This is a genomic window from Pseudoalteromonas sp. SA25 (genome assembly GCF_011378705.1).
GTDB lineage: Bacteria > Pseudomonadota > Gammaproteobacteria > Enterobacterales > Alteromonadaceae > Pseudoalteromonas > Pseudoalteromonas arctica.
Window position 1 is genome coordinate 1 of the sequence record NZ_WTKV01000016.1, and the last position, 57,671, is coordinate 57,671.

Here is a 57,671-nt window from a genome sequence, read left to right on the forward strand (position 1 = left end):
CTGTTGGTCACTCAGTTTTCAATTGAGACTCTAATTTGTTTGCCTCGCTACCTAAGTAGGTTGGCTGTTAGAACTCAATCTGTACGAGTGCCCACACAGATGATTGCTTTATATTGTTAAAGAACGTTTTGAGTCGCTTTAGCGTCTCAAGGGATGCGAATAATACACCCTTTATTTTTCGAGTCAACACTTAGTTTTAAACTTTCTTTTTAGAAGATTTAAAACCGAAGTTTTACTTAACTCTCTGAGTAGTTCGTGCCTCGCTATGCGTTGGCGTTTCCTGTCTCAGTGGGGTCGCATTATAGGGAGATCCGAAAACAGATCAACCCTTTTTTGAAGAAAACTTGAAATAATGTGCTGTTCGCACATATTTGCATCGAAATGGTTACTTTAAACACTAAAAAGGCCCTGATGGGCCTTTTTAATTAGTTTACTATGAGCTTCCACCCAAGTTTACCTTGCTGTTTAGACTCTTGTTGTAGCTCGCTGGCCATTAATGGATGATCTTTTAACCAGTTACTTTCAAACTTAAGGTCTAACACTTCATTTTTAGCAGTTAACTTAAACTTAGGCAGTACGTCATCTTGTCTGCGCATTGATAAGATGACTGCTATTCGTAGTAATCTCACTATATATTGCGCTAATAGACTATTTACGCCGAGTGAATTAAAACAGCCTTTTGGAAAATCAGAACGATGCGCATCCGCTACCGCTACTATTAATTTATGCTCTGACTGTGAAAAACCAGGCATATCAGTATTTTCCAAAATATAAGCGGTGTGTTTATGGTACTGCTTATATTCTATTAGTAATCCAATCTCATGAAGCTGAGCTACCGCTTTTAATAGTGGTAACCCATTTAAACTTTCAATTGGCCAATCTTTATCAATACTTACCGCTAACTGCATAGCCAAGCTTGAAACTCGACACGCTTGTTTTTGATCAACGTGATAACGACTCATAAACCCATCAACTGTGCGTTTACGAATGTCGTTATTATGAAACTCCGGAACCATGCTATATAAAACGCCTTCACGCAGTGCTCCACCCGCCAATCCCATTTTTTCTATTTCAAGAGATTCAAATAGTGCGATTAAGATTGCGAGCCCTGATACAAATACCAGTCGACGGTCTTCACTTAATCCAGGAAGGTCTAGCGCTGCAATAGTGCTGAATGCAATTGCTTGCTCTTTTATAGTGTTGAGCTTTTCAAGCGTAAGTAAATCGTCAAGATTTTGAGCGACCATAATTTCTTGAATTGCTTGCACTGTGCCAGAAGCACCAGATGCAATTTGCCATCCCGCTGTTTTATATTCTGGAGAAATTTCATCAATGACTGTACGAGCTGCTTTTATGGCTGCGTTAAAGTTACTCTTACTTAATTGGCAGTCTTTGAAATAGCGTTCAAGATAGGTAACACACCCCATATTGAGGCTTTTGTAATGTAAGGCATCAAATGCTTTACCAATTACAACTTCGGTACTTGCACCACCAATATCAATAACAAGCTGTTTGCCAGTACAAGATGAAGTATGAGCAACACCTTTATAAATTGTACGCGCTTCTAATTCTCCGCTAATAACATTAATGTTATGGCCAAGAATCTTTTCTGCATGATTTTTGAATACTTCGGCGTTAGTGGCTAGCCGTAAGGTGGCTGTTGCTACTATGGTGATGTTTTTATCTGGGATATCTTGTAGACGCTCAGCAAAAAGGGCAAGGCATTCCCAGCCTCGCTGCATTGCTTCAGTGCTCAATACGTTATCTTTATCAAGCCCTGCGGCTAATCGGACTTTGCGTTTAACACGTCCAATTGTTTGTAGACCGCCAGCAATTGATTTGGCTATAAGCATATGAAAGCTATTTGAGCCCAAATCAATAACTGCGTACACATTTTTTTGCGGTTTAAGTTGCCCCACCGTTCAAAAACCTCTAGTTACTACTACTTATACAAACGGTCGTTTACGACCGTCCTTTTTGGTAACTATTATTTGGGCGACGTCCGCTGTTATTACTACGGTTACGTGGACCTGTTGAATAGTTGCGCTTTCTTTGAATAATAGGCTGAGTTAAATCATCTAGCAATGCTGTTTTATCATAATGTGATAAAGGAATGCTGTGCTCTATATATTCTTCAATTTCATGCAGGTTATATGCATATTGCTCACATGCAAAACTAATTGCGTGGCCTGATGCACCAGCGCGGCCAGTACGGCCAATACGGTGAACATAATCTTCACAATCGTCAGGTAAATCAAAGTTAAATACATGACTTACTTCTGGAATATGAAGACCACGCGCTGCAACATCAGTCGCAACTAAAAAGTCTAAGTCGCCTTTGCTAAACTGCGCTAATATAGTTTGGCGTTTTTTCTGGTTAACATCACCAGTAAGCATACCTACACGATGACCGTCTGACTTAAGCCAAGCATATACTGTTTCACAACTGTGCTTGGTATTTGCAAACACGATTGCTTTCTCTGGCCATTCTTCTTCAATTAAGGTTAACAACAGCTTAATTTTATCTTCTTGCGAAGGATGAAATAGCTCTTCTTGAATACGTTTACCCGTTTTAACGTCAGGTTCAATTTGAACATGTTCTGGGTTTGTCATGTGCTCAAAAGCTAATTCTTGTACGCGATACGATAATGTGGCAGAAAATAATAAGTTTAAACGCTTTGATGTATCTGGCATACGATCGAACATATAGCGAATATCTTTGATAAAACCTAAATCGAACATACGATCAGCTTCGTCAAGCACGACTACCTCAATTTCATTGAGGGTGTAACAGCCTTGCTTATACAGATCAATTAGACGACCTGTAGTACCAATTAAAATATCAACGCCTTTTTCTAGTTGTGCACGTTGTTTTTCGTAATCTTCGCCACCATATACTAAACCTAAGTTAAGATTACAGTGCGGCGCTAAAATTTTAGCATCTTTGTGTATCTGAATCGCAAGCTCCCGAGTAGGGGCCATGATCAGGGCTCTTGGATGTTTACTAGGTGCTTTGCTAGATTGTAATAACCGATGGCACGTGGCAGTTAGAAACGCCAACGTTTTGCCTGTACCTGTTTGAGCTTGGCCCGCGATATCGCGTCCATCACAAATAAAAGGTAGGCATTTTGCTTGAATAGGTGTGCAATATTCAAACCCATTCTCGGTTAAACCGGCAACCACTTCCGGTGCGATAGCAAAGTCTGAAAACTTTTTATCGGTTAAATGTGTCTTAGTCATAGCGTTTAAGCATAACGTTTAAACTTGCAATAAGAAACAAGAGTGTTTAAATACGCACTAAATATTTCGCCTAACTAAATCGGAGAGCGCAATGAGCGAGAAAATAATCCAAATTACTGACGATAGCTTTGAAGCTGACGTATTACAATCTGACAAACCAGTACTAGTAGATTTCTGGGCTGAATGGTGTGGACCTTGTAAAATGATCGCCCCTATTCTTCACGAAGTTGCTGATGAATACGACAGCCGTGTGACTGTTGCTAAATTAAACATTGACCAAAATGCTGGCACACCGCCAAAATTTGGTATTCGTGGTATCCCTACTTTACTTCTTTTTAAAGATGGTCAAGTAGCTGCAACGAAAGTAGGTGCTCTTTCAAAAACTCAACTTATTGAGTTTTTAGAAAACAACATCTAACTGTAAGCTAGAACAATAAAAAGGGCTTTTTGCCCTTTTTTAAATTTATTTTGTATAAAGACTGGACGCTTTGCCAGTGAACTGCTAGTTTATAAAGCCAACTAATCCTTAGTTATATTCAACAAACCTCACTCAACGATCAAAGCGATTTTGAGTATGACAACTGTAATAAAGAACCCACCAATATGCATTTACGCGAATTAAAAGACAAGTCCATTAAAGAGCTTGTAGACTTAGCTGAGTCCATGGGGCTCGAAAACGTAGCCCGCTTAAGAAAGCAAGATATCATTTTTGCCATTCTTAAATCCCATGCCAAAGGCGGAGAGAATATCTTCGGCGGCGGTGTATTAGAGATTTTACAAGATGGTTTCGGCTTCTTAAGATCATCAGAAGCCTCTTACTTAGCTGGCCCAGATGACATTTATGTTTCACCTAGCCAAATTCGCCGTTTCAGCATGCGTACTGGCGATTCAATTTCAGGTCTTATTCGTCCACCTAAAGACGGTGAACGTTACTTTGCTTTACTTAAAGTAAATGAAGTTAACTTTGATAAACCTGAAAACTCTCGAACTAAAATTCTTTTTGAAAACCTTACTCCATTACATGCAAACGAACGTTTTCGCATGGAACGTGGTAACGGCAGTAAAGAAGATATTACAGCCCGTGTACTTGATTTAGCATCTCCTATTGGCCGCGGCCAACGTGGTTTGTTAGTAGCTCCGCCAAAAGCGGGTAAAACAATGCTACTTCAAAATATTGCACAATCAATTACGCACAACCATCCTGATGTAACATTAATGGTTTTACTTATTGATGAACGTCCGGAAGAAGTAACAGAGATGCAACGCCTAGTTAAAGGTGAAGTTATTGCATCAACGTTCGATGAACCAGCTTCTCGTCACGTACAAGTTGCCGAAATGGTTATCGAAAAAGCAAAACGCCTAGTTGAACATAAAAAAGATGTTGTTATCTTATTGGATTCAATCACTCGTTTAGCACGTGCTTATAACACCGTTATTCCTTCATCAGGTAAAGTACTTACTGGTGGTGTTGACGCTAACGCACTACATAAACCTAAGCGCTTCTTTGGTGCTGCACGTAACGTTGAGGAAGGTGGTAGCTTAACAATCATAGCTACAGCTCTTATCGATACTGGCTCTAAAATGGATGAAGTTATCTACGAAGAGTTTAAAGGTACTGGTAACATGGAACTTCACCTTAACCGTAAAATTGCGGAAAGACGTGTATTCCCAGCTATCGACTTTAACCGCTCAGGTACTCGTCGTGAAGAATTACTAACAAAACCAGATGAACTTCAAAAGCTTTGGATTTTACGTAAAATTGTTCATGACATGTCAGAAATTGATGCAATGGAATTCTTAATCGATAAACTATCGATGAGCAAAACCAATGATGAATTTTTTGATTCGATGAGACGCCAATAAAAGCGTTTTAATTGAATAAAAAAGCGCCTTAGGCGCTTTTTTTGTGTCTGGATTAAATACAGTTTAACTTTCATTATACTTTTTAAGTACACCCTGCAGCGTATCAACGAGCGCTTTAAAGTCATTTGCACTGCTTTTTTTGCTTCTGCGTAGAAGTGCTCTGTCTAAATTTTTAGCCGATTGCGCAATTTCATCTAAACCAAACATTTGTGCAGCCCCTAAAATGCGATGGCTATCTTTTTGTAGCGCATCTAAATCTTCGCTTATAAAATGCTGCGTAATCGTTTCACTCTCCAAAGCAAAGCTCTGCTTGAAACTAATCACAAGATCGCTCATATCAACTTCATTTTGCTTTGTAATTGGCTGATCTTCTGCATTATGTAGGTGACTAGAAAGCGCTTTATAAAATGACTCTTTGTCTATCGGTTTACCTAAGTAACCAGTAAACCCTAACTCTAAATAACCATCCACTTCATGACTCATAGCATTTGCTGTTAAAGCAAAAATAGGTCGCTCAAAACCACATTGTTTTAATAGCTGAAAAGCAGAACGCCCATCCATCACTGGCATTTGAATATCGAGCAATACCAAATCTGGATATTCTTTTAAGCACTGCTCTACCGCTTGCTCACCATTTTCAACAGCAATAACCTCGAGTCCCATTGAGCGTAAATAACGACTTATTAACCTACGATTATCAGGATGATCTTCCGCAAGTACGACACGACCTGCCAATTGCTTATTTGCCTTAGGAGCACTTTGAGTTTCAATCATGCTTTGCGATTTATTTACTTCTGCGCACGGTAAAAAGAACGAAAACTGACTGCCCTTTTTGTATTCGCTTTGTACGCTGATATAACCACCCATCATCGCAGCTAATTGTTGCGATAAGCTAAGGCCTAACCCTGTACCACCAAAGCGACGGCTAATGCTGTTATCAGCTTGGCTAAAGCATTCAAAAATAAGCTTTAACTGTTTAGAGCTCATACCAATACCGGTATCTTTTACAATAATAACTAGTCCTTGCTCACTCTTATTTAATGCAATAATGATCTGCCCAGAATGAGTAAACTTAATAGCATTTGCACATAAGTTTATAAGAATCTGCTTTACGCGTATTAAATCCAGCTTAGTGTAAAACTCATTACCCACTTGATTGTCTAAAATAAGATGTAGATTTTTTGCTTTTGCTTGGGTGATAAACATTGCGTGCACATCATTTACGAGCTCTACAATATCAAAGCACGAAATATTTAACTCTAATCTATTGGCTTCAATTTTACTTAAATCAAGTACATCATTTATTAAGCTTTTTAAATGGTCACTGTGACGCTGAATTACTCTTAATTCATCTTTAAGTGACTCAGGCTCATATAATTCATTAATCAAAGCATCTGTTTGCCCTAAAATAGCCGTTAGTGGAGTGCGAATTTCGTGACTAATATTAGCCAAAAACTGGCTTTTAACATCGTTGGCTTCTCTCAGCTCTTGTGCAATTGCCTGCAACTCTGCGGTACGTTGCGTAACTTGTTCTGTTAACTGCTGCTTAGCGCGTTTTTCTGCACCACGGCGATAAAGCGCAATACCAGTTACGACAACTAAAAGTAATAGTAAAAAAGAGAATAAAGTAAGCTGAGAACGCTGCGACATTTTTAGCTCTTGCACACGGCGATCTTGCTTAAGTTTTTCTATCTCTTGGTTTAATTGCGTTGCTTTAAATTGATGCTGAAGTACCGCTAGTGCATTTATAATTGCCGTACTTCTGAGCTTTCGCAACTCACTAATATATTTTTGTTGCAAAGCCATTGCGCTTGAATAATCGCCTTTACTGGCTTCAAGAAGTGCTTTGGCCCCTAAGCTCTCTCTAATTATTCGCTCACTACCATATTCATGAGCAAGTAAAATAGCTCTATCTAAATTTATTTGCGCCTCTTCTAAGTTACCCTTAACAAACTGAATTTTAGCCAGCGCATGTAGCGCATTAAGCTCTAAATTATGATTATCTATTTTAAGGGCGTAGTACTCACCTAATTTAGCTTGCTCGTACGCTTCATCCACTTTTTTTAATACTAAATTAGTGTTAGCTAAATTTGTATATTGTGTAGATAACTTATTGTAATCATTAGCTGAAATATAATAGCGCAGCGCTAGCTGATAATAATGCAGTGCTAAGTCAAATTGATTACTCTCCATATGGGCAACACCCATATTGTTATATACCTGCGCAATACCGCTTTTATCATCTAATCGTTGATAAACCTTAAGTACATCTTGATAAAGACCAAACGCACTATCGTAGCGTGATAAGCGTATATAAACGCCTGCTATATTAAGTAGTATATCGGTTTTATCTTGCTCACTGCCGTACGCCTCGTAGATAGCTTTTGCTTTTAAATAAAACTCTAGGGTATCGCCTAGCTTATTCATATTAAAATAGGCCAAACCAATATTATTTAATAAGTTTGCCTGCTCTAGTAATTGCTTATTCTTTTCTGCTAATGCTAGGGTACGGGTATATTCAATAATCGCTTTTTGAAATAAGCCTTGATAAAAAAGTACAACACCTTGCATTTTAATTGCACGAAAGTGCTCATCAGGGAAGAAAGTATCCGAAGTATGTTGTTCGAGTAATTTAAAGTAATGTAATGAGTCTTTAAAATTATCAACCGATAACGCAGTATTACCCAATGCCGAATAAACAGCGACACGCTCCTTTTTGGAGGCATTTTTATTAGCAAGTAGCATGTTTGCTAATTGTAATTTAGGCTCCCACTGCACTTCGTTTTTGAATTGCTCAAATAACGAATCATTATTTTGGGCATAGCTAGGAGCTATTAGTACACAGCATATAGTAAATAAGAGGCATTTTAACTTGCCCAGCATAATTTTAATCCTTCAAACCGTTACTTATATCAGTGTAATCTTTATTGAAGATACACCAATTACTAGGGCCTAAACAATGCTTAACCCACTGATTGATGAGATTTTTGAGCTAATACTAACAAAGCAGGTTTGGCAAGTTCATACTTTAGCAGCAGAACTGACAAACCGCAGCGCTATGACCACTCTCGATAAAAGTCCTGAACGTGATTTATTTAAACGTAACTTTTTAATCATGAATGCACTGTACCAACTGCAGGCACAATTACGCCCTCAGAGTTTACTCATTTCAGCTCTGCATATCGAGCTTTTAGAAAAAGGAGATAATAGTTTAGTAACAACAAGCGAAAATTTGCGAGATTATTATTTAGATTGGCATAATTACGATACCAGTGAAGAGCAGATTGATGAGCTTTTAAATAGCTTTTGGCGTCAGTTTAAAACGACATCACCACAACAAGCTTTAAATGAAAATGAATTTAAAGCATTGGCTTTAGAATGGAAGTTACCTAAAAATTTCACTCTTAAAAATGTTCAAAAGCGCTGGAGGCAACTTGCATTACAAGTGCACCCAGATAAACCAAATGGCTGTGAAGTTGAGTTTAAAAAAATACAAACACAATACGAGCAACTAAAGGTAGCTGCTCGTTAATCTATTAATTTAGAAGTTTAAATTAACGAGTAAGGCGACGTGCGCGTATTTTACGCCCTTTAATATTGCCTTCGGTTAATTTACGAAGCGCAGGTTTTAATGAGTTACGCTCAACAGCAACAAACGCTACGTTATCAAGTACGTTAATTTTACCCACCTGACGACCTGCAACCCCATCTTTACCCGTTAAAGCACCTAAAATATCACCTGCACGTACTTTTTGTTTTTTACCTGAATCAATCATCAAAGTAACCATTTCAGGGCGGTACGGTGGCTTGTCTAATAAATTAAATGGTGGCATTTGCTCTGGAGTAATATCACGTTCGTAATGTTCGCCTATTTGAGCAATTTTAAACGCTTCTGCTTCACCGTAAATAGAACATGCAATGCCCTTTTTACCAGCGCGACCTGTACGACCAACACGATGCACATGTGTTTGCGTGTCATGTGCTAAATGGTAGTTAATCACCATATCCATGTCGTCAATATCTAAACCACGTGCAGCAACATCGGTTGCAACAAGTATTGAAGCACTTTTATTTGAAAAGTGAATTAACGTACGTTCACGATCGCGCTGTTCTAAATCACCGTGTAGCGAAACAGCACTAAAGCCTTCATCAGCTAAATCGTCACACACTTGTTGTGTTTCTACTTTAGTATTACAAAACACAACACAGCTTTGTGGTGTAAATTTAAGTAATAATAATTTTAGCGTTGGATAGCGCTGCTTATTATTATCCATTTTGTAGAAGTACTGCTTAATTGTGCTTTTGGCTTGCTCTTCTTCTACTTTAACCATTTCTGGATTTTTAAGTACACGCTTAGCAATTGCTTCAATAGCTCTTGGGAATGTTGCACTAAATAACAATGTTTGACGATTTTGTGGAATGCGCTCAATAATTGCATCAAGTGTATCTTGAAAACCCATATCAAGCATTTGATCGGCTTCATCAAGTACCAATGTTTCAACATCATCTAAACGTAAAGTACCTTTACGAATATGGTCATCAACACGCCCAGGTGTGCCAACAATAATATGGGCGCCATGTTCAAGCGAGCCTATTTGTGGGCCAATTGATACACCGCCACATAACGTTAATATTTTAATGTTATGGATACCGCGCGCTAATTTACGCATTTCAACCGCAACCTGCTCGGCAAGCTCACGAGTAGGACACAAGACTAAAGATTGAATACGAAAGCGTTTTACGTTTAATTTAGCTAACACACCCAAGCTAAACGCAGCAGTTTTACCTGAACCGGTTTTTGCCTGAGCAATGATGTCTTTACCAGCAAGTACAGGCGGTAAACTTTGCGCTTGTACAGGTGTCATATGCGCATAACCAAGTGTTGATAAATTATCAACGAGTCCAGCTGGTAAAGCCAAAGATGAAAAAGCAGTTGAAGTCACAGTAAGTTCCATAGCAATAAAAATAACGTGGGGGAAAGCCCCACTAAATATGCTGCTAATAATAGCAGAATTCGTAATTAGCAACCATTAACAAACACATAATAAAGCACGTTAACAAAAGATGTTGAAAATGATAGTAGTTTGCATTAAGATCGCGATTGTTTTTTACATATCACTGCTGGAAGCAAACAATGAAACTGAATTCTCTTTACATAGCACTATTAGCAAGCATTACAACAAACACATACGCAAACACTACTGACCTTGAGCGTATAGAAGTAAAAGGTAGCTACTTTAACGATTACAAAGTAGATAACGCTAATGGCGCAATGAGAACATCAGCTTCATTACTTGAAACCGCACAATCTGTAACCGTAATAACCGACACTATTATTAGTGAGCAACTTGCCACTACCCTTGGCGAAGTACTCACAAATGACGCAAGCTTAACTGCAGGCTCACAACAACGAAATCGTGAGGTATTTAACTTACGTGGGTTTGAGCTAAGCTCATCAACAGGTTATTTACGTGATGGGCATCAGCATTGGTCGCACTACCAACAACCAATCGAAATTTTACAACAAGTTGAAGTAATTAAAGGCCCATCGAGCATTTTATATGGTCAATCAGGTCCGGGTGGCTTGGTGAACATGGTTACTAAAAAGCCTACAGCACAAACATTATTTAATGCCAGTGCCGATGTAGACCAACATGGCTCAACGCGCTTTATGGTTGATGCTGCTGGTGCCTTGACTGAATCTGAAGATTTACGTGCTCGTGGTATTTTAGTTAAACAAGATGTTGATTACTGGCGTGAATACCAAAACGGTGAAAACCGCGAGCGTGACCGTTTTTTAGGTGCTTTAGTTGTAGATTACGATATTAGCGACAACGCATTAGTACGTGTGCATTACGACCGCACAGACGACGAAGCAGGTTTAGATACTGGTGCATGGATAGACGACAATGCCAATGTAATTGGTGATGATAAAACAATCCGTGATATGTCTTGGGCGTTTACCGATATAACCGTAGAAAACCTAGGCGTAGACCTAGAAGTATTTTTAACCGATAACTGGCAAGTAAAGCTTGGCTATAACGAACAAACATTTGAACGCCAACGCTTTGAGTCAGCACCGCGTATGCCAGGTGGCTTTGCTGAAGGCGATAGTTATGAATCTCGCCCTTATGATCGCTTTGACGATTGGCAATTTAAAACTGCATTTATTGATTTTATTGGTGAATTTAAAACAGGTAGCTTACAGCACCAATTTTTAATTGGCGCAAACTCGCTTGATTATTACTACGGACAGCGCCGCACCTCTGCCGACTATTTTGATTTTTCTGCAGGACAGACAGAGCCACCTCGTCCATCAGTAAGCTATAAAACAGATGATACAGTAAGCGAAACTGAATACGACTACTACGGAATTTACGTTCAAGACTTAATTTCGTTCTCGCCTGAGTGGCAACTATCATTGGGTGGTCGTTACGACAAACAAAATAGCACAGGAAATGATAACGAGTCATTTGTACCAAAAGTAGGTGTGCTTTATCACCCAAATGCTTCTGCAACTATATACGCTAGTTACTCAGAAGGTTTTGAGCCTCAAGGTAGTGAAACACTGATTGATGAAACAGATGTAAATAACGGCATGAAATTAGATGCTGTTACATCTAAGCAAAGAGAGATTGGTATTAAATGGCAGTTATTTGATGACCGCCTAATGCTTACCAGTGCTATTTTTGATATTAGCAAAGAAGGTACTCTTGTTAGCGAACAACTTGAGACGCCTATTGGCTCATTCACAAGTGAAACAAACCAAGTGGGTGAACAACGCCACAAAGGTGTTGAAGTAAGCGCACAAGGTGCCGCTACTGACCGCTTATTTGTTATGGCATCAACTATGTATCTAGATGCTAACTTTGAACGCGATGAAGTATTGGAAGGTAAACGCCCTACCGATGCACCAAAATGGTCGGCATCACTTTGGACGCGTTATGAATTAAATGACGCCATTGCACTTAATGCTGGTGCATTTTACGAAGGTGAGCGCTTTGCCGATAGCAACAATACAATTACTAAAGATGCATATACGCGTGTTGATGTAGGTGCCACTTATAAGTTTAACTTAAGTAATACCGATATTAACTTACGCCTTAACATCGAAAACTTATTTGATAAAAGCTATTTAGGTGGTGGCGGCACTAGTAATGTAACTGTTGGCGAGGGTACAAATCTTCGTTTAGCAGCGCAATTTAGCTTTTAAATAAATGCCTTAAATAACAGTGTTAAAATATAGCCCGCGTACATTTACGCGGGCTTTTTTTATATCTAAACGTTTATACCTAACAGCATTAAACCTATTACAAAGCCTATTCATCTCATCTATTTTTTATCATGTTTGTTACATGCTCTAATAGCGCTAATTATTAAAAAGGCCTACCAAAATGAAAAAATTAATTACCGCACTGCTGCTTACTAGCAGTATGGCTGCAAACGCTAACAGCGCCGAATTTACCCAAAAGCAATTACAACAAGTAGACGAAGTGCGCACCTCTGCACTAAATAGTGATTTAAGCTATAAATTGCTAGAGTCATTAACAACTGAAGTTGGTCCTCGCTTACCCGGCACTGAAAACGATAAAAAAGCAGTGGCATGGGCTCAAGCCAAATTTAATGAACTGGGCTTTGATAAAGTTTGGCTAGAAAAAGCCACGTTTCCTGAATGGCGTCGTTATAGCGAAAGCGGAAAAATACTAACACCAAGCGAGCAACCACTGCACTTAACTGCATTAGGTAACAGTATAAGCACGCCAAAAGATGGGATTACAGCGCCGGTTGTATTATTCGAAACACTTGATGAATTAAAAGCCGCACCGGCAAACAGTTTAAAAGGTAAAATTGCGTATATTAATTACCGTATGAACCGCGATATAGACGGGAATGGTTACGGACCTGCTGTAAAAGCACGCGGTACAGGCGCTATAGAAGCATCTAAAAAAGGCGCTGTTGCCTACATGATGCGCTCGGTTAGTACCGGTCATCATCGCTTTGCACACACTGGCGGTAGTTACTACAAAGAAGGTGTTACAAAAATACCTAACGTAACAATTGCTAACCCAGATGCAGATCAAATAGCACGCTTAGTTGCTTTAAATAAAGAAGTGTCGGTAAATATTAATGTGCAAACCGAAAGCCTTGGTGAAGGCACTGGTTATAACGTTATTGGCCAATTTAATGGTACCGAAAACCCTGAGCAATATGTATTAATTGGGGGGCATTTAGATTCTTGGGACTTAGGGACTGGCGCATTAGATGACGGCGCAGGCGTTGCACTAACAATGGCAGCCGCTAAACATATTAGCGATGTAAAACGCCCTAAGCGCAGTATTCGTGTGGTACTTTTTGCAGCTGAAGAGCTAGGTCTTTGGGGTGCAAAAGCTTATTTTGCAGAGCATAAAAACGAGCTAAGCAATATTGTTGCAGCCGCTGAGTCTGATTTTGGCGCCGATGTTGTATATGCTTTTGAATCGAACGTAAGCGCAGAGTCACTTCCTGTAGTTCGCGCTATAGCAAAAGAACTTGCGCCGTTAAATATTGAGCACATTGGTAAAAACCAAGCGAATGGTGGCCCCGATCTAATTCCACTTAAAGCAGCAACGTCAGCGCCTATTTTTGAACTTGCTCAAGATGGAACAGATTACTTTGATTATCACCATACAGCTGACGATACGCTTGATAAAGTAACACCTGCTAAGCTTCGTCAAAATACCGCTGCATACGCTGTATTTGCTCTAATGGCTGCCGATGCAAAAACCACTATCAAGCCTAAAGCTCAAAATAAGTAATAACAGACATACTTACTTACAGTTTGTAGCTTTAACTAACACGCTTCTTGTTTTACCTTTAGGTAATTAAACAAGGAGCGTGCTTTATGTTACTTTTCAACACGAGTGAATCATTTCCACATTTTGCACAAATAACACGCTGCCCTCACTGCCAAAGCGACGCCTACCATTTAGTAAATAAAAGCCGCTATTTACGATTTAGCATTTTACCTATGCTTGCCTTAAAATTAAGCTATAAACGCGAGTGCTATCAATGCGGAAAAAGCGAACCTGTTAAAATACCGCAACTACCGTTAATAGAAAAACTAAGCCTACCTAAATACTTTATTGGCGTATTTTTATTGCTTTGGATTGTTTCGTTTTTTTATCAACAACACCTTGATACCGAGACTCAAAAGCAAAGCTATTTGAATACACCTAAAATATATGACACCTACTTAGTACACGCCGACAAATTTACACACGAACCCTGGACCCTAACCAATTTAAGAATTGCTCAAGTTTTAAGTTTTGATAAGCAGTTTATTACCTTTCAGATAAGCAACTACAGCTATAAACGTAATAATAGTATTACCTTGGCAATGCGTACCAGCCAACTAATTCAAGACAATTACTTCTCCACTAAAACAATCACCCTCCCTCGTGATGAAGTAAAGCGTTTGTATAAAGACGAAGCTATTTATGACGTGCTGCGACCTTATGCCAACAGCCTTTATGGCGGGTTTGTGATGTTTCCTCCCAAACCTAAGCCACTATATAAAGGTTTAAAACTCGATAAAAACAATCAACAAGGCATTATTTATTTTAAAGATAAGTTGTTTTTTGAAGCATTTAATAGCTTTAAGCTAGCTGCTGAAGCGGGTTCTCAATGGGGGCAATTAAATTTAGCGCAAATGTATCGTGATGGTCAGGGAATAGCTCAAAATTATCAACAGGCTATTTATTGGTATAAAAAGGCCATTGAGCAAAAAAATACTAAAGCACAATTTGAATTAGAATCGCTTTGTAAAATAGCTAACTGTGAATGAGTGAATTTAAATATAGCTGGCGCAACAAGTACGCCAGCTATAAACTATTTTTTAAATAACTTTGTATAACTTACATGTATAAGCACAACAACTAAGCCGGCAATAACACCTAGCAAACCATCAAACAAGAGAGGCGCTAATACTTCTCCTGTGCCGCCAGCAACAGACTGAGCATAGCTTGTTACATCCACTTGAGTATGATGCAGTAACTCAACACCATGCACTAAAATCCCGCCGCCTACTAAAAACATTGCAATGGTGCCCGCAAATGCTAAAAACTGCATCAACCTAGGCGCTGCTGCGAGTAAGCCTTTACCAAGTAACTCTTTAAATTTATTAGCTGACACTTTAGATTGGTTGAGTAAATAAAGCCCGGCATCATCCAGCTTTACAATACCGGCCACTAAGCCATAAACGCCAATCGTCATTATAATTGCGATAACACAAAGCACTAAAGCTTGGTTAAGTAATGTAGCGCCTGCCACAGTGCCTAAAGTAATAACAATAATTTCGGCAGAAAGAATAAAGTCGGTTCTTATTGCCCCTTTTATTTTTTGTTTTTCATACTCAACTAAATCTAATTTTTCATCTTCATCTACCACTTCATTGTGATGAGGCAAAAACTTAGCAAATACTTTTTCAGCTCCCTCAAAACACAAAAACAAACCCCCCATCATTAAAAGCGGTGTTATTAACCAAGGCAGCCATACGCTTATTAATAAAGCAGCGGGTACGAGTATCGCTTTATTTAAAAATGAGCCCTTTGCCACAGCCCAAACAACCGGTAATTCACGCTCTGCTGCAACACCTGTAACCTGCTGTGCATTGAGCGCTAAGTCATCGCCTAATACACCCGCTGTTTTTTTTGTTGCTACCTTACTCATTGTCGCAATGTCATCAAGTAAAGTGGTTATATCGTCTAATAACGTTAAAAGGTTAGTGCCTGCCATAAAGCTTCCGAGCTCAAAAAATATTGCTATAAACATAACGTAAAGCGCTACTTTCACCAACGGTTAATTTTGCTTTGTTATTCTTACATTAGATTAAAATTTTGCCCTGTGTTTTAACTAACTTTTAAAGAAGATGGGAGGAAAAATGAAAGTATATTTAGCATTAATCGCTATTTTACTAAGCTTAACCGCATGTAGTGATTTACAAACCAGTACTGCTTACCAATGCAATGATGAGAGCGTAAAACTCAATATCATTAATAATTCTGAAGCCGAACTTATCTTTAACAATAAAGTGCATGTACTTAATCACGAAAAAAGTGCATCAGGGAATAAATATATAAGTGAAGAGGTACTGTTTTGGGGTAAGGGAAATGAAGCCATGCTAATCATTGCTGGTAAAAAAAGACAGTGCATCAAGGTTTAACACAAAACCAACCAATAAATTACAGCAATGCTACAATAATTAAAGACCCATTATTGTGATGAAGTTATGCGTTCAATTGCGATCAAACATAAAATAATTTTAGCTTTTACAGCCATTGGTTTATTGGTGCTAACAAGTAGTGTGTTTTTTTATTGGTCATTAAACAAAATTAGCGTTAACAATACCCGAACCGAAAAATTAGCAGTTCCGGTACAACAGTTCAGTAAAGATTTAAGGCTATCATTACTGTCTATTACCAAATTTAATGCCTTAGCTTACAGCCAAGCAAACCTTGATTTACTTCAACAAAATAAAAAACAGGCGCAAGCTGAGCAACAACAATTTAGCGATATGCTCAATTCGTTAAGCACTCAACTAAATCAACAAATAACAATGCAAAATTTACTCGCCAGTACCAACGAAGGCTTTGAGCAACTGACTAAAGTAAGTGTCGCAATGTTTAGTGCTAAAGAGAGTAAGTTTGTAGCGCAAAATTCCACCATAGAATTATCAGCAACGTTTAACGAGCAACTTTACAATTTAAGTTCTAACTTACTTGATATAGAACTTTTAGAAGTGCCTGCAAAACAGCAGGCGCTACTTAATGCGATGTTTGGAACAGCGACCCGTATAGATGATTTATTGTTTAACTTAAGCAATAATATAAAAAGCATTACTCAAACTACAAGTATCAATGATTTAAATAGCCATCAGCAAGATACCCTATTTCTACTAGATAACATCCAACCTAATTTCACCTATTTAGAGCAACAAGCGCTACCTTTTAATAATGCGTTTAATGCTAAAAATTTAACGGCTAAATTTAATCAATTAAGAGAGTTACTTAACAACGATACAGGAATTTATGCCCAACAAAATAAAGTACTCAAAAGTACTATTGCTGCGGCTCAAAATTTTGAACACTTTCAACAGCAATTTATAACAACAGAAGGTCAGCTTATTGAACTTAATAAATTGGCTGATGAGCGCTTTAATGCCTTACAAACTAATGCAAAGGCCGCCATAAATACTGGGGTTAGTTCTGTAGTAATTATTACGCTTGTTTTAATTATATTGATTATCGCTATCTCTATTTTTACAACTCGCGCAATGCTAAAACCGCTTAAAAAAGTAAACTGCGATTTAGCCCGAATCGCCTCAGGTGATTTATCAAAGCGAAGCCATCCGCGCAGTAAAGATGAATTTGGTACTTTGCTAAATAACATAAATAAACTCAGTGAAGACCTTACCCAGTTAATTGGCGCAATTATTAGTGACGCCCATGAACTAGACCGCAGCGCTATTAAAACCAGTGAAAAAGGTCAGCAAATGACAGTTGTTGCACAACAACAGTTGGAGCGAAGCGCGCAGGCAACATCGCTTGCACAAAATATGCTAACCAACTCACAAGCGGTTTATGAACAAGCAGATAAAACATCAAGTGAAATAACCAATGCATCGCAATTTGCCAATGACGTAAACAAGATTGCTAATAAAAATAGTCTAAGTATAGAAACTTTATTACAGCGCCTTGATAAAGCAGTAGGCAGCACGGAGGAACTAGCCCAACACACTCAGCTTATTGAAGCCATTGTTGAAACAATTAGCAGCATTGCCGAGCAGACCAACTTATTGGCACTCAATGCTGCAATTGAAGCAGCGCGAGCGGGTGAAAACGGACGCGGGTTTGCTGTAGTTGCTGATGAGGTTCGATCATTAGCTGCACGTACACAGACCTCGACTAGCGAAATAAACACCATGATCCAAACATTGCAACAGCACACTCAAACAACTCAAGAACACATTACCGATGGCCAACACCAAGCCAAGCAATGTGTTAAAAACAGCACTGAACTAAATAAAGCCGTAGAGCGTATTAAAAGCACATTATTGTCTGTTAATCAGATGAGTGAGCAGATTGCTCATGCATCACATGAGCAATTGACTAACAGTAACGACATTCAACAAATAATGGCCAAGGTGACAGAGCAAGCAACCTTGAATGCCAAAAACGCGACAACCCTAGCAAGCGAAAGTGAAGACGTAAATCAACTTGCACACTCCTTAACAAGTGCCGTAGAGCGCTTTAAGTTTTAAGTGCAAGTAATGACTTGGCTTGCATGAAATGGGTATAATACTTCAACTCTTTTGCTTAATAGCGGCCCACAATGAAATATAAAGATCTACGTGATTTTATCGATTTGCTTGAAAAAAAAGGCGAACTTAAACGTATCACCCAAGAAATCGACCCGTATCTTGAAATGACCGAAATATCTGATCGCACATTGCGTGCAAAAGGCCCTGCGTTATTATTCGAAAATCCAAAAGGCTACGATATGCCGGTGCTTACCAACCTATTTGGTACACCAAAACGCGTAGCAATGGGCATGGGCCAAACAGATGTTAGCGAGCTTCGCGAAGTGGGTAAGCTACTCGCTTTTTTAAAAGAACCTGATCCACCAAAGGGTATTAAAGAAGCTCTAGGTGCTATACCTATTTTTAAGCAAGTGCTTAATATGCCTGCAAAAGAAGTTAAAAAAGCGCCTTGCCAACAAGTAGTTTTAGAAGGTGATGATGTAGACTTAACTAAATTACCTATTCAGCATTGCTGGCCAGGTGATGCAGCGCCATTAATTACTTGGGGCCTTACAGTCACTAAAGGGCCTTATAAAAAGCGCCAAAATTTAGGTATTTATCGCCAGCAATTATTAGGCAAAAATAAAATAATTATGCGTTGGTTGTCGCATCGTGGTGGCGCGCTTGATTTTCAGGAATGGTGTAAAGAAAACCCAGGGCAACCTTACCCTGTCTCGGTAGCACTAGGTGCCGATCCTGCTACTATATTGGGTGCAGTAACGCCTGTACCCGACACATTAAGCGAATATGCATTTGCTGGTTTATTACGTGGTAGCAGAACCGAAGTTGTGAAATCTATTTCCAATGACTTGCAAGTCCCTGCCAGTGCAGAAATAGTACTTGAAGGTTACATTATGCCAGGTGAAATGGCGCCAGAAGGCCCTTATGGTGACCATACCGGTTACTATAATGAAGTAGATGACTTTCCAGTTATGACGGTAACTCACTTAACGCATCGTAAAGATCCTATTTATCACAGCACATTTACTGGCCGTCCGCCTGATGAGCCTGCAATTTTAGGTGTAGCACTTAATGAAGTGTTTGTGCCAATATTACAAAAGCAGTTTCCTGAAATTGTCGACTTTTACCTTCCGCCTGAAGGGTGCTCGTACCGTATGGCGATTGTAACAATGAAAAAACAATATCCTGGTCATGCTAAACGCGTGATGATGGGAGTTTGGTCGTTCTTACGTCAGTTTATGTATACCAAGTTTGTAATTGTGTGCGATGACGATATTAATGCCCGTGATTGGGAAGATGTTATTTGGGCTATAACAACCCGAATGGATCCTGCTCGCGATACAACATTAATAGAAAACACACCTATTGATTATCTCGATTTTGCATCGCCAGTCTCTGGCCTTGGTTCAAAAATGGGAATGGATGCCACCAATAAATGGCCTGGCGAAACCACCCGCGAATGGGGCGAGCCTATTGTTATGGATAAAGACACCAAAGACCGCGTAGATGATATTTGGGAAAGCCTTAATATTCTTTAAGTGTTTATATGTAAGTACATAACAGGCTATAAAATAACCCTGCAGATATGCTAGAATCGAGTCATTCGATTGCGTATCTGCTGTTTAAAGCGCTGCTAAAAGGTAAAAAATGCAAACATTAAAAGCTGAAGTTGTAGCTATCAGCCCACTTACAGAATTTGTTCACAAAGTAATTTTAAAGCCACAACAACCTGTGACCTTTGAAGCTGGCCAATACATGCAACTCGTATTGGGCGAAAAAGACAAACGTGCTTTTTCTATAGCTAGCCGCCCTTCACAGTGCGATGCAATAGAACTGCATATTGGCGCATCAGGTGCCGATTCGTATGCAATGCAATCGCTGGAACATTTACGAAACGCCCATACCTCTGGGCAGTTAGTAGACATTGAAGCTGGCTTGGGTATTTCACAGTTGCGCCTGCAATGTGAGCGCCCTATTATTTTACTTGCCGGTGGCACTGGTTTTTCATACGCAAAATCAATGGCTGATCACTTAGCTGAAATTAAGTGCGACCGTCCTGTATTATTTTACTGGGGTGTAAAAGAAGAGTCAGCTTTATACGCACATACAGAAATGCAAACATGGGCCGATAGCCACAAAAACTTTGAGTTTATCCCTGTGGTAGAAAATCCATCTGCTAATTGGCAAGGTCACACTGGCTATGTACATAAAGCGGTAATGCAAGATATTGTATCACTTGAACCATACGATATTTATATGGCCGGTCGTTTTGACATGATAGGTATTGTCCGTGATGACTTTATTACTCATGGTGCAATTCGTGAAAACATGTACGCAGATGCATTCGCATTTATCAAATAATTGAAATTAACTTTCAGTTATGAATAAAGGCACCTAATCGGTGCTTTTATTTTATATAACAACAAATACTTAATAGTTAAAACCTATCAATCTCATCAACATAAACAATTTCCTAAATCCCTATCTATAAACCATACTTTGTATAGAACATCAGCGGGAGAGACCCAAATGCTAAATACAAAAGTAAAAGATTTTATGCAACGCAAGTTGCCAAATATCACACCAGATACAGAAATGACGACAGCCATCGCAGAACTACAAAAATTTAAACTACTTGGCGCACCAGTATTTGATAAAGATAAATGCCTAGTCGGATTTATATCAGAGCAAGAATTACTAAAACCTCTAACTCACAGCAGCTATTTTTGTGACGGCATGGTTAAAGTGTCACAACTAATGCAAACAGACGTTGTTACTGTTAGTGGCGAAACTAATATTATTGAACTAGCTGAGCAAATGAAAACAGGTAAACCAAAAAATTATCCGGTAGTAGAGGGTGTTAAAGTGATTGGTATGATAAGCCGCTCAGATATACTTAAAGCACTTTGTAATAACTACGTTAGCTGTCAAACGCGTTAATTAAACTGACATTACAAATACAAAAATGCCGCTTATATAAAGCGGCATTTTTAATATTCTTAAATTAACGTGCGCTAACGATTGCTGAAAGTTCTTTTTTATCGCCATCGCTTAAAAATGCTATTTCTAATGCATTTTTTTGGGCTTTTTCCATATCAGCTTGAGATAAGCCCGCTTTAGGTGCTGCAACGGTATATTCGTACTCAATTTCAATGCCTTCAACCGCAGGGTCATCAGTATTAATACACGCTAAAATACCGTGATCTAAAAACTGTTTAAGTGGGTGCTTAGCTAAATCGTTTACTGTACTGGTTTGAATATTACTTGTTAAGCACGACTCAATACCAATACGGTTATCGCGTAAGTAATCCATTAGTTTTGGATCTTCAATAGCTTTAACGCCATGCCCTATTCGGCAAGCACCTAACTCATTAATTGCCTGCCAAATACTTGGAGCACCGAGTGCCTCTCCAGCATGAATAGTCGAAGCTAAATAAGCATTTCGTACTTGTTTAAAGTGCTCTACAAACAACTCACCAGGAAAGCCAATTTCGTCACCGGCTAAATCAACAGCGACTAAATCATTTTTAAATGCGAGTAAAGCATCAAGCTCTTTTTGACATGTTTTTACGCCATAAGTACGCGATAAAATGCCAATCAAGTTAGCTTTTATATTTGCATCCTTTGTTGCTGATTTAATACCATCAACAACCGCCTCTACAACCCCTTCTGGGTGTAAACCTTGGCTTTGTGCCATGTAGTAAGGGCTAAATCGAAGCTCTACATAATCAAGGCCTTGTGCTTGTGCATCTTCAATGTTTTCAATCGCTATGCGTCTACACGCATCGTAGTCGCCAAGTACAGTGACACCCCAATCTAACTTTTGTAAAAAAGCCATAAGGTTTGGCTCAGGGTCAATAACTTGAACATGAGGAATTAATGCCTCAACGTTATCTGCAGGTAACTCTATATTAAACTGACGACCAAGTTCTAATATGGTTTGCGCACGTACATTACCATCTAAATGACGGTGAATATCTAGCAAAGGTAATTTTCTATTGATCATAATAGCAACCCAGTTTAGTTAAATTTGCGCGCATGATACGCAGATATAGTTATTTTTCAAGTCTATATGGTTTGCGTTAAGTTTAAGCGGTCATATGTCTGCTTTTTGTGCAAAAAATAACGTTACTTATTTATTTGATAAATAATGCCAAAGAGTTTTAAAAAGCGTATTTGCATCAATAGGTTTGGTAATATAACTATTCATTCCAGAGGCTAATGCCTTTTTAACGTCATCGTCATGGGCGTTCGCCGATAGCCCTATTATGGGTAAATCAATTAACCCTAAATCACAACGAATTACTTTTGTTGCTTGGAGTCCATCCATTTTTGGCATCTGAATATCCATAAGAACAATGTCGTAGCTATTTTCGGTTAGCTTTTCTATGGCTTCAAAACCATCATTAGCAATGTCGGCAATACACCCTTTTGTTTTTAAAATGGCACTGGCAACATGCTGGTTAAGTGGGTTATCTTCGACTAAAAGTAACTTATAGTTTGCGAATGATAAGGTACTTACATCTATTTCGTCGTATTGCTGTTGAATTTGCTCTGCCTTTGGTAAAGGCGATATAAGCGGCAAACTAAATGTAAATGTAGAACCTTTGCCTTCATAACTAACTAAATCAATTGCACCACCCATTAACTCAACCAGCTTTCTGCAAATACTTAACCCTAAGCCTGTACCACCATATTGACGTGAGGTTGAGCTATCGGCTTGCGCAAACGGTTTAAACAATTGTTTTTGTGCTTCGCTACTAATACCAATACCCGTATCGTTAATACTAAAGTAAGTCATTTTTTTCGACTGCCAAATTTTCAGAGTGATCTCACCTTCCCCTGTAAATTTAACCGCATTATTGAGCAGATTCAGCAGCACTTGTTTTAAGCGGATTGGATCGGTATTAATGACCAAATTTGATGTTTTATCAAAATCGAGACTTAACTTTATTGATTTAATGTCAGCTTCAAACTGAAGTAAATTAAGCATTTCATCCGCTAAACTCGCTACGTTAATAGGCTCTTGCATTAAGTCTAGCTTGCCTGCTTCCATTTTTGAAAAGTCGAGTACATCGTTTAATACCCGCAGTAAAACACCCAGTGCTCCATCTGCTTGTTCAATGTAACTCCTTGCTTGTTGCCAATCATTCTGTTGCAGCGCTAAATAATGCAGCCCTTTTATACCGTTAATAGGGGTGCGGACTTCGTGACTCATGTTTGCTAAAAACTGTCCTTTAATATGACTCGCTTCATCTGCTTTTTGTTTTTCTTTGCGTAATGTATGCGTTTGCTTAGCCACTTGTTCGCGAATTTGTATGTTTGTACCTGTAACTGAAATCAAAAATGTAATCAGTAACCACACAAACAACATACCTACTATTTGTGCAAGCCAATACATTAACCAAGACGTTCTAACTATTGGTTCATATAACTCGACCTGCCACATGCGTTTGCCAATCAACAATTGATATTCTTTAAACAGCGTTTGCGAGTTATCGGTATCGGCAATATAAATTGCCTGCTTTTTCCCTGGTATCGTTGTATCAAAAAAACTGACTGAAATTGAGTTGTTGTGATCAAATAATAGTGTTTGCGATAAGCGTTTCAGACTGACAATCGCTGCCACAAAACCTTGAAAATCATCTTCGGTAGACGACTCTCCAAAAACAGGATATAAAAAGAGTACACCGTCTTCAGCTGTATTTTGGACCAAGTTAATTGGCTCACTTAGTGCAAGTTCATTAAGCTCTTTCGCTTTGCTAAGCGCTGCACCTCTTACTTTACTAGAAGCTAAATCAAACCCTAAAACACCTTCATTATCTTTTAAGGGATATACATATTTTACAGGAAAGTAATTACTACGAGTACCTGCAGGTTGCCAACCTCCATCAAGTGACTTTTCTTTTATATATAAAGGTTTGCCTGTGGCTGTATTTTCATGTGTTTCAAAATCTGCGAGTTTATTTGCTGGTATATAAGGTATCCATTCAAATGCTAAAATTTCTTGGCTATAGTCCAACTGCTTTGAAGTAAATTGTTTAAACTCTTTAAAGTTCACGTCATTACTACTAGCAAAAAATGTAGCTAACAATCCTAAGTGAGCAGTAATACCATCGAGCTTCTGGCTTATAGCATTTTGCACAGTAAGTATTTTGGCTTCTTGCTTTTGAATGTCTTTTTCTTTTTTAACACTGGCAGCGCCATAAAAACTAACGCTGATTAGTATATAAATTAATAGTGAAGGTAAAATTACCAACATACGGTGGCGTACTTGCGTGTAATTAAAGGCTGCGAGCATGAGTGGAGTAAATATAAGTACACCGATACTGTCGCCAATCCACCATGCTATAAAGCTATCAAAAATAGCATTGGTCGGAATCACATTATTCAATGCTAATAAACTAGTTCCCACACCTGCAGCAATAACACAGCATATTGGTCCTGCTACTATTAAGCTCTGCACACTGTGTTTTAAAGAAGATAAATCTAGTGGAGCCTTTATAACATTTACTATAATTTGACGACCAATCCAAGCCTGTAAAACAGAGGCTAAAGTGACGCAAATGGCTTGTAAAAGCACATTAAAATGAAGAATATCTACGGTGTTATCAAGATGAATTAAGTTAGTACAGAAAGCACCAAGAATAAGGCCAATAAATGACTTACGTCCCCAAATTAAAAAGCTCGCTAAAGCAATTCCTGAGGGCGGCCAAGAGGCGACCGCATAGCCATCTACAGAAAGAAGTGAGTTGCTAAAATACCCAGTAAAAAAGTAAGCACAAGCCAAGCTAAGGGTTAATATTAAAAACTTTCTCAATGCTTGTGCTCCTGAACTACAAAAAATGCTAAGTAGTTATAGTGTAGTCATTTATTGATATAAAACGAGCGCCTTTTCTGCTTGTGCACTATTTTTATAACTTAAAACAGCTTGTTCAGAGAACTGTTTTTTATTGTCACTATTCAGTGCTTTATCAAAAATTCTAGCTGCTAAGTCATAATCACCTTTAGCATTAGCAAGGCAAGCCAGCGCAAGTAATAGTGAATTATTTGAATCATCCTTTTTAAGGCGTTCTTGTATGTTTATTTGCAACTTAGGCGCATCGGCTGCTGTTGCTTTACTTAATATATTGGCAAGCTCTAAGTGTTGCTCATTGTGCTTAACCATTTTAATTAAGTCACTTTCAATAGCAGCCAATTGACCTGCTTGCGCCATTTGCATTAAATATGCGGTGTGGGCATGAGCTTGCAGCTTTTTCGGTAGCTGTTTATATTTTTCACTCAGTTTGTCTGCATCTAACGCATTAAAGTAGGCACTAAATAACTGCGTCCACTGTGCATCAGTAAGTGCTTTTTTGCGTAATAAACGCGGCAAAAAATCTTCCAGCGCACTAAAGTGTTGTTGCTGTACTAATACTTCTGCATAAAGTTTTAACTCAAGTGCGGTGGCTTTTTTAGCTTCTGCGCTAATACGCATTTGTGATTCAATCGCGCTACTGTCGCCACTTGCCAACCATAGCTTTGCTACTTTTAATTGATGCTCTGGGCTTATTTCAAATAAACGCTCAAGTGCTTTATCTGTTTGATTATTAGCAAGCGCTGCTTTTGCAAGTAATGCTAAGCGAATATCTTCAAACTTATCTGGTACGCTATTACCCGATAGAGCCTGCTCTACATGCTCATAATCATCATTAATAGCACTCCACAGAGCCTGCTCAATAGCTACTTGTTTGCGCTCTTGGCTACGTGCAAAAAAGCCATGTTTAGTATTATGATAAATCGATAATAAGTAGCGGATTAGCTTATATGTTAAATATAAAACAACAGCGGTAATGACTGCCATTATACAAAACGATACTATCGTGCCTTCTATCGTCGTATTGTTAAATGAAATAAGTACATAACCTTTTTCATCTAGCACAAATGGAGTAACCGCTAGTACAACAACAATAGCTACAATTAAAATAATTAGCCCTATCATTGCGCCCACTCCTTAACCTTTTGTGTACTATTTAAGGTTATTTTTGGATTAAAATTAAGCTGCTCTTTTTCGAGTTTAGACAACGCTTTAAGTACCGTTTTGGTTGCATCATCGTCTTGCTTAAAGTACTCACCAACTAAACGTTTTGCTTCACTTAAGGCGCTAAAGAAAATACTCGCCTGCTTACTCATAAGTGCATCTTGTGCCTGAGTTATATTAAGCTTGATTCGTTGATTAATTAAATGGCGCTCTTGTTCTGTAAGTAATGGCTCAATGGAAACACCTTCGTGCTGGCGAATAGTAATAAAGCTATCCACAATTTTATTCCAGCTATTACTCAGGTTTTGCTGCCAATCACTCACGTCATCACTTAAAGCATTTTCATCTATTGCAGCCGCTTCTTCTGGCAAGTTAACCGCATTAAAAACTAAATTATCAACGCTATTAAGTGCACTGTTTAGCTGTAAATAAATAGCCTCTGTTGCTATAGGTTTAAGGCTATCAAGTGTTTGTATGTCTTGCATAATAGCTTGGCGAACTTCAACTGTTCCTGGGTGTTCGCTAAGTAATGCATCTAAGCGCTTTAAAACAGCACTAGTGCCTTGGTAATCTTTTTCAGCCCATAGTTTAAATTCAGCCATACGCTGTAAGCTGGTTACTTCTTGTGGGTTTAAAGACGAGCCTTGTTGCTGCGCTTTTTGCAGGGCTGCTTTTAGCTCTTGCTGATTTTGAGCTGCACTTTCACTTAGGGTTGCGGCTACTTTTTTCTCACTATTAAACAGCGCTTGCTGCAAATTAGATTGCGCCGATTTAAGTGCTTGCAGCTCTTGAACGAGTAACTTATTTTGCTCGCTTAACTCATTAACGGCTAGGTTTTGCGCCTTACCAGCATTTAATTTTTGATAAAACTCGTATCCAACACCAGAGGCCACAATTAACGAAATAAGAAGCGCAAGTGCTGCAACCTTACTTACCTTTTGTTTGTTTTTTTCTGTCGTATTTTTTGTAGCTGCTGGCTCTTGCTTAGCTGATTTAGCTGAGGCCGGGTTAGCTATTGTTGATGTGGCTTTTTCTGCCGTAACTGGCTTTGACTGTTCGCTCATGTTGCTACCTTGCTGATTTATGCAGGTAAACATAGCATTATCGCTAGCCCCTGCTGCAATGTGTATATTAGCCGAACTTACCTGTTGCAACTTTAAATAAGCGGCTATCCGCTCGCTTGCAACATAAAATCGGCACTGTTGTAACCATTGTAGTTGGTGTGCAGTAAGGCTTTTAAATATAGCATCAACTGCTGCATTACTTGTTATGACTATACCGTGTACATTCTGGCTTTTCCAGTGGTCTGTCCAGTTAGGGGTGATACTCTCTGTGGGTTCACGTTTGTACACAACACAATTATTTAAAAAAGCACCACGCTCTTTTAGCGTTTTAGCTAACTCAGGGCGGCCACCTTGCCCCTTAACTAACACTATATTACTGCCATCAACCTCGGCGAGTGATTTGAGCGCAAGTAACCCTTCTGAATCATACTGCTTTGGTACTGCTGCGCGCACACCAAATTGCTCATATATAATGTCGGCTGTTTGTTGTCCAACCGCATAAAACTGCGCTTTGGTATTTATATCGGGTTTTAATTGCGAAAGTGCGCTGACTGCATCTTGCGATATAAATATTATTTTATCTGCATTTAACAGCGGACTAAGTTCAGTGCTGGAGGGTGTTAAATGCGTTATTTTTAATACCGGAAATAAAGACGCCTGATAACCCGCTTGCTCAAGTTGCTGTGCAAGAGCTGCGCCTTTTCCTTCGGGCCGAGTTATCAGAATATGTGTCATTTATGCGTCTCTATAAACTTCAGCTAATATTTTGTCTGCGCCTTGAGCTAGTAATTTTTTAGCAAGCTCAATACCTAGTTCTTCTGCGTCATTTACATGACCTGTTACTTCGTCACGTAAAATTTCGCTGCCATCAACAGCCCCCACTAAACCACGCAAATGTACCTGCTCGCCATCAACTAATGCATAAGCACCAATAGGAACTTGGCAACCACCTTCTAAATAGCGGTTCATCGAACGCTCTGCATTTACGCGAATACGTGTTTGGGTATGCTCAAGTGGTGCAAGTAATGCTTTTGTTACTTCATCATCAATACGACATTCAATACCTACAGCGCCTTGACCATTTGCCGGTAATGACACTTCTGGCTCAATGTAGTCAGCAATACGCTTACTCATTTTTAAACGAATAAGCCCCGCTGCCGCTAAAATAATAGCATCGTATTGGCCATCATCTAATTTACCTAAACGCGTATTTACATTACCGCGCAAATCACGAATATCTAAATCAGGGCGAAGTGCTTTAATTTGGCACTGGCGGCGTAAGCTCGAAGTACCCACAATGGCGCCCTGTGGTAGCTCGTTTAAATTTGCAAAATTGTTTGATACAAACGCATCACGCGGATCTTCACGCTCACAAATAGTATACAGCTCTAATCCTTCTGGGAACTCTACTGGCACGTCCTTCATAGAATGCACGGCAATATCAGCTCGCCCATCTAACATGGCTTGCTCTAGCTCTTTAACAAATAAGCCTTTACCGCCAATTTTAGCCAATGGCGTATCTAAAATTATATCCCCTTGCGTCGACATTGGGACTAATTCTACGCGCACATCTGCATGAAAACGCTCAAGCTCTGCTTTTACAAATTCGGCCTGCCAAAGTGCTAAGGCGCTTTTGCGCGTTGCGATGCGTACTAATTTTGTTTTTTCTGTCATAGGGGTATCCAATTAATTACTGCGTTTAGCTAGTTTTAGTCAGCTAAAATTCTAAACTCTTTTTGGGCAATTAAATTGCCTTGCTCATCAACTACATCAACACGCCAATGGCCTGTTTGTGTGTCCATGATATTTTTTGTTGAGTACGTTCTGTAGCGAGGCGAAGTAACATTAAGTGTAATTTCAGCCATAGTTTCACCTTCAAACGACCAAACATGCTTAACTTGCTGGCCTTGAAGATTTTTAATCTCACTAAAAAACGATACGCCTTCATCAAACTGACTTAATCTAATATCAGCAGCAAACACATTAGTGGGCTCACGCTTACTTACTTTACGAGTAAGTACCGCACGGCTAATTTTACTCGTGTCTATTTGCGCGCCCAAAGCCACACTTGCCACTTGTGCTGTCGGCGAAAAACCTTCAGTGCCACTCAATGCGCCATCATCACTTTCTAACTCTAAAAGTAAGTCGCTTTGACTGGCTAGCTCAGCTACGTTTTGAGCTTCTGCGGTTTCTTCTTGCACATCATTATCAAGGTTTGAGTTTAACTCTGTATTAATGCTTTCGCTTTGTTCAGTAACACTATCGTTGTTAGCCAATAAAACAGGGGGATTATTTACAAGCTCAGCGTCATCAGATGTATTACTTGAAATGCTTAGTTGAGCCTCATTTTGCTCAGCTGACAACGGTTCAATCCGAGCTTGCATTACCTCTGCAGACTCATTAGGGGTATTGTTTATTGATGATTCAGACTCAACATCCGTTACTTCAAAGTTTGTCTGGTTTTGAGCGTTACTGCTAAAGCTTAAAAATTGCTCCTGCTCATTTGGATGCTCACCTTGCTCTGCACTGGCTGACGTTGTTAAGCCATACACAACTGCTGCAGAGGTCATTAATACCAACATAGCAATACTCACAATACGACGCCAATTCCACTCGTAGCTTACCGTTGGTACACTCTCTTGTAGTTCGCGTTTAACATTTGCTTTAATAACTATTTTTTGACTCATATTGACCTCAGCGGTTCCAAAATTAGCTTAAACGAGCAATTAACCATTGGCGAATAGCTTGCAATTCTTCTGCGCAAACTTGGTGAGCCATTGGATATTCTTGCCAGCTTACATCCATGTTATGTGCTGTTAATACTTCAAACGCACTTCTTCCCGCACTATGCGGTACAACGTTATCTTGGCTACCATGAGCCATAAATACGTTTAAATCAGTATGCTTTGCTTCATCAGCAAATTTTTGCGGCACACACATATAAGTAGAAAGCGCCATGACACCCCCAAGCTTTTGCTCAAAGCGCGGTGCTAAATGTAGCGATACAACACCACCTTGAGAAAAACCAGCTAAAATAATTTTATTAGCAGGTATGCCATTAGCAATTTCTTTATTAATTAACTCTTCTACCTTTGCAGCCGAATCCCTTACGCCTTGTTCATCGGCACGCTTATCTAATTCTATAGATTTAATATCGTACCAAGAGCGCATTTCCATGCCACCATTTATGGTGACCGGTTGTACTGGCGCATGCGGAAAAACAAACCGTATACCAAGCTCACTTGGTAAATTAAGCTGCGGAGCTACTGGCGCAAAACCATCCCCAGAGTCACCTAAACCATGTAACCAAATAACCGTTGCTTTGTGCTCACTTTGGGCTGCATATTCTACAAATTCTAAACTCATAGTGATGATTGCCACTTAACTTCTTGGCCTGCTTGGCGAGTTGAGGCTTCATTTATAAACGCCCAAAATTCAGCGCCAGAACGGTTATCAATCCACAACCCATCACGCATTTCAAAATGATGTCCGTTAAACTTAGTCGCAACCCATACTTGATGAAGAGGTGCTTGCTTGTTAATCACTATTTTACTTTTATCAGGAAAAATAATTTCTAAAATACCTTGTGCCGATTCGTAATCTAAATCAGCTTCGCAATCATCAACCTGCTCTTCAATAGTGAACATAAGAGCTTCGGCTAATTGGTGATATTCGTGTTCAGTCATTGTTATTTCCTTTGCAGGCGAGCCGCCTAATATTGGGTACGTTTTAGCTTTAAAAGTGTGCAGCTAGTGTAACAGGAATAAAATCATCCGCGAATAGCTGCATTTTTTAGATATTCTGTTACTCTGCGATTATAAAGCCAGCAACCATATTAATCTAATGAAAGCGACACATACCTTACAATTAAAAAGACTATTAATAAGCACTGTACTGTTAAGCGCCTTAGCTGGCTGCGGACAAAGCGGTCCGTTATATTTACCAGAGCAACAAACAGAGCAAAACCAACCTCAAAATACAGCTCAGCCAGCCACTACCGCTGAGCAAGCCAAAATATCGCAAAGTCAGGAGCAATAAATGGATTATTTTAACTACAAAAACAACCAATTATTTGCCGAAGACGTCAGTGTGGCAAGCATAGCGCAGCAATACGGTACGCCGTGTTATGTGTACTCGCGCGCTACATTTGAGCGCCATTATTTAGCGTTTGCTAACGCCACTAAAAATCATAAAAGCTTGGTGTGTTACGCCGTAAAAGCAAACTCAAATATTGCCGTGCTTAATATATTAGCGCGCCTAGGATCGGGTTTTGATATTGTATCCAAAGGCGAACTTGCGCGTGTAATTAAAGCGGGAGGCGATGCTTCTAAAGTGGTTTTTTCGGGCGTGGCTAAAACAGCAGACGAAATAGCGTACGCATTAAAATTGGGGATTAAATGCTTTAACGTTGAATCAGCCTCTGAGCTTGAGCGTATTTCTGAAGTGGCTTGCGAGCTTAACCTAGAAGCGCCTATTTCTATTCGCGTAAACCCTGACATAGATGCAAAAACACATCCGTATATTTCTACTGGTTTAAAAGAAAATAAATTTGGTATTGATATACAAACTGCAGTAAGTGTTTATCAACAAACAGCGGCTTTACCTGGTTTAAAAATTATTGGTGTTGATTGCCATATTGGCTCTCAATTAACTGAAGTAAGACCATTTTTAGAAGCCCTTGATAAACTCATGGCGCTTATTGATGAGCTAAAAACCAACGGTATTGAGCTAACTCACTTAGATATTGGTGGCGGTTTAGGCGTGCCATATAACAACGAGCAACCACCACACCCAAGTGAATATGCAGCGCAAGTAACCGAACGCTTAGCTAACTACAAACATCTTGAACTTATTTTTGAACCTGGGCGCGCTATTGCAGCTAACGCAGGTATTTTAGTTACTCAAGTTGAATTTATTAAACAAAACCAAGACAAATTTTTTGCCATTGTAGATGCAGGTATGAACGACATGCTTCGCCCTGCGCTTTATCAAGCGTGGCAAAAAATCATTCCGGTATCAGTTCGCGACGACGAAACACCGACTCACAACTTTGATATTGTGGGCCCTGTGTGCGAAACCGGCGACTTTTTAGGAAAAGATCGTGAACTAGCGCTTAAACAAGGCGATTTACTCGCACAGCGAAGTGCTGGTGCATATGGCTTTACCATGAGTTCAAACTACAACTCGCGCCCGCGTGTTGCAGAAATAATGGTAGATGGTCAGCAGCACCATCTTATTCGTGAACGCGAAACTATTGAAAGCCTTTATCAAGGTGAGAAAGTTTTACCATAAACGTTTTTGTCTACTAGCTGCTCTGTGGCATGATTAGCACAGAGCAAAACCGAATTAGAGCGCTATGTTAGTTAATTTTTCCAAAATGCACGGCTTAGGCAACGACTTTGTTGTGATTGATAACATTACACAAAATGTTTTTTTGTCGCGAGATCAAATCAAAAAACTGGCAGATCGCCATTTTGGCATTGGCTTTGACCAATTACTGATGGTTGAAGCGCCATACTCTCCTGATCTCGACTTTCATTATCGAATATTTAATGCCGATGGTACCGAAGTAGAACAATGCGGTAACGGCGCACGCTGTTTTGCCCGCTTTGTACGTATGAAGGGCCTGACTAACAAGCATAAAATTACTGTGTCGACCAAGTCGGGCAACTTAACGCTCTACATAGAAAAAGACGGTCAAGTAACGGTTAACATGGGTCATCCAAATTTTGAGCCAAGTAAAATCCCTTTAAAAGCGAGCAAGCGTGAGCTTACTTATATTATTAGAACCGAAGAACACACTGTATTTAGTGGCGCGGTATCTATGGGTAACCCGCATTGCGTGCTAGAAGTTGACGACGTAACCACCGCGCAAGTTGATATATTGGGTCCATTACTTGAAAACCACGAACGTTTTCCGCAAAAAGCGAACATTGGCTTTATGCAAGTTGTATCGCATGAACACATTAAATTAAGAGTGTGGGAGCGCGGCGTTAACGAAACCCTAGCCTGTGGCACAGGTGCGTGTGCAGCAATGGTTATTGGTCATATGCAAAATAAGTTATCAACAACCGTTCAAGTAGATTTACCAGGCGGTAGCTTACAAGTACGTTGGAGTGGCGAAGGTCATCCGGTACGCATGACTGGCCCCGCAGAGCATGTGTTCGACGGGCAAGTAGCGCTATGAGCGAGCTAAGTAAAGAACAGGTTATTGATTACTTACATCAACATCCTGATTTTTTGGTTCATCACCCGGAGCTACTCGCACAACTTGAGCTGCAACAGCAAGCTCAAGGTGCAACGTCACTAGTACATATTCAGCAACGCCAATTACGCGAGCACAACACGCTTTTAAAAAACCAAATAGACGCTATGAGCAAGCATGCAACGCAAAACGAGCTCGTATATCGCTTGTTTAGCCAGTGCCATCGCCAGCTTTGGAATCATGACGATTTTGACACTCTTGCAAATAATCTGCGTAATATAATATGCTCAAGTGAAGATGTTAGCGACTGCAAATTAGTAAAATATAATCCCGAGTACGACGAGCTTATTTCACATCGCCTTACCCATTCTGGGCATTATTTAGGGCGTATTAATCAGCAAGAGCGCGAATTATTATTTAGTGAAGATACACAATCCGTCGCTATTTATTTAATTGGCGACACCAAGCACCCTATCGCTATTTTGGCGTTTGGTAGCAATAACGTAAACCATTTTGAGCCTGCGCAAGATAACCTGTTTGTGCTCGACTTTATAAACGCATTACACCTGCGGTTACAAAAACTAGCATGAGTGACGATGCGCCTAATATTACCCAGTTAAGCGATAATTGGCGTACACCCATAACGCTATTTAGCGATTATTTAAAGTTTGAAAAACAATATTCAGCGCACACAGTTAATCAATACGTAAGCCAACTTGGCTTTGCAGCCCTTTATTTTAGCAAACTATGTGATGACTGGTTTGGCGTACAAGGCGAGCATATTCGCCGCTACAGCATGGCACTGCGATCAAAACAATTAAGTGGCCGTACAATTAGCTTAAAGCTCAGTTGTATTCGCAGCTTATATAAGTTTTTAAAAGCAAAAAATATTGCCGAGCAATCGCATTACCATAATCCGGCGGTGGGTATAAAAGGTCCTAAGTTTGCAAAGCCCCTACCTAAAAATCTCGATGTGGATCAAATGGCACGCTTGCTCGAAATACCCGACGACGAGCCTCTCGCAATTAGAGATAAAGCAATGATGGAGCTTATGTATTCATCAGGGCTGCGTATAAGTGAGTTAGTTGGCGCTAACATGCAAGATATGAGTGCTGCCAATGGCGAAATTTTAGTGCGTGGTAAAGGCAATAAAGAGCGATTAATTCCGGTGGGCAAAAAAGCGTTAGATGCATTAAAAAAATGGCTCACAATACGCCCTCAGTTTGCAAAGCCCGATGAAATAGCAGTATTTTTAAGTAGCCAAAAAAATCGTATTTCGATTCGCCAAGTGCGCCTGCGTATGCAAGAGTGGGGAATAAAACAAGGCATTAGCTCGCAGGTTCACCCGCATAAGCTGCGCCACTCGTTTGCGTCACATATTTTAGAATCATCTGGTGATTTACGCGCCGTGCAAGAATTACTAGGGCACAGCAGTTTGTCGGCTACACAAGTATATACACATTTAGATTTTCAGCATTTAGCCAAGGTATACGACAACACTCACCCTCGCGCAAAAAAACGAACTGATTAGGAAAATAAATATGATCCGATTTAATCGTGCTATTAAGCCATTTTCTGTCATGAGCTTTGACTTAGACGACACGCTATACAGCAATCACCCTATTATAAAAGCAGCCGTTAAAGCCCAACAAAATTATTTAAACGCGCTACCGGGCTATCAAGAGCAAGGTCCAAAGTACTGGCAACTATGTCGCGAACTTGCCGTAATACAAAACCCAGATCTCGCAGATGATGTAACTAAATGGCGCAAACACACCCTACGTTTAGCGCTTTCTAAACTTGGGTTTACCGCAGATGATGTAGAGCGCCATGCAAATGCCGCCTATAACGCCTTTGCCGATGCGCGCAGCAACATAGTCGTAAGCGATGACGTACTTAACTTACTAGATAACCTAGCCAAACACTTTACGCTTGTTGCGATTACTAACGGTAACGTTGAAATTGAACGCTTTAACTTACACGATAAATTTGAACTCGTACTGCAAGCAGGTATGCACGGTAAAGCAAAACCTCACAGCACCCTATTTGATAAAGCAGCCACACATTTAAATGTTGCTAAAAGCGATATTTTACATATTGGCGATAGCCTAGATACCGACGTACAAGGCGCAAATAATGCCGGTTGCCAATCGGTATGGTTAAACGATCAAGGCGCCAATTATGCTTATAAAGGGCTGGCTGATATTGAAATAGCCAATATTCATGCCTTAACGCACTTTATTAAATAACCTATTAAAAATAAGAGGTCACAATGAGCCACTATACCAAGCTAATCACCTTGCTATTAATTGGCTCGCTTAGCCTTAACGCTTATTTATTATGGCCGCAGCCTGCGTTAACTACACCACAAAAAACGCAAAGTGCCCAGCAAAGCATATCGCCTAAACAACAAGATACGTTACTAAATACGGCAAAGCAGCAATTTAAACAACACCAATTTGAAGCCGCACTTAGTAGCTATCAACAACTCAAAAATAGCAATCCAGAAAGTGCAAAAAACCTTTATTCATCGTGGCTGATACAGCTTAAAACATGGCTAAATAGCAATTTATTACTCAGCGAGTCATTTCTCAATGCGCTATTAAATAACAGCCCTTATAACGTAGAATTACTTAACTTACAGGTTGAGTATTTAATAAATAGCGAGCAAACACAAAACGCCATTATTGCTTTATTTGAGCTGAATTCATTACTACCTGCTGATCAGCAAAACAACGTAAATACACGTTTAAATACGCTCACTCAAAACGAATTACACACATTAACTGAGCAACAAAATTGGCAAGCTATTATTGAGCAAACACAAATTTGGCTTGATTATAAAAGCGATAACGCGCAGTTTTTATATCCGCTTGCGTACGCCTACTTTCAGCAAGGCGATTTAATTAGTGCACAAGCAACCCTTGATCGAATGCCAAACCAGCACAATCTAAAAAGCCAAGTGCAAACACTGCAAGCGATGATCAATAAAGCACAATCGCAAGATGACTTCGTTGCTTTAACGCCGTATGGCGCGCATTACTTAATAAACACCGAAATAAATAATAACCTATCAACCGAACTAATGATTGATACAGGCGCAAGCGTAACCTCACTACCTACAAGTATAATTGAGCAAATTTCGCCACAGCCTTTATATTTAGGCGATGTAACGGTAAATACAGCTAACGGTCAAATTGTTGTAAAGCGTTATCAAATTGAATCGTTTAAAGTGGGCTCGCAAATTATTTATGGTTTTGAAGTGTTGAGCATTGAAAACACACGCGGACAAGGTTTGCTAGGGATGAACTTTTTATCGCGATTTAAATTCAATATAAATCAGCAAACAGATGAGCTAGAGTTGAGCGCTAAATAATTAAAAATCCAAAGGTAACACATGACACTAAATAACTATTTAAAAGCACTTGCTGAAAACCCAAAAAGCATTCAATTTACCGATACAATGGCTGTGATTGAAGCAAATTACGACTTTACTGCATGTGGCTTTAATAACAATGGATTACTTAGCGCTGCGAGTGAGAACAACGGCTCATGTAAAATTTTTGCGTTTGCTAAATTAAACGATTTAAGTAAACAAAATACGTTGGATTGTTTTGGTAAGTTTTACCGAGAAGACGTGCTACAAAACCCTAAAGGGGATGATCACATGAACATTCGCACGTTTATGCTAGCACCAGAGGCAACACCTTTTTTAGGTATTACCTTTAAAGGCGAGCCACTAAAAGCAAAATAGCCAGCAAAAATTAAAGTGGCTTTTCCATAAAGTAACGCGTACCTGAGCGTGGGTAATTATTAAGTTGATACTTAACACTATAACCGCGCTTTTCGTAAAAAGGTTTTGCTTGAAAATCAAGTGTATCAAGCTGAGCAGTTGTTGCTCCTAGCTCAATAGCAGCTTGTTCAAGTGCCGTTAGCAGTTTATCTGCAAGCCCTTTACCTCGTGCACTATCGCTACACCAAAGCCAACCAATCATCAGCCAATTTCCAAACACACACCCACTAATACCGGCAACAAGCTCGCCTTGCTCATCAGTAAATTTATAGCCTAATGGCACTCTTTGCGCATCAAAATGCTGGGCGTTAAATTCAACCATTTGTGCGCGAAGCGCTGAGTTTAACGCATCGGTATTATCTACTTTTAATTGATACATCTATCACCCTTAAAAAGCAGATACTAGCAAATTAGCTCAATCAATAAAGATTATTTTTACCGTAAGGTACTTCAAGCATATTGCTACCGGTTTTTTCTGGCTGACCGCACATTTCGTCGTAAGCGCTTGTTTGGCGCAGTACCATTTCGGCATACGCTATTTTGTCAAAACGCTTTTGAACATGCAGTGGGCTGAGCGCTCTTAAAAACTCACCGCTGTCTTCTGTTACATAGTATTCAACGTTATTAATCATTACTGATACTTGATAAAGCGCCATATCTAACGAGTGAACAATAACTTTTTGTAGCGGCTCATGCTTCTTTAACTGTGAAAATTTAATACCCATAATTTTTGCCTTAATTAAATTTAACAGTATCGATACGCAGCTTTGCTATAATCGCGATCAAATTTTTATTAGCCGCTGGCATCACACGTTATGAACACAAAAATCCGACTCGCTAAATATATTGCCCATGCAGGTATTTGTTCTCGTAAACAGGCATCGCGTTTAATTGATGAAGGTGTTGTGACTGTAAATAATCGCCCAGCGAATCATATAGATCACGTTGATGAGCAAGACATTGTAATAGTGAATGAAAAAGAAATTAAAGGTGCTGCCGATTTAGTTTATTTTGCGTACCACAAACCAGTAGGCATTGACTGCAAATTAAATATTGATGACCCTGCCAGCCTTATTCACCATTTGCCCACACTCACCCGTGTTTACCCTATTGGTCGATTAGATAAAGACTCTCGCGGTTTGCTTATTTTGACCAACGATGGGGATTTTTGTAATCAACTAATACATCCTGACTTCCACCAGCCTAAACATTATTTAGTCACCGTAAATAAGCCTTTAGACGATGCTTTTTGTAAAAAAATGACAGCAGGCGTACCCGTTGATAAACACATAACCCTGCCTTGTGAAGTAAATAAAATAGCCAGCAATCAGTTTAGTATTGTTTTAAAACAAGGGCTAAACAGACAAATACGTAAAATGGCGCATTACTGCGGATATAAAGTAATTGATTTATTTAGAGTGCAATTTAGTGACCTCACCCTTTCAAAACTAAACCTACCTGAAAACCAATATATACAAATTAATAAAAACGATATTTCAAAAATCTAATACCAAGTCACTTAATTACATCTCAAAAAGTTAAAAAATAAACTTGCAATTACAGATTACAGGCGTAGTCTTTAATTAAAGATTACATTTGTAGGCAATAGCATGATTGAGTTATCAAAAGCAGAGTTTGACGTGCTCGACGCACTTTGGATTAACTACCCCGCCACCGCGAGCCAAATAATTGAGCGCTTAAGCGACGATAAGCAATGGCACGAAAAAACCATTAAAACCCTACTAGGTCGACTAGTAAAAAAAGGCGCACTTACATTTGAAAAAGAAGGTCGTCAGTATATTTATATGCCGTGTATGGAGCGCGCCGACTACACCTTAAAAGAAAGCCAAAACTTTATTGAGCGCTTTTTTAGTGGACGTATTGCGCCACTTGTAAGTGGTTTTGCTAAATCGGAGCAGCTTTCTCAGCAAGATATAAACGAGCTTAAAAAAGTTATAGATGACTGGGAAAAAAACCAAAAGTAAGGGATTAACATGGTTATTCAAACTGGTTTTAATTGGTTAATTGGGCAGCAACTACTATTAAGTATTTTGTTTTGTGGATTTATTTTACTCGAGCGATTTGGTTTAAAAGCCCTTGGCTCGCGGTTTGTATATAAATTAGCATGGCTATTACCTGCGGCATTGGTTATTGCTAATTTACCAAATGCGATTAAACCACTGCAAAATAGCAATATTAGCCATTACTTAATCACCCCTAACCAGCCTTTTACACATGAAATGGGTATTAGCTGGGCGCTCGTGTATGTACTTATTACCGCAGGGTTATTAATAGCTAGCTTTATTACGCATACCCGCTTTGTTAAAAGCCTGCAGTTAACTGAGTTAACACAATTTGAAGGCACTCTTACCGCTGATGTTAAAACTTATACCAGCCAACATGTAGCCACGCCAATGGTGGTCGGTATTTTAAACAGCAAGCTGGTGTTACCGAGTAACTACAATACCCAGTTTGATAAAGCCACATTAGCGCTTATTTTAGAGCACGAAAACGTACACATAAAACGCAAAGACAACCTAACAAATGCACTTATATTACTGCCTACTATTTTACTGTGGTTTAACCCACTAGCTTGGTTTTGTTACGCAAGCATGCGCCGACTACAAGAGCTGACTTGTGATGAACGGGTACTTAGCAATAAAACCACACAACAACATATTTTATATAGCAAAGCCTTAATAAACTGCGCGGCAAATGCGCCCACAGGGCTTATGGCTTATTCACACTACGGAGATAAAAAAACCATGTTACAACGACTAACTAATATAAAACACAGTGGGGAGCGTTCAAAGCTTGCTAAAGGTGGCTTATTACTTGTAGCCGCAAGTATGCTAAGTGGATTAGCGATTGCAAAGCAACCAGAGGCAATGACTAAAGAGGATCACATTTCACCGACAATGCGTATCGAACCCCTTTATCCAATACAAGCAGCTCAACAAGGCATCAGCGGCTCTGTTGTATTAAAATACGATATTGCAGCAAACGGTAAAACAAAAAACATTAGTGTTATTCAATCAAAACCTAAAGATGTTTTTGATAAATCAGCGAAAGAGGCACTAGCAAAATGGAAATATAAAGCATCAGATTCAGGTTTTGAAGATGTACTTGTGCAACTAGATTTTGCGATTAATAGTGAAGTGGCACCTACCGATTTAATTGAGCGAATTAAAGTATCGCATTAACGCCACGAGTTGTTCAAGACTACAAAGCAAGCGCCCTTTTAGGCTGCTTGCTTTGTAGTTTTACGCTATAAAGTTATAAGCTCACCACAATCATGGCAATGGCTGACCCCAAACCAATAAACCACACTAATGAGCGAATTATATCTAGGTTCATATAGTAAAATACGCAATACAAAATACGCGACACAATATGCGTAACCGCTAGCATTTCGGTCACTGCACTTACAGAGTTAGTGCCCAGTACAACTGCTATCGCGACAGCAAAAACAGCGAGCGATTCAAAACAGTTTTGATGAGCAGCGAGCGCCCTTGCGCCAAAGCCGGTTAATTTTGTTTGTTGTGCCCTCGGATGTTTGTTGTCGTATCGACCTAATTTTGCCATTGCTATAGCAACCGGCACTTTTGCAAAGTAAGGCATTAATACCGCAAGTAATGCACATACAACTAATGTTGTCATAATTTATCCTTTTGATGTTTCGGATAATTTAGCATAAGCGTAATAAAAAAGCCGCCAGATACGTTTTATGACAAACGCTGGCGGCTAAACAATAACATCACACTTACTATAGCTAAGTTTACTCATAAAACAGTGCGGCATAATGTCGCAGATGATGAATATTCACTATCACCCTTAATGCATCGCATTAATAACTAAAGATTGTTAACTTAAAGACCTTATTTTTAATCGACAAATACCATGACTTGGATCTTTTTCACTTTTTTAGCCGCCTTTATGCAAGCCTGGCGTAATGCCCTGCAAAGCAAATTAAGTAACGATGTGAGTGTTGCTGGCGTAACACTCTCTCGCTTTATTATTGCAGGCCCTATTGCTGCCGTGTATTTATATGGTTTGTATCAATATCAAGATACCGCCATGCCTACGTTTAATAATGCCTTTTGGGCATTTATTGTAGGCGCAAGTGTTATGCAAATACTTGCCACTGGTTTAATGGTTAAGTTATTTAAAATGAATAATTACGCTGTAGGTGCTGGTCTTGCCAAAAGCGAGGCGTTAGTGGCTGCTATTTTAGGTGTATTATTTTTTGGCTCGGCACTTTCTTTACTCGGTTGGCTTGGTGTGTTTTTTGGCGCTATTGCCGTATTGCTACTCAGCGGCATAACAAGCGTTAAACACTTTAATGCTAAAACAGCATTACTAGGACTTGCTTGTGGTACTTGCTTTGCACTTACCTCACTGTGGGTACGTGAAGCCAGCTTAAACTCAGGATTATTATTTCCCCACTCAGCCGCTTGGGTTTTACTGTTTGTAATTAGCTTACAAACGCTAATACTACTGGGCTATTTATTATTAAAAGAGCCAAAAACACTCAGTAAACTGTGGCAATACAAAGGCACTACAGCCGCTATTAGTGTTTTTAGTTGTGTTGGCTCTATTGGCTGGTTTAGTGCAATGAGCTTACAGCACGTTGCTTACGTTAAAACACTTGGACAGGTTGAAGTGTTTTTTACCATGCTAATTGCCGTACTTTGGTTAAAGCAGCCACTTAAAAAACAAGATACTGCAGGCTTAATACTCATAGCCATTGCCGCTGTTTTGGTTATGTTGCCGAATTAATGGCAACATAAAAAAGCGCAGGCTTTTATACCTGCGCTATTCATAATTAAGCGTTTATTCAAATTACCAATTAAGAGCTTATTTTAAGTGTTATCACACCGCTAATAATCATTAATACTCCCGCAATACGACCAAATGTAGCTGCATCGTTATAAAACAATATACCTACTAAAAACGTACCCGCAGCGCCAATACCTGTCCACACCGCGTATGAGGTGCCCATTGATATTTGCCTTTGAGCAAGCCACAACATAAAACCACTAGCAACTAAAAATGCCACCGCTATTGCTATGCCTTGCCAGCGAGTATCTGAGTTTTGTGAGATTTTTAAACCTATCGGCCAGCCAATTTCAAGTAAACCGGCAATAACCAAATAAATCCACGCCATTAAACATCTCTCTTTTTCAATATAACTTCATATAAATCTTCGCGGCGATCTTTTAAGTTACGCACTGTACCTTCGCTATGAAGGATTTTAAGCTTATCCATATCAAGGTCACTAAATAACAGCATTTCTGTATTAGGTGTGGCTTCGTTAAGTGTTGCATCGTGCGGGAACGAAAAGTCCGATGGCGTTAACACAGCCGATTGTGAGTACTGCACATCAAGGCTTTCTACTTGTGGTAAGTTACCTACCGAGCCTGCAATAACCACATAACATTCGTTTTCTATTGCACGCGCTTGTGCACAATGGCGCACACGTAAGTAGCTGTTTTTAGTGTCGGTCCAAAATGGGACAAACAAAATATCTAACCCTTGTTTTGCTAATATGCGTGAAAGCTCAGGAAACTCTACGTCATAACAAATTTGAATACCTACACGCCCAGCATCGGTTTCAAATACAGCAATTTTGTCGCCGCCTTGAATAACCCAATCGTTTTGTTCATGCGGGGTAATATGTATTTTACGTTGCTCGTCTATTTTACCGCTGCGGTGGCATAAATAACTTACGTTATAAATTTTATCGTCTTCGGCAAGCGGCATAGAGCCGGTAATAATATTGGCGTTGTATTCTATTGCCATACGCGACATCGCGTTTTTAAACGTTTCGGTATATTCCGCTAAATAACGAATCGCTTCAGTTTGGTTGCTTTGATTTCCTAAGCCCATTAATGGCGCGTTAAAAAATTCAGGGAATAGTATAAAGTCGCTTTTGTAGTCAGATACGGTATCTACAAAGTATTCAACCTGTTTTAGCATTTCTTCAACTGATTCAACACAGCGCATTTGCCATTGCACAGCACCCACACGCACAATTGATTTAGTTGACTCAAGTACCGTGTCGGTTGGCTCATACATAATGTTATTCCACTCAAGTAAAGTGGCGTAACCAACTGACTCTTGATCCTCCGGTAGGTACTTTTTAAGTAAACGCTTTACCTGAAAATCGTTAGATAACTGAAAGCTTAAAATAGGATCGTATAGCTCTCTCTGATCTACTTTTGCAATGTATTCCATTGGCGTCATTTCACTACTGTGATTGTAATAACGTGGAATACGACCACCCGCTAAAATAGCGCGTAGGTTATATTGGCGGCACAGTTCTTTACGGGCATCATAAAGGCGACGACCTAAGCGCATGCCTCTGTGAGTTTCGCTAATGGCCACATCTAAGCCATATAGCGCATCGCCATCGGTATCGCTAAATACACGGTCGTGACCATCTGCAATGTCTTCGTATGTATGCGGGTTTGAAAAACGTGTGTAATCAACTTGTACGCTCAGCGCTAAGCCCACCAGCACGCCGTCATCTACAATACCGATTTGCCCTTCAGGAAATTGGTCTATTAATCTAAAAATGGTATGACTTGGCCACGCACCACCTAAGTCGGGATACGCTTGATCCATCAAGGTTTTAATTTGCGGATATTGCTCTCTGGTTAAGTTACAAATTTCAAGATGGGTTTTTTCTGCCGACATACACAACTCCTTTAGGCATAAGAAAATAAAAGCCGAATGTACGCTCGATTAAATCAAGAATACACTCAGCTTTGTATCATGTTTTTTACTTTAGATGTACTACTTTAAGCTGCGATAAAAAAGTGTGGTTACTTTCTCTTTTGGTAACCAGCCTGCGTATTCAAGACCAAGTTCTGCCAATGGATCGGCTTTAAGTACTTGCTCTAAGCTTGCATTATTTTGCATTGCTTTTAGCATTACGTCTTTCGCGTTTTGAACTAGCTTACCATACGCTATCAGTCCTGAACGGTCACTTACCTTACCGTGTCCAGGTATTACTTTAGTGTTGTCGTCAATTTGTTTAACTACATCGTCTACTGCAGCTAAAATACCATCAACGCTACCGCCGCTATCTACATCAACAAACGGTAAGCTGCCAAAATTAAAGTAAATATCGCCCATGTGCACTATGTTGTCGTTACTAAAAAAGACAACCGAGTCGCCATCGGTATGCGCATGTTCGTAATGCACTACATGGGCATGTTCATTATTAAAATGCAGTTTTAAATCGTGACCAAAACTAATGCGCGGTAAAAAGTCTGACCCTTCTCCATGCTGCTCTTCTAAACGTTTATGTACATTGTCGTGTGCTATAACGTGCGCGCCCGCTTTAGCAAAGTTTTCGTTACCACCGGTATGATCGCCATGATGATGCGTATTAATAACAAACTCTGCACTGCCTGGCTTTAAATCGCTAATCGTTTTTTTAATGTCGTCTGATAACTTGGCAAACTGATCATCAATAATATAAATGCCATCATCGCCTACACTTGCTGCAATATTACCGCCTTGCCCAAATAGTACGTATACATGCTCACTTAGCTTTTGTGCTGTTACTGGACCCTCGTCTGCTTGCGCTGCTGTACTTAGTAATAAACCTGTTATTAATGCGGGTAGTATTTTTTTCATTTTTGTTCTCTGTTGTATGAAGTAATTAATATAGAACGTTTTTATCACTATTTAAGCTCACTCACTGATCACTTAAACGTTATTTAATAGGACTTATGACTATTTGATGCATAAGTGTTTGCGGCAATAAAGGTGTATGTTTACCCTCTACGTAATCACTAAACCCCGCTCTATAAAATTCAGAAAGAGGATGTCCCGATTGCCCACCCGGAATAGCTAAAATTGCATGTTCTAAATGCCCAGGTTGAGCAATAAAGCGCTGCGATGCGCCAAAACTACGCCCTTGTACTGCAGGCATGTAGCTATCACCAAAACCCGCTGCTGTAGGCATATTTAATAACTTAGCAAGTAACGGCATTTGCTTTGCAAACGGATGCTCTATCACTAACTCATTGACCTTACCCCACTGCCAGCTTTGTACATTATTACCAAATTGCTCAGTAAGCTTAGTAATAGTTTGGTTAAATGCACCGTGTAATTGTGCATCCCAGCTTTTAAATTGTGGGTTTATCCACGTATCGGGTTTGTTGTTAATAAGCTGCCACACTGCGGGCTCTAAATCTCGTTTTACGTATTTAAGTGTGCCTTGCTGTTTATTTAATTGGCTTTCAATATTACTAAATAAAATATTAATCACTTCATCGCGGTAGCGCTTAACTAAGGTATACCCTGTGGAGGTTGAACACGCACATTGCTGCCAATTTTCGAGCGCTGTTATATATTGCTGATTTTTAGTTTTATCGGCTTTTAATTGCTTTAATAGCAAAGCATGCCAAGGCATTAAAAAGCGAGCTTGATTATCGAGCTGTAGTGCGTAAAAATCGCTCTCTGCAAATGTTTGTTTTTCAAATAATCTATCGCGAATTTGGCTCGAACGTGCACCGAGTGCATAGCCACCATTGCCAAAACGGGCGTTATCTTCAGTCGATACCACGCGAGAGTTACCAGTCCATAATCTGCCGCTTTGTGGGTTTTTAATAAGGGGACGTTCTAATTCGGTTTGCTGCCAAAGCACTGAGTAGTCATCGGCATTTACGCCAAGCTCACTTGGCGTTTTACGCGCCGGTATACCGCCCATGTTTTTCCACGCGGCGCTACCTTGGCTATCTACCACCATTAGGTTTTGCACCGGAATGCCCACATCGCTTGCTACAGCAAGTGCATCATCTACTGTTTTGGCTTGCTCTAACTTTAAGAGTTGCATATTAACGGCGTAAGACTGATGTGCAGCCCAGCTCAATGCATAAGGTTTTTCGTTAATGTATTTTACAGGTCCGTATTCGCTAAGTGTTAATGGGTAGTTTTCAACCTCCCCATCGGGTAATGCAATTGGTTCATCTACTTGCCATGTTTTACTATCATCGTTTAATGCAATCCAATCGGCTGTATCTAAATAACCATTAGTAAACCCCCATGCAATATTATTGTTAGTACCCACTACAATAGCAGGCGCTCCGGGCAGCGATACACCGGTTACCTGAGCGAGTTTTCCATTTTGTATATAATTTAGCTGAGCCCTGTACCAAATTACAGGCACTGCCATCGATAAATGCATATCATCAGACACCATTCCAGCGCCTGTTTTAGTCAACGCTCCTGTAACTGCCCAGTTATTACTGCCGCGCTCTTGGTTTGCTTCAATACTTTTAACTGTATGCTGTGTTTGAGTGGGAAAAGTAGGTATGCCGCCGCTATAAGGCGCTAATTTACTGCCATCAAGTGCGGCTTGGTACTTACTTGGTTGCGTTAAAAAATCAACCATTTGCTTTGTGTACGCTTGCTCAATTTGAATGAGTGCTTGGTCACGTTCAAATGTCGCGCTTTGTAAATCAAGGTACATGCTAAATATCACAAGTAGGCTGTCTTCGCTTTGCCATGGCTTTTGTGTTGCACCGGTTAGTAAATATTCAAAGCTTGAATATCCTACTTGCGCTAAACCTTCGTTTACACCTTGAGCGTAACTTTTAAGTAATTGCTTATCTGCATCAGGCAGCGTTTGTAAAATAATTTGGCTGCGTTTACGCAATTGATGAAAACGCATCTTTTTATCGAGCCCCAACGCGGCTTCGCCAAATAATTCACTTAGCTCGCCTGCGGCATTACGTCTTAGTAAATCCATTTGAAAAAATCGGTCTTGCCCATGCGCATAACCTAAACCATAGGCTGCATCGTTTCGGCTATTTGCATTTATCACTGCTTGCCCTAGTGCATCGCGCGAAATTTTTACAGGATCTACTACCGCGTTACTACGTCCGTTTCCATCAAGGGCAGGTAAACTTAAACTAAGTACACCATAAACAACAGCGGTACTTGCCAGCCCTAAAATCACAATTAATAATAACAAGCGTTTGATTACTTTAAACATCAACCTTTCCTTTGCACGTTTTGACCAAGCGTTAAGGACATATAATAACCACAGTTTTATTAAATAATAATGTTCTTGCTCGCAAAGGATGAAATAAACATCAAAATCCACGATAATGTCAGCTCCACACATCGTGCAGAACTAGTTGAGATCAATATGACTGAAAAAACATTTATCAAAGGTAAAGACCGCGACCTAGAATCGTCAATCTCTACCATGCAAAACAAGCTTGAAGCCCTACACATTAATGTTGAAGAAGCGCTTTGGCTTAACCCTGTAGCTAACTGTTATTCGGTTCATATAAAAGACAGTGACTGCGGTGTTATGTTTACCAATGGTAAAGGCGCAACCGACAAAGCCTCTATTGCCTCAGCACTCGGTGAATACTTTGAGCGTTTAAGCTGTAACTACTTTTTTGCAGACTTTTATCTAGGTGAAGAATTTGCCAATGGCGAGTTTACTCATTACCCAACCGAAAAATGGTTTAAAGTTGAAGGCGATGAAGTACCACAAGGTATTATGGATGAAAGCTTATGGGATTACTTTGACCCAGAGCGCGAACTTACCGCATCACACCTTTTTGATTTTAACTCTGGCAATATTGATCGTGGTATTTGTACCCTGCCCTACACTCGCCAACGCGATAACCAAGACGTATACATTCCGGTAAACGTTATTGGTAATATTTTTGTATCTAACGGTATGAGCGCAGGTAACACGAAGTTTGAAGCTCGCGTACAAGGTTTATCAGAAGTATTTGAACGCGCTATTAAAAACCGCATCATCGCCGAAGGTATTTGTTTACCAATCGTGCCTGAAGATGTTGTTAAGCAATATCCTAAAATTCACGAAGCGTGTGAAGAGCTTCGCAGCCATGGCTTTCATTTACGTATTGCCGATGCATCGCTTGGGGGTATTTACCCAGTAATGAGCGTAACGCTTATTAACCCAACTGATGGTTCTGTATTTGCTTCTTTTGGTGCTCACCCATCATTTGAAGTTGCGCTTGAGCGTACCGTTACTGAGTTACTACAAGGTCGTCGTTTAGATCAGCTAGATGTATTCCAACCTGCAACATTTGATAACGATGAAGTAGCAACACCAGAGAACATTGAACTGCACTTTATTGATTCAAGCGGTTTGATTTCGCATGATTTCTTCCGTGCAAAACCTGACTTTGAATTTGTACACTGGGACTTTAGCGGCACAACAGAGCAAGAATATAACTTCTGTACTGACCTGATTCACAGCATGGATCACGATATATACATCATGGATTACACGCACTTAAACGTATACGCATGTCGTATTTTAGTGCCGGGCATGTCAGATATTTACCCTGTTGATGAGCTTATTTGGCGCAACAACAACGAAGGCGCAAAATTTCGCGAAGCATTCCTATCGCTTGATCAGTACGATGCAGAGCAATGGATGGAAATTTACGACAGCCTAGAAGAAGCAGGTCATAGCGATATTATCCGCGCCGCAGAATTTATTGGTTTAGCAACTGATGCCGACACACCATGGCACACACTGCGTATAGGTGAACTTAAAGCGCACCTATGTTTAGCCGCAGGCAGCGAAGAAGCCATTGATTGGGTTGATTGGATACTTCATACGGGCCAAGTAAACGAAGATGCAATGCGCCACTTCCGCTGTTTAAAAGCGATTCTTGAAATTAAATACGATGACGAGCGCGAATACGCTGATTATCAAGATGCATTAGGCTTAATGTTTGGTGCTAATAATGTAGCGCTGGCTATAGAAATTGCCGAAGGTAAAAAGCAGTTTAACGGTTTAACTTTCCCAGGTTTATCGCTTGAAGGCTTTAAAAAGCATGCGGCACTACTTGATGGTTACCGCAAGCTACACGTAGCAAAGCAAAATCATTGGGCACGTGAAGTTAGCGATTCGTAACTCGCTAAACTACTAATTATAAGAAATAAACGGCGCATTTGTTAATTCGCCGTTTTCATTTATGTCATAAATTAGCTATAGTTAATTTGCCTAAATTAACGCCACGATGTAGCTAATGCCACCGTCTAGTAATAACAAAAAAACGAATGTTCATAACTTTAAGCTGACCTTTTGGTTATCGCTTACGCTAACTGTACTAGTTGGTGTTGTTCTTGATCGTATTAACTATAATCGTGTAAAAGATGCTCACCGCCTACAAATTCTTTCAGAAGTAAGTACTTATAGAGCTCAACTCGAATCAACCTTAGTTTCTAATATTCAACTAGTACGGGGTTTAGGTGTTGCCGTTGCCGCAGAACCGGGTTTAGAACAAGAACGCTTTGAACAAATCGCAGCCCCTCTTTTTGATACATCAAATGAACTTCGTAATATTGGTGGCGCTCCCAATATGGTCATTCAAATGACCTATCCTTTAAAAGGGAACGAAAAAGCAATTGGCCTTAATTTTTTAGATAATAAAAATCAGCGTACTGATGCACTTAGAGCCCGCGATACCAACACAATTATTATGGCAGGACCGCTAACATTAGTTCAGGGGGGGGAAGCATTAATCGCCAGGGTTCCGGTGTATACCCCTCCTAATAATGAGTTTTGGGGCTTGTTGTCGGTTGTACTCGATATTGACAAGGTTTATATCAATTCTGGCGTTTACGAATTAGAAAAACAGTACAACGTTGCCATTCAAGGGCGTAATGGTTTAGGTAAAAAAGGCGAGTTTTTTTTCGGCAATCAAAATATTATTCAGCAAGATCCTCTTGAGTTCACTCTAAATTTTCAAGGCGGCAGCTGGCAGTTATATGTAGCGCCAAAAATCGGTTGGAGCCCTCCTATTTCATCAATATGGCCACTTCGGTTATCGATTATTATTATTTGCGGGTTATTAATCTGGGCCTTTTTATTCTTTTTGAAAATGCTTAATCGTCAGCAACAAAACGAAAAAATGCTTGAAGCAATGAGTGATCTAGCTCAAATAGGCGCATGGTCATTTAACTTAGAAACTAAACAAGTGTATTGGTCTGATATGACCAAAAAACTATTTAAATACCCATTAAATAACCAACCAGAATGGCCTAAAGATTTAAACTACTTTAAAAAAGGCACTAGCCGAGAAACAATTAAACCTTTAATTGAACGAGCCATAAAATATGGTGAAAGCTACGAAGTTGAATTAGAAGTAATGGATGCAGAAGGTGAATCTGTTTGGGTACTCGTACATGGTGAAGCAGAACGAAAGAATGGACGATGCACACGTATTTTTGGCTCACTACAGAATATTGATACCCGTAAAAAAATTGAATTAGAAAATAATAAAACCGCATTACATAACGAAATTTTAGCTTCTCTTACCGTTAATAAATTAATATTAAATGGGCAACTTAGCCAATCGAAAGATATTATCACTGAAGCAATCTGCCAAGCATTCGATATTAAACGTGCCAGTATTTGGTTTTTTAATGAAGACAAGTCTCAACTAAGCCCCTTTGCCATACATAGCAAACATTCGTCTAGTGACAAAATTGACTCTATTTGGCTAAGAAAAAACAACCCCGGCTTTTTTAATGCAATAGATCATCAAGCAGTATTTAATGCACCCGATGCACTAGAACACCCAATACTCGCACCAATTAAAGAGCAGTATTTAATGCCACTCGAGATTAAATCAATGCTGTGCATAATTATTCCTGCGGGAAGTGGTGCTATAGGCGTTGTTTGCGCCGAGCAATGTCAATCCAAGCGCCACTGGTCTAAAAACGAAGAAAGCTTTTTAATTGCCGTTGCAGCGTTAATTGGCAGCTTGCACTCGAGCCAGCAACGAATTGAAACTGAACAAAAGCTGGTTGCCGCCAAAGAAACTGCAGAACAAGCTGTTGAAGCTAAAAGTGAATTTTTAGCAAGTATGAGCCACGAAATTCGCACACCAATGAATGGTGTTTTAGGCATGCTTAATATAATTAAGCAAACGCAACTAGACCTACAGCAAAAGCATCATATCGAACTTGCTCAGTCATCAGCTCAATCTTTACTTAATATAATTAACGACATATTAGACTTTTCTAAAATTGAAGCCGGTAAGCTCGATATTGAAAACGTGCAATTTAACCTACCTCGGTTATTAGGAGAAGTGGTTGAGTCGTTTGCTTTAAAAGTAGAGCAAAACAATACAAAACTTATTTTAGATGCCACTCAAATTACAGTTAGCGAAATAATTAGTGATCCGAACCGCTTACGCCAAATTTTGAATAACTTAATTGGCAACGCCGTTAAATTTACTATTGATGGCGAAGTAGTTATTACCGCCAAAGTGGATGAAACAACGGATGGCTCGTTCCTACAATGTTCGATTATTGATACTGGCATTGGTATTGACCCTAAAAAACAAGCGTCGTTATTTGATTCGTTTACACAAGCAGATACCTCAACTACACGCCAGTTTGGGGGCACAGGGCTTGGCCTTGCCATAGTAAAACAACTGTGTGAGCTGATGAACGGTGAAGTAAGTGTAAACAGCATGCAAGGTGAAGGAAGTACATTTTCTTTCACAATACAAATACAGCCTCGCTTAAGTAAAGAACAAGATTTACCGAGTCATTTAATTAAAAACAAACATATTTTAATTATTGATGAGTGCTCGTTAAATGCAAATACAGCCAGCAAACAACTCACGGTATGGGGTGCAAAGGTTAATTGCATACATGACTATCTTGAGGTTGATGATTATTTAAATAATGTAACCACCCACCCTGAAGCTATTTTAGTTGATTACTACTTTTTTGAAAAAGCGCCGCAAACGCATATAACTGCGCTTAAAAACTTTATAAATATGCATAGTTGCAAGTTAGTTCTTATGGCGCCAATGAGTTACTCACCTGAAGAGTCTAAAGTAGGTATGGAAGTCGACTGTATGATTTTCAAACCACTCACACCTTCTGATTTGTTTGACTCACTCACTAACGATAAATACATTGAACAACAGCAGCAACAAGCACAACTACAAAATAAACTAACTAAAGCACCAGTACTCGATTCATCAGAGCCACAACTACTGCTCGTTGAAGACAATAAAATAAACCAAGTAGTTGCCTCGGCGCTATTAAAGCAAGCAGGTGTGACTTTTGATATTGCTGAAAATGGGCTTGAGGCAATTGTAAAACTCAATGCAAAACAAGGTAAGCCATATAAACTAGTTTTAATGGATTGCCAAATGCCTGAAATGGATGGCTACCAAGCCACTAAAGCCATTAGAGAAGGCGATGCAGGTAAGGGTAATGAAAATATTACTATTATTGCACTTACAGCCAATGCCATGCAGGGCGATAAAGAAAAATGCCTAGCAGCAGGCATGAACGACTATTTAAGTAAGCCGCTCGATTTAGCCGCTCTAAAACCTAAACTCCAGCAATGGCTTGGTATCCAATAAAGGTGTAAGCTAATAAAATACGCTTACTAATTTGAGATTATTTATGCAGTTATCAGCAAATCAACAACGTATTCTTGGTTGCTTACTAGAAAAACAAAGCACAACGCCAGAACATTATCCGCTATCGTTAAACGCTCTAGTGAACGCATGTAATCAAAAGTCTAATCGCGATCCTGTGTTAAATCTTACAGATAGTGACGTGCAAAACGCACTTGATGAACTAATAGACATGCGTTTGGTAACTATAGATGAAGGGCTTTCTGGTCGCGTAAATAAATACGACCACCGCTTTTGCAACACTGAGTTTAGTAATCTGCAATTTTCTGCTCAGCAACGTGCCATTGTTTGTTTATTACTTTTACGTGGTGCCCAAACCCCAGGTGAATTAAGAACTCGCAGTGCTAGGCTTGCTGATTTTAATAACGTAAATGAAGTAGAAACAGCGCTCAATAAACTGATTGAAAGCGATTACGCCCGTAAATTAGAACGAGAAGCAGGTAAACGCGACAGCCGATACATTCATTTATTTGGCGAACAACAAAATAATCCCGCCGATGCCTTTGTTGCTCTACCAAGCGAAGTAATTAAAGATAAAGAATTAAGTGATTTACTGGCAGAAGTGGAAGAATTAAAAGTAGAGCTTCGCAAAATAAAAGCTCATTTAAAACTTTAATTAATTAAGACTAAATCACATAATAAGTTTATTGCGTATCACATATTAAATTTTATAAGGAGCTGGCAATGCGCGCCGAAATTATGGCTGAAATGAAGGTTCAGCCAACTATTGATGTAAATGCTGAGATAACTCGCCGGGTTGCTTTTATTAAAGCACGTTTAGTAGCAGCTCACTCACGATCACTAATATTGGGTATTAGTGGTGGTGTTGACTCATCAACTTGCGGCCGCTTATGTCAACTTGCCGTAAACGAGCTAAATAAAGAACACGATACTAACAAATACCAATTTATTGCTGTGCGCTTACCTTATGGCGTACAAGCCGATGAAGACGAAGCGCAAATGGCGGTTGATTTTATCCAGCCAAGTAAACGTATGACCGTAAACGTACAACCTGCGGCTGATGCATTGCATGAGCAAGCTATAGCTGCTGTAGTTGGCTGTGGTGAAGCACTGCCTGAGCAAGCTCAGATAGATTTTATTAAAGGTAATGTTAAAGCACGCCAACGTATGGTTGCTCAGTACGAAATTGCTGGCTTTTGCCAAGGCTTAGTAGTGGGTACCGATCATAGTGCTGAAAACATTACTGGTTTTTATACTAAATTTGGTGACGGCGCGTGCGATTTAGCTCCGCTATTTGGTTTATCAAAACGCCAAGTGCGTGCACTTGCTACTGCACTCGGTGCCCCAGCTTTATTAGTAGATAAAGCACCTACAGCTGATTTAGAAAGCGACCGCCCAGGGCTTACAGATGAAGAAGCACTTGGTTTGAGCTATGAGCAAATTGATGACTTTTTAGAAGGTAAATCTGTTTCTAAAGACGTTGAACAAAAGCTTGTAAGTATTTACATGCGTACACAACATAAGCGCCAACCAATTCCGACAATTTACGATTAATGTTTTAGTAAATAAAATAAAGCAATTAACGCCTTTGAGGATTAATTGCTTTTTTGATCGATAGATTAAGAAACTGCGTATATTTTAGTAAATTAACGCTTTAAATTTTATAATACCAATTGCGTTAAATTAGTGATCTATTATAGCCCTAAGAAAATAGCGATAGATCGATCATGTTTTAACAATATTGGTATAAGTTACCCGCCAAAGAGAACACTGCCTTATATGACATCGCCCATCTTAATTACCGGCGCAGGCCAACGTATTGGTTTAGCGCTCGCTCAGCATTATATAGCCCAAGGGCAGGCTGTTATTATTACGTATCGTACTCGCCACAACGCTGTTGATAAATTAGAGAAACTAGGCGCTGTATGTATTTATGCCGATTTTAGTACCGATGACGGTATAAGTGCATTTATAAATACGCTTAAAGAGCATACAACATCGCTGCGCGCTATTGTTCACAATGCATCAAGCTGGGACTGCGAAGCTAACAATCCTGACTTTGCAGTACTGTTCGATAATATGATGCGTATACACGCCAAAACACCGTATTTAATTAATTTAATGTGCGCTGAGCTGCTTATAAACTATCAGCAAAGTGAAAAAGTACCTGCTGATATAATTCACCTTACTGATTATGTAGTTGAAACAGGCAGCCCTAAACACTTAGCTTATGCAGCAAGTAAAGCAGCTCTCGATAACTTAACTAAATCGTTTAGCGCTAAATATGCGCCAAACATAAAAGTGAACTCGGTTGCTCCATCACTCATTATTTTTAATGAACATGACGATGAGCAATATCGAGCTAAGACCCTTAAAAAATCATTAATGGGCATTGAACCCGGATGCCAAGAAATTATCAATAGCATTGATTTACTATTACAAAGCCACTACATCACAGGGCGCTCTTTGCCTGTTGATGGCGGCCGTCATTTAAAGTAAATATAAATAAACTGAGATATTTATGCACAATGAATTAAAAGAAAGTTACGAAAAAATCATCACCGCAGTAGGCGAAGATGCTAACCGCGAAGGCTTACTTGATACGCCAAAACGTGCTGCAAAAGCAATGGAATATTTAACGCAAGGATATCGTCAAACGCTTGATGAAATAACTAATAAAGCGGTATTTACATCTGACGCTGACGACATGGTGTTAGTGCAAGACATAGAGCTTTACTCTATGTGTGAGCATCATTTACTACCTTTTATTGGCCGTTGCCATATTGCTTATATTCCAAACGGTAAAGTATTGGGCTTGTCTAAATTTGCACGTATTGTTGATATGTTTTCACGCCGTTTTCAAATTCAAGAACAGCTAACGCATCAAATCGCTAAAGCAGTTGAAGAAGTTACTGGCGCTAAAGGTGTGGGCGTTATTGTTGAAGCAAAACACATGTGTATGATGATGCGTGGTGTAGAAAAGCAAAATTCAAGCATGCGTACATCAGTAATGTTAGGTAACTTTAGAAGCGATCCTAAAACACGTAACGAATTTTTGCAGCTTATAAAAGGTTAACCCTATGGCTAATGCAATTATTAACGTTACTAATTTGCGCCTGCGTACGTTTATTGGCTTTAACCCCGATGAGCGTGAAAAAAAGCAAGATGTAGTGATCAACCTAGAGATTCACTACCCTGCTGATGACGCGTGTAAAACGGATGAAGTTGACCAAGCACTTAATTATAAAGTGATCACCAAAGAAGTAATTAGCTTAGTAGAGCAAGGCCACTTTTTACTGCTCGAAAAATTAGTGGCTGAAATTCTTGCGGTTTGTCACTCACACCCAAGTGTTCATTACGCTAAAGCACGTGTTGATAAACCGCATGCACTGCGTTTTGCCGACTCGGTGTCGTTAACGCTTGACTGGGCTAAATAAGGCCTTAAAAAACTTATTTAAAAAAGCTTTTCGAATCCTACGGCAAGGGCGATAACCGCTAAATAGCGCGCGCCTTTGCCTAGTGTTACTAACAGTAAAAAGGTGTTAAATCGCACTTTAAATATGCCTCCAATCACCGTTAATGGGTCTCCCACAACCGGTAACCAAGCAAATAACAAACTATATAGACCATATTTATTAAATTGCTTTTGTGCGTTATCAAGCCCTTTTTGCGATACCGGAAACCATTTTTTATCTTTAAAACGCAGTACCTGCGTGCCTAACCAGTAATTAACGCAGCTTCCCAATACATTTCCAAGTGTTGCTACGCACCACATAAGCCATAAATTAACTTTACCTTGGGCAATCATCCCCACCATTATCACCTCAGAAGAGCTAGGCAGTAATGTGGCAGATATAAATGCGCTAATAAATAACGTGAGATAAAGCATAATGTCCTTATGGCTAAACGTAAAAACCCAGCCTATAGCTGGGTTTATAATACCAATTTTATTAAAAACATGATCATTCTAGCGTATTAAATAACTCACTAACGACGTTAAAAATTATTTATATAGAACAACTATGTATCATAATTTTAGCCTTGTTATTGAGCTATTTTCTTATCGCTATAATAGATCACTAATTTAATGCAATTGGTATAAAAATAACTGAGGTTTTATTTTATCAAATTTAAACTAAACGGGTAATTAAACTCTTTACCTTCGTTAGCTTTAATACTCGCCATTACAACCATTACAAACCCAAAAATTGCCACTATAGGTAGTAATATTAAGCCTACTGCTACAAACATCAGTAAAAAACAAACTACATATGCAATTGCCATCGTTATTTGAAAGTTAAGCGCCTTTTTACCGTGCACGTCAACAACTGGCATCTCATCTCTTTTAATTAACCACACAATTAATGGCCCAATTATTGAGCCAAACGGCACAATAAATCCGGCAAGCGCACTCAAATGGCATAACATAGCCCACATACGGTCATCTTTATTAACTGGTTCAACCTGTTGATTTTCTTCCATAACACTCTCCTTTTTGTTTTATGTATGTTGCCTCTTAACTAAACAAATGTCTACAAATCAACCAACGTATTTGTATTTAAAAATCACAGCGTGAAATCTTGTGATAAAAAAGTGATAAGTTTGTGAGAGTTTCTGGAGACGATTATTCAATACTTAACTCGAATCATCACTTACAGGAATAATAATGAAAACTTCTACATTAACAATTGCAATTCTTTTAGCGGCAGCTAGCCAATCGACTATGGCCGCAGAATTAGACCTAAAAGTTACTAACCTAACCAA

The 57,671-nt window shown here is 39.4% G+C and carries 53 protein-coding genes (1 of these 53 running past the window's edge); 31 read left to right on the forward strand and 22 right to left on the reverse strand.

Annotated elements, in window-relative coordinates; genetic code table 11:
• Positions 1-425: 425 nt before the first annotated feature.
• Entirely contained in the window at positions 426-1,919 is a 1,494-nt protein-coding gene (gene gppA / locus GQR45_RS13625) for a guanosine-5'-triphosphate,3'-diphosphate diphosphatase (RefSeq protein WP_010555420.1), read from the reverse strand.
• A 43-nt stretch (positions 1,920-1,962) separates the two neighbouring features.
• A complete protein-coding gene (gene rhlB / locus GQR45_RS13630) occupies positions 1,963-3,240 on the reverse strand; it encodes an ATP-dependent RNA helicase RhlB (protein WP_002960940.1) in 1,278 nt (425 codons plus the stop codon).
• A gap of 91 nt (positions 3,241-3,331) precedes the next feature.
• Between rhlB and trxA the strand changes: the two genes are divergently transcribed.
• Together trxA and rho are read left to right on the forward strand one after the other, a co-directional pair.
• Positions 3,332-3,658: a thioredoxin TrxA gene (trxA, locus tag GQR45_RS13635; RefSeq protein WP_002960942.1), complete on the forward strand. Its 327-nt coding sequence runs from the start codon at positions 3,332-3,334 to the stop codon at positions 3,656-3,658.
• A gap of 185 nt (positions 3,659-3,843) precedes the next feature.
• Positions 3,844-5,103, forward strand: a complete 1,260-nt coding sequence (rho, locus tag GQR45_RS13640; RefSeq protein WP_002960945.1) for a transcription termination factor Rho — start codon at positions 3,844-3,846, stop codon at positions 5,101-5,103.
• Positions 5,104-5,166: 63 nt separating this feature from the next.
• On the opposite strand, the gene GQR45_RS13645 is transcribed toward rho, so the two are convergent.
• Positions 5,167-7,986 carry an ATP-binding protein gene (locus GQR45_RS13645; protein WP_165722716.1) on the reverse strand — a complete coding sequence of 940 codons (2,820 nt, stop codon included), beginning with the start codon at positions 7,984-7,986 and terminating at the stop codon, positions 5,167-5,169.
• A gap of 76 nt (positions 7,987-8,062) precedes the next feature.
• On the opposite strand from GQR45_RS13645, the gene GQR45_RS13650 reads away from it, so the two are divergent.
• On the forward strand, positions 8,063-8,635 hold the full coding sequence (locus tag GQR45_RS13650; protein ID WP_165726221.1) for a DNA-J related domain-containing protein: 573 nt from the start codon (positions 8,063-8,065) through the stop codon (positions 8,633-8,635).
• A 22-nt stretch (positions 8,636-8,657) separates the two neighbouring features.
• Here GQR45_RS13650 and dbpA read toward each other — a convergent pair whose 3' ends face one another.
• On the reverse strand, positions 8,658-10,046 hold the full coding sequence (gene dbpA, locus GQR45_RS13655) for an ATP-dependent RNA helicase DbpA (RefSeq protein WP_007580581.1): 1,389 nt from the start codon (positions 10,044-10,046) through the stop codon (positions 8,658-8,660).
• A gap of 191 nt (positions 10,047-10,237) precedes the next feature.
• Between dbpA and GQR45_RS13660 the strand changes: the two genes are divergently transcribed.
• The 3 genes from GQR45_RS13660 (at position 10,238) to GQR45_RS13670 (ending at position 14,926) form a co-directional block, all read left to right on the forward strand.
• Complete coding sequence (locus GQR45_RS13660; protein WP_165726222.1) at positions 10,238-12,316, forward strand: TonB-dependent receptor; 2,079 nt, start codon at positions 10,238-10,240, stop codon at positions 12,314-12,316.
• Positions 12,317-12,497: 181 nt separating this feature from the next.
• Complete coding sequence (locus tag GQR45_RS13665; protein ID WP_165726223.1) at positions 12,498-13,898, forward strand: M20/M25/M40 family metallo-hydrolase; 1,401 nt, start codon at positions 12,498-12,500, stop codon at positions 13,896-13,898.
• Positions 13,899-13,984: 86 nt separating this feature from the next.
• Positions 13,985-14,926, forward strand: a complete 942-nt coding sequence (locus GQR45_RS13670; protein WP_024589662.1) for a tetratricopeptide repeat protein — start codon at positions 13,985-13,987, stop codon at positions 14,924-14,926.
• Positions 14,927-14,970: 44 nt separating this feature from the next.
• Here GQR45_RS13670 and GQR45_RS13675 read toward each other — a convergent pair whose 3' ends face one another.
• Complete coding sequence (locus tag GQR45_RS13675) at positions 14,971-15,876, reverse strand: DUF808 domain-containing protein (RefSeq protein WP_024592606.1); 906 nt, start codon at positions 15,874-15,876, stop codon at positions 14,971-14,973.
• 145 nt (positions 15,877-16,021) lie between these two features.
• Between GQR45_RS13675 and GQR45_RS13680 the strand changes: the two genes are divergently transcribed.
• The 5 genes from GQR45_RS13680 to GQR45_RS13700 all read left to right on the forward strand — a co-directional run bounded on the left by GQR45_RS13680 (position 16,022) and on the right by GQR45_RS13700 (position 21,340).
• Positions 16,022-16,303 carry an MliC family protein gene (locus GQR45_RS13680; protein ID WP_165726224.1) on the forward strand — a complete coding sequence of 94 codons (282 nt, stop codon included), beginning with the start codon at positions 16,022-16,024 and terminating at the stop codon, positions 16,301-16,303.
• 66 nt (positions 16,304-16,369) lie between these two features.
• Positions 16,370-18,400 carry a methyl-accepting chemotaxis protein gene (locus GQR45_RS13685; protein ID WP_165726225.1) on the forward strand — a complete coding sequence of 677 codons (2,031 nt, stop codon included), beginning with the start codon at positions 16,370-16,372 and terminating at the stop codon, positions 18,398-18,400.
• Positions 18,401-18,471: 71 nt separating this feature from the next.
• Positions 18,472-19,938, forward strand: coding sequence for a 4-hydroxy-3-polyprenylbenzoate decarboxylase (ubiD, locus tag GQR45_RS13690; protein ID WP_007580574.1), 1,467 nt, complete (start codon positions 18,472-18,474; stop codon positions 19,936-19,938).
• 109 nt (positions 19,939-20,047) lie between these two features.
• Positions 20,048-20,761 carry an NAD(P)H-flavin reductase gene (gene fre, locus GQR45_RS13695; RefSeq protein ID WP_165726226.1) on the forward strand — a complete coding sequence of 238 codons (714 nt, stop codon included), beginning with the start codon at positions 20,048-20,050 and terminating at the stop codon, positions 20,759-20,761.
• A gap of 168 nt (positions 20,762-20,929) precedes the next feature.
• On the forward strand, positions 20,930-21,340 hold the full coding sequence (locus GQR45_RS13700; protein ID WP_165726227.1) for a CBS domain-containing protein: 411 nt from the start codon (positions 20,930-20,932) through the stop codon (positions 21,338-21,340).
• Positions 21,341-21,404: 64 nt separating this feature from the next.
• Here the strand turns inward: GQR45_RS13700 and add are convergent, their stop codons facing one another.
• The 8 genes from add to cyaY all read right to left on the reverse strand — a co-directional run bounded on the left by add (position 21,405) and on the right by cyaY (position 31,170).
• The gene (gene add / locus GQR45_RS13705; protein WP_165726228.1) at positions 21,405-22,406 is read right to left on the reverse strand and encodes an adenosine deaminase; all 1,002 of its coding nucleotides are present in this window, start codon (positions 22,404-22,406) and stop codon (positions 21,405-21,407) included.
• A 126-nt stretch (positions 22,407-22,532) separates the two neighbouring features.
• Entirely contained in the window at positions 22,533-25,220 is a 2,688-nt protein-coding gene (locus GQR45_RS13710) for a CHASE domain-containing protein (RefSeq protein WP_165726229.1), read from the reverse strand.
• A gap of 51 nt (positions 25,221-25,271) precedes the next feature.
• Complete coding sequence (locus tag GQR45_RS13715; RefSeq protein WP_010554570.1) at positions 25,272-26,381, reverse strand: heme biosynthesis HemY N-terminal domain-containing protein; 1,110 nt, start codon at positions 26,379-26,381, stop codon at positions 25,272-25,274.
• Positions 26,378-28,219: a uroporphyrinogen-III C-methyltransferase gene (locus GQR45_RS13720; RefSeq protein ID WP_165726230.1), complete on the reverse strand. Its 1,842-nt coding sequence runs from the start codon at positions 28,217-28,219 to the stop codon at positions 26,378-26,380. Before GQR45_RS13720 ends, GQR45_RS13715 begins: the two co-directional genes overlap by 4 nt.
• A complete protein-coding gene (hemC, locus tag GQR45_RS13725) occupies positions 28,220-29,158 on the reverse strand; it encodes a hydroxymethylbilane synthase (RefSeq protein ID WP_010554568.1) in 939 nt (312 codons plus the stop codon).
• A 35-nt stretch (positions 29,159-29,193) separates the two neighbouring features.
• The gene (locus tag GQR45_RS13730) at positions 29,194-30,171 is read right to left on the reverse strand and encodes a DUF2914 domain-containing protein (RefSeq protein WP_165726231.1); all 978 of its coding nucleotides are present in this window, start codon (positions 30,169-30,171) and stop codon (positions 29,194-29,196) included.
• Between the two features lie 22 nt (positions 30,172-30,193).
• Positions 30,194-30,850 (reverse strand): dienelactone hydrolase family protein, encoded by a 657-nt coding sequence (locus GQR45_RS13735; protein ID WP_007580555.1) that lies wholly within the window; start codon positions 30,848-30,850, stop codon positions 30,194-30,196.
• Entirely contained in the window at positions 30,847-31,170 is a 324-nt protein-coding gene (cyaY, locus tag GQR45_RS13740; protein WP_002960979.1) for an iron donor protein CyaY, read from the reverse strand. Before cyaY ends, GQR45_RS13735 begins: the two co-directional genes overlap by 4 nt.
• A 157-nt stretch (positions 31,171-31,327) precedes the next feature.
• Here cyaY and GQR45_RS13745 point away from each other — a divergent pair, with 157 nt between their 5' ends.
• From GQR45_RS13745 to GQR45_RS13780, 8 genes are all read left to right on the forward strand, one after another.
• Positions 31,328-31,522, forward strand: a complete 195-nt coding sequence (locus GQR45_RS13745; protein WP_165726232.1) for a lipoprotein — start codon at positions 31,328-31,330, stop codon at positions 31,520-31,522.
• Positions 31,523-32,776: a diaminopimelate decarboxylase gene (gene lysA / locus GQR45_RS13750; protein WP_165726233.1), complete on the forward strand. Its 1,254-nt coding sequence runs from the start codon at positions 31,523-31,525 to the stop codon at positions 32,774-32,776.
• A 64-nt stretch (positions 32,777-32,840) separates the two neighbouring features.
• Positions 32,841-33,671 carry a diaminopimelate epimerase gene (dapF, locus tag GQR45_RS13755; protein ID WP_007580548.1) on the forward strand — a complete coding sequence of 277 codons (831 nt, stop codon included), beginning with the start codon at positions 32,841-32,843 and terminating at the stop codon, positions 33,669-33,671.
• Positions 33,668-34,279, forward strand: a complete 612-nt coding sequence (locus GQR45_RS13760; protein ID WP_165726234.1) for a DUF484 family protein — start codon at positions 33,668-33,670, stop codon at positions 34,277-34,279. The genes dapF and GQR45_RS13760 overlap by 4 nt, the downstream gene beginning before the upstream one ends.
• Positions 34,276-35,220: a tyrosine recombinase XerC gene (locus GQR45_RS13765; protein WP_165726235.1), complete on the forward strand. Its 945-nt coding sequence runs from the start codon at positions 34,276-34,278 to the stop codon at positions 35,218-35,220. The genes GQR45_RS13760 and GQR45_RS13765 overlap by 4 nt, the downstream gene beginning before the upstream one ends.
• Positions 35,221-35,230: 10 nt before the next feature.
• Positions 35,231-35,938 (forward strand): HAD-IA family hydrolase, encoded by a 708-nt coding sequence (locus GQR45_RS13770; protein ID WP_165726236.1) that lies wholly within the window; start codon positions 35,231-35,233, stop codon positions 35,936-35,938.
• 23 nt (positions 35,939-35,961) lie between these two features.
• On the forward strand, positions 35,962-37,065 hold the full coding sequence (locus GQR45_RS13775; protein ID WP_165726237.1) for a retroviral-like aspartic protease family protein: 1,104 nt from the start codon (positions 35,962-35,964) through the stop codon (positions 37,063-37,065).
• A 21-nt stretch (positions 37,066-37,086) separates the two neighbouring features.
• On the forward strand, positions 37,087-37,443 hold the full coding sequence (locus GQR45_RS13780; protein WP_165726238.1) for a HopJ type III effector protein: 357 nt from the start codon (positions 37,087-37,089) through the stop codon (positions 37,441-37,443).
• A gap of 10 nt (positions 37,444-37,453) precedes the next feature.
• Here GQR45_RS13780 and GQR45_RS13785 read toward each other — a convergent pair whose 3' ends face one another.
• Together GQR45_RS13785 and GQR45_RS13790 are read right to left on the reverse strand one after the other, a co-directional pair.
• Positions 37,454-37,861 carry a GNAT family N-acetyltransferase gene (locus GQR45_RS13785; RefSeq protein WP_165726239.1) on the reverse strand — a complete coding sequence of 136 codons (408 nt, stop codon included), beginning with the start codon at positions 37,859-37,861 and terminating at the stop codon, positions 37,454-37,456.
• Between the two features lie 40 nt (positions 37,862-37,901).
• Positions 37,902-38,207: a DUF6482 family protein gene (locus GQR45_RS13790; RefSeq protein WP_024589642.1), complete on the reverse strand. Its 306-nt coding sequence runs from the start codon at positions 38,205-38,207 to the stop codon at positions 37,902-37,904.
• A gap of 90 nt (positions 38,208-38,297) precedes the next feature.
• On the opposite strand from GQR45_RS13790, the gene GQR45_RS13795 reads away from it, so the two are divergent.
• From GQR45_RS13795 to GQR45_RS13805, 3 genes are all read left to right on the forward strand, one after another.
• On the forward strand, positions 38,298-38,990 hold the full coding sequence (locus GQR45_RS13795; protein WP_165726240.1) for a pseudouridine synthase: 693 nt from the start codon (positions 38,298-38,300) through the stop codon (positions 38,988-38,990).
• Positions 38,991-39,092: 102 nt separating this feature from the next.
• Entirely contained in the window at positions 39,093-39,467 is a 375-nt protein-coding gene (locus tag GQR45_RS13800; protein ID WP_007580531.1) for a BlaI/MecI/CopY family transcriptional regulator, read from the forward strand.
• 9 nt (positions 39,468-39,476) lie between these two features.
• Positions 39,477-40,685: a M56 family metallopeptidase gene (locus GQR45_RS13805; RefSeq protein ID WP_165726241.1), complete on the forward strand. Its 1,209-nt coding sequence runs from the start codon at positions 39,477-39,479 to the stop codon at positions 40,683-40,685.
• Positions 40,686-40,758: 73 nt separating this feature from the next.
• On the opposite strand, the gene GQR45_RS13810 is transcribed toward GQR45_RS13805, so the two are convergent.
• Positions 40,759-41,142, reverse strand: a complete 384-nt coding sequence (locus tag GQR45_RS13810; RefSeq protein ID WP_165726242.1) for an MAPEG family protein — start codon at positions 41,140-41,142, stop codon at positions 40,759-40,761.
• A gap of 240 nt (positions 41,143-41,382) precedes the next feature.
• Between GQR45_RS13810 and GQR45_RS13815 the strand changes: the two genes are divergently transcribed.
• A complete protein-coding gene (locus GQR45_RS13815; RefSeq protein ID WP_206008650.1) occupies positions 41,383-42,261 on the forward strand; it encodes a DMT family transporter in 879 nt (292 codons plus the stop codon).
• 70 nt (positions 42,262-42,331) lie between these two features.
• On the opposite strand, the gene GQR45_RS13820 is transcribed toward GQR45_RS13815, so the two are convergent.
• The 4 genes from GQR45_RS13820 to GQR45_RS13835 all read right to left on the reverse strand — a co-directional run bounded on the left by GQR45_RS13820 (position 42,332) and on the right by GQR45_RS13835 (position 47,494).
• Positions 42,332-42,649, reverse strand: coding sequence for a multidrug efflux SMR transporter (locus tag GQR45_RS13820; RefSeq protein WP_007580521.1), 318 nt, complete (start codon positions 42,647-42,649; stop codon positions 42,332-42,334).
• On the reverse strand, positions 42,649-44,181 hold the full coding sequence (locus GQR45_RS13825; RefSeq protein ID WP_010554553.1) for a bifunctional GNAT family N-acetyltransferase/carbon-nitrogen hydrolase family protein: 1,533 nt from the start codon (positions 44,179-44,181) through the stop codon (positions 42,649-42,651). Before GQR45_RS13825 ends, GQR45_RS13820 begins: the two co-directional genes overlap by 1 nt.
• Positions 44,182-44,280: 99 nt before the next feature.
• The gene (locus GQR45_RS13830; protein ID WP_007580517.1) at positions 44,281-45,129 is read right to left on the reverse strand and encodes an MBL fold metallo-hydrolase; all 849 of its coding nucleotides are present in this window, start codon (positions 45,127-45,129) and stop codon (positions 44,281-44,283) included.
• Between the two features lie 79 nt (positions 45,130-45,208).
• The gene (locus GQR45_RS13835; protein WP_165726244.1) at positions 45,209-47,494 is read right to left on the reverse strand and encodes a penicillin acylase family protein; all 2,286 of its coding nucleotides are present in this window, start codon (positions 47,492-47,494) and stop codon (positions 45,209-45,211) included.
• Between the two features lie 156 nt (positions 47,495-47,650).
• Between GQR45_RS13835 and ycaO the strand changes: the two genes are divergently transcribed.
• The 7 genes from ycaO (at position 47,651) to folX (ending at position 56,344) form a co-directional block, all read left to right on the forward strand.
• Positions 47,651-49,411: a 30S ribosomal protein S12 methylthiotransferase accessory factor YcaO gene (ycaO, locus tag GQR45_RS13840; protein ID WP_007580513.1), complete on the forward strand. Its 1,761-nt coding sequence runs from the start codon at positions 47,651-47,653 to the stop codon at positions 49,409-49,411.
• A 115-nt stretch (positions 49,412-49,526) separates the two neighbouring features.
• Entirely contained in the window at positions 49,527-52,889 is a 3,363-nt protein-coding gene (locus GQR45_RS13845; protein ID WP_165726245.1) for an ATP-binding protein, read from the forward strand.
• 43 nt (positions 52,890-52,932) lie between these two features.
• Positions 52,933-53,562: a YceH family protein gene (locus tag GQR45_RS13850; protein ID WP_007580511.1), complete on the forward strand. Its 630-nt coding sequence runs from the start codon at positions 52,933-52,935 to the stop codon at positions 53,560-53,562.
• 68 nt (positions 53,563-53,630) lie between these two features.
• Complete coding sequence (gene nadE, locus GQR45_RS13855; RefSeq protein WP_165726246.1) at positions 53,631-54,461, forward strand: ammonia-dependent NAD(+) synthetase; 831 nt, start codon at positions 53,631-53,633, stop codon at positions 54,459-54,461.
• A 225-nt stretch (positions 54,462-54,686) separates the two neighbouring features.
• On the forward strand, positions 54,687-55,406 hold the full coding sequence (folM, locus tag GQR45_RS13860) for a dihydromonapterin reductase (protein WP_165726247.1): 720 nt from the start codon (positions 54,687-54,689) through the stop codon (positions 55,404-55,406).
• Between the two features lie 22 nt (positions 55,407-55,428).
• Positions 55,429-55,983, forward strand: a complete 555-nt coding sequence (gene folE, locus GQR45_RS13865; RefSeq protein ID WP_002962341.1) for a GTP cyclohydrolase I FolE — start codon at positions 55,429-55,431, stop codon at positions 55,981-55,983.
• A 4-nt stretch (positions 55,984-55,987) separates the two neighbouring features.
• On the forward strand, positions 55,988-56,344 hold the full coding sequence (gene folX, locus GQR45_RS13870) for a dihydroneopterin triphosphate 2'-epimerase (protein WP_007377309.1): 357 nt from the start codon (positions 55,988-55,990) through the stop codon (positions 56,342-56,344).
• Between the two features lie 17 nt (positions 56,345-56,361).
• Here the strand turns inward: folX and GQR45_RS13875 are convergent, their stop codons facing one another.
• Positions 56,362-56,796, reverse strand: a complete 435-nt coding sequence (locus GQR45_RS13875; protein WP_165726248.1) for a YqaA family protein — start codon at positions 56,794-56,796, stop codon at positions 56,362-56,364.
• 227 nt (positions 56,797-57,023) lie between these two features.
• Positions 57,024-57,389, reverse strand: a complete 366-nt coding sequence (locus GQR45_RS13880) for a DUF4870 domain-containing protein (protein ID WP_007580507.1) — start codon at positions 57,387-57,389, stop codon at positions 57,024-57,026.
• A 184-nt stretch (positions 57,390-57,573) separates the two neighbouring features.
• Here GQR45_RS13880 and GQR45_RS13885 point away from each other — a divergent pair, with 184 nt between their 5' ends.
• Positions 57,574-57,671, forward strand: partial view of a spondin domain-containing protein gene (locus tag GQR45_RS13885; protein ID WP_165726249.1) — the start only. Its footprint extends 604 nt past the window's final position; only the first 98 of its 702 coding nucleotides appear in the window; the start codon lies at positions 57,574-57,576; its stop codon lies beyond the right edge, outside the window.

Bases quoted from the DNA above. Each gene is read 5' to 3' on its own strand.
- GQR45_RS13650 (WP_165726221.1), top strand. From the start codon at position 8,063: ATGCTTAACCCACTGATTGATGAGATTTTTGAGCTAATACTAACAAAG.
- GQR45_RS13785 (WP_165726239.1), bottom strand. From the start codon at position 37,861: ATGTATCAATTAAAAGTAGATAATACCGATGCGTTAAACTCAGCGCTT.
- GQR45_RS13660 (WP_165726222.1), top strand. From the start codon at position 10,238: ATGAAACTGAATTCTCTTTACATAGCACTATTAGCAAGCATTACAACA.
- GQR45_RS13780 (WP_165726238.1), top strand. From the start codon at position 37,087: ATGACACTAAATAACTATTTAAAAGCACTTGCTGAAAACCCAAAAAGC.
- GQR45_RS13835 (WP_165726244.1), bottom strand. From the start codon at position 47,494: ATGTTTAAAGTAATCAAACGCTTGTTATTATTAATTGTGATTTTAGGG.
- GQR45_RS13880 (WP_007580507.1), bottom strand. From the start codon at position 57,389: ATGGAAGAAAATCAACAGGTTGAACCAGTTAATAAAGATGACCGTATG.
- GQR45_RS13795 (WP_165726240.1), top strand. From the start codon at position 38,298: ATGAACACAAAAATCCGACTCGCTAAATATATTGCCCATGCAGGTATT.
- GQR45_RS13825 (WP_010554553.1), bottom strand. From the start codon at position 44,181: ATGTCGGCAGAAAAAACCCATCTTGAAATTTGTAACTTAACCAGAGAG.
- lysA (WP_165726233.1), top strand. From the start codon at position 31,523: ATGGATTATTTTAACTACAAAAACAACCAATTATTTGCCGAAGACGTC.
- folE (WP_002962341.1), top strand. From the start codon at position 55,429: ATGCACAATGAATTAAAAGAAAGTTACGAAAAAATCATCACCGCAGTA.
- trxA (WP_002960942.1), top strand. From the start codon at position 3,332: ATGAGCGAGAAAATAATCCAAATTACTGACGATAGCTTTGAAGCTGAC.
- GQR45_RS13730 (WP_165726231.1), bottom strand. From the start codon at position 30,171: ATGAGTCAAAAAATAGTTATTAAAGCAAATGTTAAACGCGAACTACAA.
- ycaO (WP_007580513.1), top strand. From the start codon at position 47,651: ATGACTGAAAAAACATTTATCAAAGGTAAAGACCGCGACCTAGAATCG.
- GQR45_RS13700 (WP_165726227.1), top strand. From the start codon at position 20,930: ATGCTAAATACAAAAGTAAAAGATTTTATGCAACGCAAGTTGCCAAAT.
- folX (WP_007377309.1), top strand. From the start codon at position 55,988: ATGGCTAATGCAATTATTAACGTTACTAATTTGCGCCTGCGTACGTTT.
- GQR45_RS13670 (WP_024589662.1), top strand. From the start codon at position 13,985: ATGTTACTTTTCAACACGAGTGAATCATTTCCACATTTTGCACAAATA.
- fre (WP_165726226.1), top strand. From the start codon at position 20,048: ATGCAAACATTAAAAGCTGAAGTTGTAGCTATCAGCCCACTTACAGAA.
- folM (WP_165726247.1), top strand. From the start codon at position 54,687: ATGACATCGCCCATCTTAATTACCGGCGCAGGCCAACGTATTGGTTTA.
- GQR45_RS13815 (WP_206008650.1), top strand. From the start codon at position 41,383: ATGACTTGGATCTTTTTCACTTTTTTAGCCGCCTTTATGCAAGCCTGG.
- GQR45_RS13645 (WP_165722716.1), bottom strand. From the start codon at position 7,986: ATGCTGGGCAAGTTAAAATGCCTCTTATTTACTATATGCTGTGTACTA.
- GQR45_RS13685 (WP_165726225.1), top strand. From the start codon at position 16,370: ATGCGTTCAATTGCGATCAAACATAAAATAATTTTAGCTTTTACAGCC.
- GQR45_RS13665 (WP_165726223.1), top strand. From the start codon at position 12,498: ATGAAAAAATTAATTACCGCACTGCTGCTTACTAGCAGTATGGCTGCA.
- GQR45_RS13875 (WP_165726248.1), bottom strand. From the start codon at position 56,796: ATGCTTTATCTCACGTTATTTATTAGCGCATTTATATCTGCCACATTA.
- cyaY (WP_002960979.1), bottom strand. From the start codon at position 31,170: ATGACTGAACACGAATATCACCAATTAGCCGAAGCTCTTATGTTCACT.
- GQR45_RS13845 (WP_165726245.1), top strand. From the start codon at position 49,527: ATGCCACCGTCTAGTAATAACAAAAAAACGAATGTTCATAACTTTAAG.
- GQR45_RS13675 (WP_024592606.1), bottom strand. From the start codon at position 15,876: ATGGCAGGCACTAACCTTTTAACGTTATTAGACGATATAACCACTTTA.
- GQR45_RS13805 (WP_165726241.1), top strand. From the start codon at position 39,477: ATGGTTATTCAAACTGGTTTTAATTGGTTAATTGGGCAGCAACTACTA.
- GQR45_RS13800 (WP_007580531.1), top strand. From the start codon at position 39,093: ATGATTGAGTTATCAAAAGCAGAGTTTGACGTGCTCGACGCACTTTGG.
- GQR45_RS13745 (WP_165726232.1), top strand. From the start codon at position 31,328: ATGAAAGCGACACATACCTTACAATTAAAAAGACTATTAATAAGCACT.
- ubiD (WP_007580574.1), top strand. From the start codon at position 18,472: ATGAAATATAAAGATCTACGTGATTTTATCGATTTGCTTGAAAAAAAA.
- hemC (WP_010554568.1), bottom strand. From the start codon at position 29,158: ATGACAGAAAAAACAAAATTAGTACGCATCGCAACGCGCAAAAGCGCC.
- GQR45_RS13850 (WP_007580511.1), top strand. From the start codon at position 52,933: ATGCAGTTATCAGCAAATCAACAACGTATTCTTGGTTGCTTACTAGAA.
- GQR45_RS13715 (WP_010554570.1), bottom strand. From the start codon at position 26,381: ATGATAGGGCTAATTATTTTAATTGTAGCTATTGTTGTTGTACTAGCG.
- rho (WP_002960945.1), top strand. From the start codon at position 3,844: ATGCATTTACGCGAATTAAAAGACAAGTCCATTAAAGAGCTTGTAGAC.
- nadE (WP_165726246.1), top strand. From the start codon at position 53,631: ATGCGCGCCGAAATTATGGCTGAAATGAAGGTTCAGCCAACTATTGAT.
- add (WP_165726228.1), bottom strand. From the start codon at position 22,406: ATGATCAATAGAAAATTACCTTTGCTAGATATTCACCGTCATTTAGAT.
- GQR45_RS13680 (WP_165726224.1), top strand. From the start codon at position 16,022: ATGAAAGTATATTTAGCATTAATCGCTATTTTACTAAGCTTAACCGCA.
- GQR45_RS13775 (WP_165726237.1), top strand. From the start codon at position 35,962: ATGAGCCACTATACCAAGCTAATCACCTTGCTATTAATTGGCTCGCTT.
- GQR45_RS13770 (WP_165726236.1), top strand. From the start codon at position 35,231: ATGATCCGATTTAATCGTGCTATTAAGCCATTTTCTGTCATGAGCTTT.
- GQR45_RS13820 (WP_007580521.1), bottom strand. From the start codon at position 42,649: ATGGCGTGGATTTATTTGGTTATTGCCGGTTTACTTGAAATTGGCTGG.
- GQR45_RS13720 (WP_165726230.1), bottom strand. From the start codon at position 28,219: ATGACACATATTCTGATAACTCGGCCCGAAGGAAAAGGCGCAGCTCTT.
- GQR45_RS13830 (WP_007580517.1), bottom strand. From the start codon at position 45,129: ATGAAAAAAATACTACCCGCATTAATAACAGGTTTATTACTAAGTACA.
- GQR45_RS13810 (WP_165726242.1), bottom strand. From the start codon at position 41,142: ATGACAACATTAGTTGTATGTGCATTACTTGCGGTATTAATGCCTTAC.
- GQR45_RS13760 (WP_165726234.1), top strand. From the start codon at position 33,668: ATGAGCGAGCTAAGTAAAGAACAGGTTATTGATTACTTACATCAACAT.
- dapF (WP_007580548.1), top strand. From the start codon at position 32,841: ATGTTAGTTAATTTTTCCAAAATGCACGGCTTAGGCAACGACTTTGTT.
- GQR45_RS13765 (WP_165726235.1), top strand. From the start codon at position 34,276: ATGAGTGACGATGCGCCTAATATTACCCAGTTAAGCGATAATTGGCGT.
- rhlB (WP_002960940.1), bottom strand. From the start codon at position 3,240: ATGACTAAGACACATTTAACCGATAAAAAGTTTTCAGACTTTGCTATC.
- GQR45_RS13735 (WP_007580555.1), bottom strand. From the start codon at position 30,850: ATGAGTTTAGAATTTGTAGAATATGCAGCCCAAAGTGAGCACAAAGCA.
- GQR45_RS13790 (WP_024589642.1), bottom strand. From the start codon at position 38,207: ATGGGTATTAAATTTTCACAGTTAAAGAAGCATGAGCCGCTACAAAAA.